The organism is Vibrio maritimus, assembly GCF_021441885.1.
GTDB lineage: Bacteria > Pseudomonadota > Gammaproteobacteria > Enterobacterales > Vibrionaceae > Vibrio > Vibrio maritimus_B.
Window position 1 is genome coordinate 1,383,227 of record NZ_CP090438.1, and the last position, 57,489, is coordinate 1,440,715.

Genomic DNA, 57,489 nt, shown 5'->3' on the forward strand with positions numbered 1-57,489 from the left:
GGCAATTAAACCGTTGTGAGTCAGCAGTGATCGATAAATGTCGTTACTCGGTTTCAAGAAACCAAGTTCAGATGAAATGGTGGCATGTTCGAACAGCGGCCAAAAATCGTATCTCTGTTTTAAGTGCGCGACAATCTCATTCACATTGTCGGTGAGTGCGAAGATCCGATAACCAGCTTGTTTTAATCTATTAATCAGGTCGAGCGTACCAAACAGCAAAATTTGGGTCTCTTTCACGTAGTAAAACAGTTTGTCGCACTCCGCAGCGCTGAGGTCCAATGTCGTCTGATACTGCGCTTTAGCTTGCTGCTCGGTGAGCAAGCCTTTGTTGAGATTGAGCCAAGTTTCAGACTGGAAAATGCGTGTAGCTAACTCTTGTGATTCATCACCTAGAGTCCCGAAAGTCAGGTTGACGATTTCAATTGGTGACCAGCGAACAATGACGTTGCCGACGTCGAAGACTACGTTTTTTATAGATACTGAGTTCACTACATTTCCTTATAGGTTATTGTGTATGTTGGCTTAAGGTTTAGCCTACCTCAATCTCGTTATTGTCTCATTACAAGTGCTGTGTTTTTTCCGTCAGAAAATCGATCAGCACCCGAACGCGCTTCGCCTTTTGTGTATTGCGGTGAAAGTACACATAGAGCCCTGAATAAGGGAACCAATACTCAGGCAACACAGGTATAAGTTCTCCTCGAGCAAGGTCTTCTTGAATCATGGGCTCAATCAATCGTCCAATCCCTAAGCCTTTTCGCGCTGCATTGACCATGAGCGTGGTGTCATTGACCACCATGGCGGTTGGCATCTCTACGACCAGGTTTTCTCCGCCGTTATTGAGGATAAGAGGGGCGATTTGATTCGAAGAGATGAAACGATATTGGATCATCTTGTGCGCTTTTAGATCGTCCGGCTTGCTCGGTAGCCCAAATTTCTGCACGTAGTCCTTTGAAGCAAAAAAGGCTTCTTTGGTTGGGGAGGTGAGTTTTTTAGCCACCATACCTTCCTCAACCCTGTCTCCAAACCTTACCCCTAAATCAAAGCCTTCATTGAGGATATCAATAGCGGCGTCAGAGATGGAAATCTCTAATTCAATATGCGGGTAGCGATGACAAAATTCGGCATAGATGGGCTCGAGTACATATTGGTAGACGAACCTAGGTACGGTTATGCGTACCTTTCCTGTGGGCACGCGGCTTAGGTCACTTATGCTTTCAACGGCTAGATTTAAGTCGGATATGGAGTGATAGGTTCTATCGTGAAGTAATTTGCCTGCTTCCGTCACCTCGATACGTCGAGTTGTACGTGTAAACAAAGGCAGACCGATGTGCTGCTCAAGTGTCTTCAGCGCATTACTGACAGATGGTGCGGCCATCTCAAGCTTTTGTGCCGCCTTAGTGATACTGCCTTCCTGCACTATGGTATTGAAAACCACGAGTTGATTAAACGTCGTTCCATTCATAACAAACCTCTTTAACTATTAGTTATAGACTAATAATGATTTAGATAAATGTCATCTAATCTTTATTAATGGTTAGCGCTAAACTTGTTTGCAAGTTAAGTCACCACACACAAGGAGCCATTATGAAAGGATTCAACTACGTCGCTATGCTTAGCACCGCGATCTTTACATTGTCATCAAGCACATTGTCAGCAAGTGAGTTGGCAAGCTCAGGAGTCGAGAATATGAAAGCGAAACAAGATGCCGTTGAAATTAACCAGCCTCAATATTGGCCTAAACCTGAAAACCCAGTTGCAAAAGGATCTGAGGACAGCGAAGCACTTAAGGTTGTACAAGGCTTCTTTGCTGCTTATGGACAAGGGGATTTGGAAGGTATTCGTGAGTTCGTTGCCGAAGATGTCGAGTGGCATATTCCTGGTCGTCATGCGCTTGCAGGTACTAAACGTGGCATTACGGAGTTTACCGAGTTTTTCGCCAAGCTTGGTGAAGCAGGCTTCAAAGCCGAAGTGATGATTTTGGCAGCGAACGATACCTATGTCATTGATGCACATAGAGGATACAGCACTGCTGCAGGCGATAATGTGGATTTAAATTGGATCCTACTTTATCAAATTGAAGATGGGAAAATTAAACGAGTTCAGAACTTCTCTGGGGACGTGTACACCTCAGATGCCTTCTTCAACGCTTTTTTTGCTGACTAACAGCACGATTACAAACAGAATTTATTTGAGAGAAAAACTATGAGCCAAGTACTTGTTATTTCTGGTCACCCAGAGCTTGATTCGTCATACACCAATAAAGTCATCCTAAACCAGCTTAGCGATAACATTTCTGACATCGAAGTACGTCGCCTTGATACTTTGTACCCAGACTACAAGATTGATGTTGAAGCGGAGCAGCAAGCGATGATCAAAGCCGATGTTATCGTCCTTCAGTTCCCTTTCTACTGGTATTCAATGCCGGCTTTGTTGAAGAAGTGGATGGACGACGTGTTGAGCTTCAACTTCGCGTATGGTCCAGAAGGTGACAAGCTCAAAGGTAAAGATTTCATTCTCTCGTTTACGGTGGGTGGTCCTGAGGAGTCCTACGATCCGCTTGGGTATAATCACTTCACTATTGAAGAAATGCTTCGTCCTATGCAGCAAACGGCTTATCTTGCGGGCATGAATTACATCAAGCCAATCTATACTCATCGTATGGTGTACATTCCGGGTGTGTATAACAAGCTTGAAGAAGTGGAAGCTCGTGCGCGTGACCATGCAACGCGAGTCGAAGCGCAAATTGAGGATTTGATTTACTCGCCAGAGAATCGTATTCAGAAGTTTGTTGCGAACTGGTTTGCTAAGTTCGACCGCCTTGAAGAGTCGACAGAACAGTTTACGCGCTATTTGGCCGAGGATGTTAAGTGGACAGTACCGGAAGGTGAGTTCATTGGACATGAAGGCTTCAGAGATTGGTATGCGATGGTTCGCAAGGTCTTTAAACCGGATTGTGACCATGTGGTGGAACAAGTCGAGGTGAAGGAGTCGGAGTTGGGTTATGTCGCTGAACTTAGAATCCGATTGATCGCGGAGACGTTTGATGACTCTCCAATGAAGGGCGATGACATTAACTTGTTAGTCAATGAAACTTGGCAAGTGAGTTTTGATAGCAATGGCGATGTTCATATCCATAGCTACGAAGTGATACCCGTTAACTCTTAATGTGCTTGTCGCTGCGTCGTCAGTTCTTCGGAATTGACGGCGCGCAAATCATAGCTGGAGGACAGAATGAACGAGAACAAAGTAGCGTTAGTAACTGGTGGTAATCGCGGGATTGGACTGGCGATCGTCAAAGGTTTAGCTGAGCACGGCTTTGACGTTGTTCTTGGTTGTCGAGATCTCAGTCAAGGAGACGCAGTTGCGAGTGCCATCGGGGCTAATGTTGTTGCGGTGGAACTTGATTTATCAACCCATGAATCGCGACAGCGAGCGCTAGCACACATTTCAGAGCGCTTTCCAAAGATAGACGTTTTAGTCAACAACGCTGGTGTGCTTGAGGAAACGCCTTTTGCACAGCTTTCAAATGACGCGCTAATGTCGTCGATGCAAACCAATGCTTTCGCTGCGTTTGAGTTAACTCAGTACTTTGCCAACCAAATGGCAAGCAATGGCTATGGGCGCATTGTCAATATCTCGTCGGGTTGGGGCGCATTTTCCGATGGCCTAACGGGGCCTGCAGCCTATTCAATCAGCAAGGCGACGCTTAACGCGATGACGAAAGTCGCTGCAAACAGCTATAGCGGAGATATCAAGATCAATGCGATGTGTCCGGGTTGGGTACGGACTGACATGGGCGGAATGAGCGCCACTCGTTCACCGGAAGAGGGTGCTGAGACAGCCATTTGGCTCGCGATGTTGGGCAGTGATGCCCCAACAGGTCAGTTCTTCCGAGATAAAAAGCAGATTGATTGGTAAGAAAAACGGCAGCTCAATGAGCTGCCGTTTTGATCGACAACTGATTATTCACAAGGTGGAGCAAGGTGAATCAGTGCTAAACCGCCTTGAGAAGTCTCACGATATTTCTTATTCATATCTTTACCAGTCTGGTACATGGTATCAATGACTTTATCGAGAGAGATTAGGCATTTGCTGGTACGCTTAAGCGCCATACGAGAAGCGTTAATCGCTTTCATCGCACCCATTGCGTTACGCTCAATACATGGAACCTGCACCAAACCACCGATAGGATCGCAAGTCATACCGAGAGAGTGCTCCATAGCGATTTCTGCAGCGATGCACATTTGCTCGTTACTGCCGCCACGAAGTGCCGTGAGACCTGCTGCTGCCATTGAAGAGGACACACCAACTTCACCCTGACAACCTACCTCAGCACCTGAAATAGAAGCATTGGTCTTGTACAAGATACCGATAGCGCCGGACACAGCAAGGAAGTCTTTAAGCTGTTTGGTATCCAGTTCTTTGATGAATCTGTGGTAGTACATCAAGACGGCAGGAATAACGCCAGCCGCACCATTAGTCGGTGAGGTGACCACTTGACCGCCCGCTGCGTTTTCTTCACTGACAGCAAACGCAAACAGGTTAATCCAATCCATGATCTCCATTGGATCGTTTTCTACTGCTGCGTTAGCTTCCAGCTTCTTAAGAAGGTTAGGGGCACGACGAGTCACGTTTAGACCGCCATCCAAGATACCTTCCGTTTCAAAGCCGCGCTCCATACAGCGCGTCATCACACGCCAAATCTGCTCAGCTTTCTCATTGATATCTTCGATGTCTTTAAACGCAAGTTCGTTACGAAGCACCATACCGCCAAGACTCATGCCGTTCTTCTCGGCAAGTGCTAGCATCTCATCAGCGCTAGTGAATGGATACTCAACGCTGACTTCTTGCTCGTCTTTGCCGTGTTGCAACTCATGTTCCGTCGCGATGAAACCGCCACCGATTGAGTAGTAGGTTTCGAAACCAACGCGATTGCCTTCTTTATCAAAAGCGGAGATCGTCATGCCGTTTTCATGGAGAGGGAGGTTTTCTTCATGAAACAACATGTCTGTTTTGTAGTCGAATGCGATGGTATGCGTGCCAGCAAGAGGCAGTTCGCCCTCATCAATCGCTTTCTTCATAGCTTGGTTAGCACTAGAAATCTTGATGGTGTCTGGCTTGTTGCCAAGTAGACCTAAGATTGTCGCTCTATCGGTGTGGTGACCAATACCCGTTAAAGAGAGCGAACCATAGAGGTCAACCTGTACACGATTTACCTTATCAAGGTTGTCAGCAATGAGCTTTGTGAACTGATAGCCAGCGATCATTGGGCCATTCGTGTGGGAACTTGAAGGGCCGACACCAACTTTATATATGTCGAAGATGGACAACATAACTTATTACCTTATTACAGCAGTACTGAACCAAGCCAGTCGGGGATATATAGACAAATAACCACAGTGAACGCTGCGAAGACAAATAGCCCGTAGTGGCTGGCTTTTGGCTTAGCGATCAAGTGCTTCTGTTTATGAATAAAGTCTAGCTGTTTGGGCGTTACTTCGCCCCATTTATAGCTAGTGGTCAATCCTACGACCAAAAATACCAAAGTCCCTATTGGTGCAAACCACGGCCACGCGATGTCCATTCCTTTGGCAGCAAATACGGCGACCATGCTAACAATACTTCCGAGAATAATGCCTTTTTCGTTGGCTTTCTTAGACGCTATTCCTAACACAAAAGAGCCAAGACGAATACCTACAAAAATTGAGGTCAGACTAGCGATCGTCTTTAATACGGATTCGTTGGATACCGCCAAAATTGCCGGTACAACCACCGAAGCGGCTGCGACTAAACTCATTTTTCTCGCGGTGCTTTCGTAATGGGCATCTTCAGCATCGGTTTTAATAAAGCGCTTATAAATATCAAATGTCGCTACGGTCGCCATTGAGTTGTAGGTTGAATCCAGTGTCGACATCGCGGCGGCTGCTAATGCTGAAATGATCAAACCAATAATAATCGGATTGGTGTGGTTAAACACAAAATCCAAGATGACTTCATTCTGGTTATCAAAGACTTGACCATCGTAAAACAGGTTGAGCAGGACACCTAAGACTGCGAACAGTAGATAGATAAAAAACGCGCCGTAGCCGCAAAGCAGCATCGACTTTTGGGCTGTATTGACGTCTTTCGTGGCCAAAGTTCTCTGGATAATAAGCTGGTTAGTGCCGTAAACACTCAGATGCAGAAACGCAACGGCAACTAACCCTGCCCAGAGTGTTGTATCAACACTTGGATCCATACTCAGGTTGATGACGTTGAGCATCTCAGGTGTCGATTTCACGCCGCTATCTATGTCGAAAATCAAAATAAAGAAGATAGCGATAGTACCAATGACTAGGATCAGCGACTGAAGCATATCTGTCCAAATGACCGTCGAAATACCGCCGGCATAGGTGTAAATAGCGGTGAATACGCTTATACACAAAATCGCTTGGGTAATGGTGATGGGTAACACCTGAACCAGAATTAGCGACACCGCATACAAGATGACACCTGCGGAGATACATTGCACCACAAGAAAAACGATTGAGTTGATGGTTCTGGCATAGATACCAAAACGCATCTCTAGATATTCATAGATAGAAGTCAGCTTGAGCTTGTAGAAGATAGGAACGAAAAACACCACGGTGAAAAAGATCACCAAAGGGTAGTTGAGGTGGATCGCCATCGCTTCCATCCCAGTTCCATAAACCCAACCGGGCATTCCGATAAAGGTCATTGCACTTATATAAGTCGCGAGAATGGATACTCCCGCTGTAAACCAACCGAATTGACGTCCACCTGTCGAAAAGTCTCCACCCGTTTTCAGCTTCCTATTTACTAAGTAGCTGATAAATATGGTTGTTGTAATGTATAGGGCGATTACAACGAGGCTTGAGTACGTAACCATTCTTGATTATTCCAAAACATCTTTTGCTTCAAATTCGAGTGGATTCTATCGTCATTGTAGGCGAATGATACAGTTCTGAGTCAATAAATGTGAGATTTATCGACTAAACTGACTATAAAGACATCAAAATGGCGAAATTTGCGTGTTAGTGTGATCGTCATCACTAAAATTTGCACTTTGGGTGCGTATTCATTGGTTTTTGATATGGATCACGGATCTTTAAACCACAAAAAAAGTAAGATTCATCTCGCAGGACGGGGGCAGTCAAACAAAGTTTAGAAACACTGTGCTCGCCATTAAAAACACTATACCTAATTAAAATAAGGGTTTAACGGCTATGACCGCTAAAAAACACATGAGCGAAGTTCCAATGATACAAAGGGTAGCTGCCTACTTAGCTATCTTGGTTGGTTACTTCTTTTACTGTTATAACTTTGTAATTATTGACTACGTACGCCCCTACATCGTTGAAGCGTACGACGGAATTAGCTTGTCGGATACGGCTCAGTTCTACACATGGCAGTCCGTTGGTGCCCTGATTGGTGCATTAAGCTGTGCTTGGTTCGCAACCAAGTTTGGTAAAAAGAACACCCTGATTGCTATTACTGCACTAAACGGTGGCGCAACCATCATCAATATGATGTTTACCGACTACGCTACATGGGCTGCAATGCGTTTCATCATCGGTCTATCGTTGGGTGGCTACTTCACGGTTGCTGTTTCATTGATGATTGGTCTATTCACACCAACTGTGCGCGGTAAGTTGACGGCCTTTGCATCTTCTATGTTCTCTGTCGCTTTGATGGTAATGGGTGCGTATGCAGCATTTATCACAAGCATCGATGCTCCATGGCAAAGCCTCATGTGGGTTGGCGGTGTGCCACCACTAGCGGCAGCTGTACTAATGATCTTCGTTTTACCAAGCGACAAGAAAGTGATTGCTTACGGCGAAGAAGAGCAAGCGAAGGCTGAAGCTTCAAAAGACTCTAACGTGACAGCGAAGAAAGGTTCTTGGGGCGAGATGCTAAGCAAGCCTTACCGCACTATCACAATTACTTGTTTGCTACTTGCAGGTCTGAACTTCTACGGCTTCCAGTTCTTCGGTGGTTTCGTAACGACTTACCTACGTGAAGTTCGTATGTTTGACGGTGCAACAATCGGTCTTATCTTCTCCATCTCAGCATTTGGCTCGCTATTTGGTGCTTGGTTCTGGGGTTGGGCGGCAGACAAATTTGGTCGTAAGGTGAACGCATTTGGTTTCATCCTAGCCGGTATCATGGTGTCAATCTTCTTCATCGCACCGGGTGACATGGTTATTGGCGGCCTGAACATGCTTGCTATCCTTGGCCTGATTTATAACTTCGGTCTGTCTTCATCAGCGGTATGGGGTGGTTACTTCTCAGAGCTATTCCCAGCACACCTTCGTAGCTACGGTGCAGCACTGTTCCACGGTGGTCGTATCCTAGGTATGTGGGCACCAATGGTACTTATCTTTATCCAAGAGCGTACCGACCTACAAACGGCAATGTGGGGTTCACCAATCGTATGGATCATCGCAGGTCTTCTATGGCTAACACTGCCAGAGACACTGAAAGGCGGCGTGTTCCACAAAGAGAAGAAAGCAGAAAAAGCGAGCGCTTAGTTAAAGAGCTTAGTCTTTAAAGAACTTAGTCGACGGGTAGATTCTCTCCGGTATCTGAAGATACCTGTCGACAACCTAACTTAATTACGAGTCCTGTTCCAACACCGACTCATCATTAATAAGAGAGATGATTATGTCTAAATATCAAGAAGCAAAACGCGTTGTACGTGAATACTTCGACGCAATGGAAAACGCAACGCACGAAAACGTTGCTGAAGTACTAAAAGCTCACACTTCAGAAGATTACCTATGGCGTGGTGTTTACCCATTCCGTGAGCAAGAAGGTGCGGAAGCAGCTGCAGAAGTTTTCTGGGCTCCTTTGATGAAATCTATGACTCGCATGCAACGTCGCCAAGATATCTTTATCGGCGGTGAAAACGAAGTAACTTCAGGTGAAATCTGGGTTATGAGCATGGGTCACTTCATGGGTCTATTCGATGCTGAATACCTAGGTATGCGTCCAACAGGCAAAATCATGAACATCCGTTACGCTGAATTCAACTGCGTAGAGAACGGTAAAATTACTAAAACAGGTCTTTTCCTAGACCTACTAGGTGTGATGGATCAAGCAGGCTGCTACCCACTTCCACCGTCAACAGGTAAGCACTTCACTTACCCTGGTCCTCGTAACCACGACGGTCTACTGTTTGAAGATGCAGCGCCTGAAGAAGGTCAAGCAACTCTAGATCTAGTAAACAAGATGGTTGCTGACCTTTCTGCACTTAACGACAGCGGCGCTATGGGTTGTCCACCAGAAGTACTAGCGAAGAGCTGGTCTGAAGACATGATCTGGTACGGTCCATGTGGTATCGGTGCATCTTACACAATTCCTCGTTACCAACAGCAGCACCAGCTTCCGTTCCGTAACAACCTAAAAGACAAGAAGTTCAACGGCCACGTATGTCGTTTCGCAGAAGGCAGCTTCTCTTGCTTCTTCGGCTGGCCAAACCTATCTAACACGCCAATCGGTGGTTTCCTAGGTATGACTGGCGGCGAGGTTCGTGCAGACATGCAAGTAGTAGACGTTTACTACCGTGACGGCGACAAGCTATCTGAGAACTGGGTACTGATCGACCTTCCTTACTGGCTAAAACAGCAAGGTCTAGACGTGTTCGAGCGTACTTCAAGCATCCTAAACCCTTCTCTATAAGAGCAATACCTACGGCTTGAGCGCCCTCTCAACCTCAAGCCTGCTCCCAACCGATGCCACAGGACGTGGCATCGTTTTTCCTGATTATTATTTTTTAACGGGCTGTTAGGCACGGAGGCTTTCTATTGCCTGTAAAGTAGGAAGCAAATGAAAAAGTCTGCATTAAGTGTACTAGTGGTAACTGCACTTACTTCTGCCTCTGCAATGGCCGCACACACTTTTACCAATGAAAATGGTGACTCTTTAACTATTGATGGCCGTTTTGAGGTTCGCTACCAAAACAAAGCACGCAATTTTGATGACACAGCTGGTGAGTATGAAGCTCGCACTGATGAATTCAACAGTGGTAGTTCTCGTTTCGGATTCAAAGGCGTTAAGCAACTTGAAAATGGTTGGCAAGGCTTTGGTCACGCAGAGTGGGGTTATAACTCTTCTTCGACTGCCAATGACATCTACAGCCGACTTCTATACGCAGGTGTAGAACACGAAAAGTGGGGCAAAATCGCTGCAGGTACTAAGCAGTGGAGTACTTTCTATGATGTGGCTTGGTACACCGACTTAGGTCGTACCTATGGTTCACGTGGTACTGGCTATTACAATCTAGCGGATTGGGGTATTGCTTCAGGCACAGGTCGTGCTGAAAACTCTATTACTTATCGTAATAACGTGGGTGGTGACTGGAAATACGGCTTCACTTACCAAACAACACGTAACGATGTTGCTTTAGCTGGCAATGCAACTGCAACATTGAAAAACGGTATGGGCGCTTCTACCTCTTACTCGTTTGAAAATGGTCTAACGCTTGGTTTGGCGTATCACCAGAATGAGCTTACAGATATCGAGAATGCATCTAATATCAACGATGGCGACATTCAACGTATCGCGCTGCTTGGTGCGAACTATTCTCTAGGCGGCTTCTATGTTGGTGCGACATACAGCGAAGGCTCTAACTGGGAAGTAAACGATAACGCTGAGTTTTATGACTCGCGTGGCGCAGAGCTATACACCTACTACCACTTTGAAAACGGTCTTCGTCCAACGCTTAACGTTAACTACTTAACTAGCAAAGATGACAATGGTAATGGCTACGAGCGTCAAACCATCATTCCAGGTCTAGAGTATCACTTTACAAAGAACACCTTCCTTCTTTGGGCTGAATACCAGTTTGACCAAGGTAATGACCAATACGTGCAAGACCACTACGATAACCGCGACAACCAGTTCTCTGCGGGTATCCGTTACTACTTCTAATAACTTGTTCCCTCAACCTGTTGCAATTTGGGAACAGGTAATTGCTGCAGGTTGATGGGTACAACCCATTTTAGATGGTATTTATGTGCTAAAGCCTTACATTTAAACGATGTAAGGCTTTTCTGTTTATGCATACGTACCAAATTATGCTACATTTAGCGCCATTGGCTCGGTGAATTAAACAAAATAAATGAATATTCCAAAACAGACGGTCACGTCAAAAGATGTCGCTAAACTCGCAGGGGTGTCACAATCGACGGTATCCCGTGTGTTTGTTGAAGGGAGCTCTGTCGCAGAAAAGACCAAACAAAAGGTGTTTGAGGCAGCAAAAGCACTCAACTACCGCCCCAATGCGTTCGCGCGAAGTCTGACGACCAATCAGTCTAAACTTATCGGCTTAGTCTTCCCAGATGCGGATTATCCCATCCATATGAAAACGCTGCAGCTCATTAGTAGCGAGTTGCAAAAAATTGGTTACTCAGCGGTGCTCATTCCATGGCAAGTTGATGGAGAGAACCAGCACTCGATTCCCAACATTTTTCAGTATCGCGTTGACGGTGTTATTGCCGCTTCCGCGACGTTCAATACCGCGCTTTACGATGAGTGCGAAGAGTTTAATATTCCTATCGTGCAATACGCCCGTGTCGTAGAAGGAACTAAGAGTAGTTATGTGATCAGTGATAACTATTCGGCAGGGCAAATCGCTGCACAGCGCTTTGCGGATAGCAAGTTGTCCGACGTCGTTTATCTAACGGGTGAAGTACCGACCTTGACCAACCAAGAGCGCGTTAATGGTTTTTGCGATGAGTTTCAATCGCTAACTGGCAAGACCCCTAAAGTCGTTGAAGCCAACTACGATTATGGTGGCGCGCTAGAAGAGATCCGTGCATTGCTCAAGAGTGGGGCAAAGCCACAAGGTGTGTTCTGCGCGACAGACAACTTAGCTATGGCATTCATGGATATTGCTCGTTTCGAGTTTGATTTGAAGATCCCTGAAGATGTTCAGGTGATTGGCTTCGATGACATACCGCAAGCGACTTGGCTAAGTTACGAGCTGTCGACATTCCGCCAAGACTTCACTCGCCTCGCCAGAGAATCGGTAAAAATCATTTCAAATCAAATCAAAGAGAAGGACTCAAGTTTGGTTCGCTTGATGGTCCCTGTACGCTTTATTGAGCGAAATAGCACTAACTAGGCCCTAACATCTCTAAACTGACTATAATAGTCGTGGTCAGACCTTATCATTTGAGTGAATTTGCCTATCCTTTGGATAGGCAAAACTTATTTTCTTTTTATCTAGCACGCTGTTAACATTGGCGTCCGCTAAACAATTGCCCCCATTGTCTAAGGAAAAAAGATGGTAATACCTGAAAATAGTAGCATCGTGATCTTTGGTGCTTCAGGCGACCTTACGTACCGTAAGTTGATCCCTGCTCTTTACCATTTGTATGCCAGCGACCAGCTGCCAAAATCATTTGCTATTCTTGGTGTGAGCCGCACTCAATACAGTGACGAATCATACAGAGAGAAACTCAAAGCTTCTCTTCAAGAGATGGAGAAGACAGAGCCAGAAACGCTAGAAGCATTCTGTAACCATCTTCATTATCAAGCGATTGATACCTCTGATACTCAAGATTACGCGAAACTCGCAACCCGCCTTGATGACGTTGCAAACCAATACGGCTTTGAACAACGCAACACGCTATTCTATTTGGCGACACCGCCAAGCCTTTACAGCATTATTCCAGCAAGCCTAGCGGCTCACGGTCTTAATGATGAAAGCCAAGGCTGGAAGCGTCTAATCATCGAGAAGCCATTTGGTTATGACCTTGCGTCAGCGCGACAGCTCGACAAAGAGATCCACGAGCACTTCCAAGAGCATCAAATCTATCGTATTGACCACTACCTAGGTAAAGAGACGGTTCAGAACCTACTTGTTCTGCGTTTCTCGAACGCGATGTTTGAGCCACTCTGGAACCATCAGTACGTTGATTATGTAGAAATCACGGGTGCTGAGTTCTTAGGTGTTGAGGAGCGTGGCGGCTACTACGATGGTTCGGGTGCAATGCGTGACATGTTCCAAAACCACTTGCTGCAAGTACTCGCAATGGTAGGCATGGAATCTCCGGCACAAATTAACGCGGACGCAATTCGTAACGAAGTGGTTAAGGTGCTGCAATGCCTGCGCCCGCTTTCGGAAGATGACTTGCGTAACAACCTAGTGCTGGGTCAGTACACAGAATCTAATGTGCGTGGACAGTTCCTACCGGGCTACCGTGATGAGCACGGTGTAGCGGACGATTCACGTACAGAGACTTATGTTGGTTTGAAGATGTTTATCGATAACTGGCGCTGGAATGGTGTTCCTTTTTATGTCCGCACAGGTAAACGTTTGCCGACTCGTGTCACTGAGGTGGTGATTCACTTTAAACAAACGCCGCACCCAGTGTTTGGTAAAGACGCACCTGAAAACAAGCTTATTATCCGAATTCAACCTGATGAAGGCATTCAGATGAGCTTTGGCTTGAAAGAGCCAGGAGCTGGCTTTAACGCCAAAGAAGTGAAGATGAACTTCCACTACGCGTCACTTCAAGAAACGCAAATGCTAACCGCTTATGAGCGTCTTCTATTAGATGCACTTAATGGTGACGCGACACTATTTGCGCGTAGTGATGCAGTAGAAGCGTGCTGGGAGTTTGTACAACCGATTCTAGACTTCAAACAAGATCCACAAGCGCTATTTGGCTATGCATGTGGTACTTGGGGTCCTAAAGAGTCTGATCAACTGCTTCATAACGATGGTCGCGCTTGGCGCTTCCCATGTAAGAACCTAACAGACACAGATTACTGCGAACTGTAATCACAAGATTATGTCGCGCTGGGAGAGCTGCACAACTTGGCGCGACCAAAAATTTCAAAGCAGCAAGTTAAGTTGCCGAATTGATGGAGAGAATGATGAAAGGTGATATTGGTGTAATTGGTCTGGCGGTAATGGGTCAGAACCTTATCCTAAACATGAATGACCACGGCTTTAAAGTTGTGGCTCACAACCGTACTGCTGCAAAAGTTGACGAGTTCCTAGAAGGTCCAGCGAAAGGCACAAATATTGTTGGCGCATACTCACTAGAAGAGCTAGTTGAGAAGCTAGAATCGCCACGTAAAGTGATGCTTATGGTACGTGCTGGTGACGTTGTCGATAAGTTCATCGAAGCTCTAGTTCCACTACTAGATAAAGGTGACATCATCATTGATGGTGGTAACACGAACTACCCAGATACAAACCGCCGCGTTGCTGCTCTTCGTGAGAAAGGCATCCACTTCATCGGTACCGGTGTTTCTGGTGGTGAAGAAGGCGCACGTTTTGGACCTTCAATCATGCCTGGTGGCGCTGCAGAAGCTTGGGAAGCGGTTAAGCCTATCTTCCAAGGTATCTCTGCAAAAACTGACGCTGGCGAGCCTTGCTGTGACTGGGTTGGTAACGATGGTGCAGGTCACTTCGTTAAGATGGTACACAACGGTATCGAATACGGCGACATGCAGCTGATCACTGAAGCGTATCAGTTCATGAAAGACGGTCTAGGCATGTCTGCTGACGAAATGCAGGCAGTGTTTGCTGACTGGAACAAAACAGAACTAGACAGCTACCTAGTAGAAATTACTGCTGACATTCTTGGCTACAAAGATGAAGACGGCGAGCCATTAGTAGAGAAGATCCTTGATACTGCGGGCCAAAAAGGCACAGGTAAATGGACAGGTATCAACGCACTTGACCTAGGTATTCCGCTAACGCTTATCTCTGAGTCTGTATTCTCTCGTTGTCTGTCTGCTCTTAAAGACCAGCGCGTTGAGGCTGAGTCTCTATTCGGTAAAACAATCACGCCAGTAGAAGGTGACAAGCAAGAGTGGGTTGATGCACTTCGTCAAGCGCTACTCGCTTCTAAGATCATCTCTTACGCTCAAGGTTTCATGTTAATGCGTGAAGCATCAAACGAGAACGGCTGGGATCTAAACTACGGTAACGTAGCTCTGATGTGGCGTGGTGGTTGTATCATCCGCTCTGCATTCCTAGGCAACATCCGTGATGCTTACGAAGCGAACCCAGATATCGCATTCCTAGGTTCTGATGAGTACTTCAAAAATATCCTTCAAAGCAGCCTAGCGGCATGGCGTAAAGTAGCAGCGAAATCTCTAGAGGCAGGCATCCCAATGCCATGTACGATTTCTGCGCTATCTTTCCTAGATGGCTACACAACAGCGCGTCTGCCAGCGAACCTGCTTCAAGCTCAACGTGACTACTTCGGTGCTCACACTTACGAGCGTACTGATCGTCCACGTGGTGAGTTCTTCCACACTAACTGGACTGGTACGGGCGGCGACACTGCGTCTACAACTTACGACGTGTAAGCGGTTTAAGATACAAAGCTAATTCGAGCCTCGCTATCAAGCGAGGCTTTTTTTTTGCGCATTATACAACCGTCAAGGGTGGTGGAGCTTGATCTATTCGAATCCGATATAACTTCTAATTTAGGCGGAAATAAGCCGTCTGTCATAATGTGCCATGACAATGATGTTTACATTGGTTCGTCCGTTTATCGGTCAACCTATAAGGATATTTTATGAGCACATACCTCAACATACTCTCTGCGGAACCGGAGTTGATGAGCAAATTAACTCGCTCTCCTCTTCTTGATTTATCAACGGCAATTGAACTAACGCCACTGGATGGTCGACCTACTTATGCGTTTTATGGGGATAAGATTGAAAACCACTCTTCGTTAGAAAGACTATCTCGTGAGCAACCGGGAGAGGGCATTTACTATCGCTATACCAATACCGAGCTTAATGGTGCCGATAGTGGTCTGGTAAACTACCGTGAAGGCATAACTCGAGTTCTACTTAAATACCTCAATGACCAGTCGGATTCGCTGAGCTATCAAAGAGAGTTACTCGACGAAACGCAAGCAATCATACCTACACCGAAATAAGTTACCTCTCTTTATCAACCTAACAGGCGCTGGCTCAATCATTAACTAATCGTCAACGCCTGTTTAGAAACTCAAAACCACCTTCCCAATTAGCGCGATACACTTAGCCACACGATACGATTTGAGGATAGAGCTAGTGAAACAATCGCCAATTAAAGAATTTTTCCTAAAACAAGCGCAAGAGTGGAAAGAGCAGGGTTTTACCTGTCGAATGATGGCGCTTGAAATGCAAAAGCATGGCTTGTACGTGGGTTGGTACATGAGTGACATCCAATCTCGACTGAATGGCTACACGGTGCGCTATTGTACAGAGGTCGGTAAAGTTCGCTCGTCGCCTTATGGTTGGTCTAAAGTCTACAAGTTAATCGAATAGCACTCAGTTGGTTACCTTTGCACCGAACGCAATAAACATTTGTGATTTTGGTAGTAAATCGAACGTACACATACTGCTAGACTGACGGGACAACAATCAAAACTAAGGAGAAGTTATGTCCCTTTCTATTCCAACGCTTGGTGCGGGTACATTTCGCTTAAAGGGTGATGACGCTTACAACTCAGTAAAAATGGCTCTTGAGGCTGGCTACCGTCACATCGATACCGCTCAAATCTACGGAAACGAGAAAGAAGTAGGGCAAGCGATTGCTGACTCGGGTATCGCACGTGATGAGCTTTTTGTGACAACAAAGATCTGGATGGATAAGCTTGGCAAAGGCTCTTTCATCCCAAGCCTTGATGAGAGTTTGAAAGATCTACAACTCGAACACGTTGATCTCCTTCTTATTCACTGGCCGCTAAAAGATGAGGCAGTGCCAATGGAGGAGTACCTTCAAGAGCTCAAGCATGCTCAAGATTCTGGTTTGGCACGATATATCGGCGTGTCGAATTTTACGGTAGCGCAAATGAAGCAGGCGATTGAGATTCTTGGTGAAGGCGTGCTTTACACCAATCAGGTGGAAGTGCACCCATACTTGCAGAACGCTCAAGTTGTCGATTTCTGCAAGCAGAACGAGATGATTGTGACAGGCTACATGCCGTTCGCCTATGGTGATGTATTGAAAGATGGCTCTATTAAGCACATCGCTGAAAAGCACGGTGCGACTCCTGCACAAGTCGTGCTTGCTTGGATGGCTAAGTCAGGTTTTGTCACTATCCCATCGTCGACGAAAAAGGCAAACATCGAGAGTAACTTAGGTTATGTTGATGTTGTGCTAAACGATGAAGATATGGCAACGATTGCTAACCTAGATCGTGGTCACCGCTTAGCGAACCCTGATTTCGCACCAGAGTGGGACTAGATTTAGTATTTTATTCACAGCGATTCTAACGAAAAACGTCAGGCATTTGCCTGACGTTTTTTTATCGCTACTTCTTTTTCATCATATTGGCGAGATCGGCAAAAGGGTTGTGAGTAGCCGCTTGGTGATTATCTTCGCCGGGCTTCACTTCGCTGCCGTAAAGCTCATGCTCTGTATATTTTGAATGCTCATGGTCGTGGCAGTACAAGCACAATAGTTCCCAGTTACTCCCATCTTCAGGGTTATTTGTGTGGTCATGGTCTTTGTGATGAACTGTGAGTTCGCGTAGGTTTGAATAGACAAACTCACGAGCGCAGCTACCACAAACCCAAGGGTATAACTTAAGTGCCTTTTCACGATAGTCGCTCTCTTTACGCGCGTAGGCGGCACTGGTACCGAAATAGTCAGAAGACATGCTGTTCCTTACTCTTTTAACGTGTGGAAGCCTGAGAAAATGCGAGTGAATGTGGTAAACCAGCAAGCGGTACCAAATACAAACGCAATCGCCGCAAAGTGTTGCGGGAACAAGCAAAGTAGCACAAAACACCCTATGGTTTCTGTGCCTTCAGTCAAACCGCTCATGTAATAGAGCGATTTGTGTTGATAGACAGGGTTTTCAATGCCTCGTTTTCCAGCCATAACGGCAAACGCCAAGAAGCTAGTTCCGGTTCCGATGAATGAAAAAATGAGAAACGCACCGGCAATGGCATTTTGTTCCGGATTTGCGATAACAAAGCCAAACGGAATTAGAGAATAAAACAAGAAGTCGAGGCTGATGTCGAGAAAACCGCCGGCATCACTGATTCCTTGTATTCGAGCCAGTGCTCCGTCTAATCCATCGCAAATACGATTAAGAACAATGAGGACAAGGGCAAGTGAGTACTGCTCATAAGCGAGAGCAGGGAAGGCTAAACAGCCAAGAGCAAAACCGAATAAGGTGGTTTGATTTGCAGTAATGCCCGCTTGGTTTAATACTCTCGCCGACTGCGCTAGTGGCCAACGAATGACTTTGATACTCAATCGATCAAGCATGTGCATTCTCCCATGGCCATTTGAGTACTTGGCTGCCTTGAGGGATATCATCTTCATCGTGCGTCACCATTAGGGTAGGGATGTTAGCCTGCTTTAATTGCTCGATTACCCAGTCGCGAAACTGTACTCGTAGTTCCTTATCAAGTTTGCTAAAGGGTTCATCCAATAAGGCAACCTCGGGCTCTGCGAGCAGCATGCGGGTTAGGCTGATTCGGGCTCGTTGTCCTCCGGAAAGTTGCTCTGGATATTGCTCAGCAAGTTTCGAAAGTCTGACTTTACTTAGTGCTTCCATCGCTTGATCTTTGCGATTCGACCCTTTGATCTCATTGGGCAAAGCAAACGCTAAATTCTCCCAAACATTCAGGTGAGGAAACAGCAAGTCGTCTTGGAAAAGTATGCCAACACGACGCTTGTGAGGAGGCAAGGTGTCGATTCGCTGCCCATTGAGCTGAACCTGTCCCGAGTAGGTGAACTCAGGTGCAAGGTGACCGGCGACAACATCGAGCAAGGTCGATTTACCGCAGCCACTGGGTCCCATCAAAGTCAGAATGGCTCCTGAGTCGATAGAGAAGTTGCAATTAGAAAACAGCACCTCACCATCACGCTTACGGATGGCGAGGTTTTCTAGCAAGAGCGTCATTAACTAACAATCCTTTAAATTTAATTCGGCGATAACGGGTGTGAAGGCGATTAACCAGCACCGCAATGGTGAAAAAGAGCAGAGGCAATAGAGCTTGGAATAGCGCATATATCGCGGTAACACGTCTATCAAACCCGCTCGAAAGAGCAACTGCTTCGGTTGTTATGGTCGCTATACGTCCTGCGCCTAGCACCAGTGTTGGTAAATACTGAGCCAGACTCACGCTGATACCGATCGCCCATGCAAAGACGATTGCAGGAAGCAGCAATGGCAGTTTGATGTGAAACCAAGTATAAAGCGGGCTTTTACCCAGACTCATTGAAGCCTTAGTGAGTTGGTCGTTGAACCCTCGCCAAGGCCCGTCCAGCGATAAATAAACAAATGGAAACGCGAAGAAGACGTGAGACCAACACACCCAGAATAGATACGCGTTGTCATTGAGTATCAGGGTCGCGACTTGCAAACCAAATAGAATACTCAGTTGCGGAAGTAACATCGGAATCGCAATCACATAGCCCGGTACCTGCAGACGATACTTGTTTCGATACTCATGCCCAACGATGGCAAGTATCAATGCAATCGAAGCAGATATTATCGCGATGGTTAGACTCTGGCTGATTACGCTAGTCATCCCTTCCCATTCATACTCCCAAAATCGCATTGTATAGCGTGATGGCAACAAATCGGGGAATCGCCAGCGCTGAGCAAACGTCCAGATAATAGTAAGCGGTACCATGGCGGTGACGATGCCGGCAATAACTATAAATAGTGATTTTCCCGGAAGGCGAATTGCGTAGCGTCCAGAATATTGCCATTGATTCGCGTATTTGACGACGACAAACTCAATCAGTCTAGCCAAGCCGATGAGTAGTGTTGCAATGACAAACAAAATAACGGCACCCGCACTGGCTCTTGGAAGTAGGTTGAGGTCTGGATCGTTGAACCACTGCCATACAAGAACGGCAAACGTAGGCGGGTTCGTCGGGCCAATAATCAAGGCAACATCAACGACAGATAGGCTATACGCGATGACAGCGAGCATCGGAAAGCGGATCTTCGCAAACCATTGAGGTAGGATGATTTTCCACCATGCCGCCGCCTCCGAATAACCAAGCGACGAAGCGATCTTCAATGATTCACACACTTTCAGTTGGCGTAATATTGGAATACTCATCAGCAGAAGAAAGGGCACTTCTTTGATGGCAAGCATCAAGGTCAGTCCGATGCCGTAGGGATCTTTTACTAACCAAGGCGCATCACTAAGGCCGGATTGGCTACTGGCTCCAAAGAGCTCAACAAGTGCCCGTGCCCCAAACCCTGTTGGAGAGAACAGAAACGCAAAGCCGATGGCAAACGCAACGTGTGGCAGCGCCAGAAGTGGCGATAGTGCCAGTTCAATCTTTTTCCACCAACGACTGTTCCAACTCGCCGCGATAATGGCAAAAGCGAGGAAGCATGCAAAGTAGCTGCTCACAATGGCTGTGGTAAAGGTGAGCGCGATGGACTTTTCGACACCTTGCCACGCGAAAACATCGGTAAATCCAGTGACGCTAAACTCATTCAGGTTGAGCGGAGGAATGTAACCGAGTGAAGCCACTACCACACCCGCAAGGCCGGGTATGGTAGGGAGAATGCAGACAACAACCAATATGGCGTACAACAGTCTTAGCATAATCGTTAACTCTAGTCTCGGTTAGCTGCCGTAACGTTTGAGCCATTCTTGCTCAAGCGCACTTTGCCAGCTTGGATGAGGTTCGGCAACGGATTTGAACTGTTGAGTCTTAGCTGCGCTACCTTTTAGATATTGCTTGTTCAACACAGAAGGGTCACCCCAGACGTTGATGTCGCCCTTGCGCGATTGCGCCTCTGGGCTTAACAAGAAGTTTATGGCAACGAGTGCGCCTTCTTTAGCGTTAGCATTCCATGGTACAGCTAAGAAATGGATGTTGGACAGAGCGCCGCTTTCCATTGCATAAGCCGTTGTGGTGTCACTGAGATTGCCACTTGCTTGTGCCGAATACACCGCATTTGGATTAAACGTAATCGCAAGATCAATCTGTCCATCATCAAGCAGTTGGATAGTTTCTGCCGTGCCAGCAGGGAATTGCTTACCACCGCGCCATGCGACTTTGTGGAACTCATCAAGGTAGTTCCATAGAGGCTGAGTGACACCTGCAAAGTCTGCTTGGTCCACTGGTTTAGCTAATGAAGGGTCGTTATCAGTGAGTTCGATAAGTAGTGACTTTAGAAAACTGGTCCCATGGAACTCCGGTGGCTTTGGATAGCTGAGTTTATTTGGATAGGCTTTTGCATAGTTCAGCATCTCCATGTAAGACACGGGTGGATTATTTAGGCTTTGCGTATCATGAATAAAGACTAACTGACCTACACCCCAAGGCGCTTCCAGACCTTCAGTAGGTTCTGAGAAGTCACTATCGACGGGAAGCGACTTATCAACATATTGCCAATTCGGAAGGTCTGAAACAAACGGTCCATAAAGCAGCGCATTGTCTTTCATTGACTTAAAGTTTTCGCCGTTGATCCAAACCATATCGACACTACCGCCGCTGTTTTTGCCAGCGGCTTTCTCTGCCAGTAGACGTGAACCCGTCTCAGCAATATCGGTGACCTTAACATGATTAAAGTTCACGCCGTATTGTGCTTTCAGCTCTTTGCCTGCCCACTGCAAGTAGCGGTTGATCTCTTGGCTTCCACCCCAAGCGTGGAAGTAAACTGACTGTCCCTCTGCTTTCTTAACAACGTCGTCCCAGTTCACATCTTCTGCGAAAGCACTTGATGCTGAAAGTGCGCTTGCAACCATCGCGAGTGAAGAGATGAGCGACGTCTTAAACAATTTATTTTTCATTCTGTTATCCATTTTATGTCGTATGTGGCTAACCTTGCCTAGTTGTTAATAAATGATAGTAAAGGTTGCCGAGCGATAATCAATAGCCTTGGTGCTAACAGTAGAGTTATCACTAGATTCTTATCAGCCAACATGACCGAGACGACACGAAAAAAATTTCAATGCCGTTGAATAAATTAGGATTTTGGAAAGCGAATACAAACGTCTTGTAAGACGTATCGCTGTTTGGGTGGAGTAGAGGGAGCGAGTATCAGTTAAAAACGAGCAATCATACTTTTTAATCTGGCATCGATACAGGTATTGAATGAACGAGTTAGATGCCCCTGCTCAAAGATTTCCACTCTTGCTAACTGAGCGGTTTGATTCGGGCAATCGCTTCCGAGTTCATCGAGGAGCATTCCTATCTGATAAAACTCTAATCGTGCTTCCGTGGTCGGTGTGGCGCTGTCCATTGAGTGGATTCTGACTAGGGCTTTCATAACATGCTCCTCAATTCACGTAGGTCATAAGCGGTTTTACGCTTTCATGAGGAACAGGACCAATGATGATAGATATAAATTTCATTAGGTGAGCTTGATTCCAAAAACTTGGAGACTGTGCTCAGGAATTGTTGGTTAGCTGACCAAGCCGTTACGGACGAGTCCGCGTTTTACGCTCTTGCATAGTTTGCCAAAACGACGCAGTTCTTCAAAGTTTGGAGCGATACCACGATCAAGTGCCGACTCCCAATAGCTGACTTCTGTTTCGACAAGCTCCATCAGCTTTTTTGGGCAGCCGATGCAAGAATTATCGGGCCCACACACAAACGTGTCTTCACTGTAGAGGGGAAGCTCTGCTTTGACTGAATCTATTAGTTCTAGTGTTGCGACCGCAAGGCTGGGTTTAGCGCTCATGTAGATTGGTTCTGGAGTATGTGGGCGTTGATGATAGGCGATGTATGACAGGGTGAACACTGTACAAAATAGGTATATCGAACGATCGTTTCATATTGTCTCAAAATTGAGTAATACATTAATAACGTAAAAATAATACTCTCAAGGTAACCCAGCTTGATTCACTATTAGAGAGCTTCTTAAAGATTTTGAATGAAAAAGCCGCATGTCGACGGCGTTAGTGACAATCTAAAAAACTAGAACAAGAAGCCGCCCGTTGGCAAACAGGGAAGTGTTGTTGATTAAGCGGAAAGTGAGTTTAGTATGGAGAATGAGTCCACTCAGCTGAGTGTTTCGATTCAGCGTCTATTTGATGTTACCCCGGTACCCACTGCAATTAGTGGCCCGTCGGGTAAACTTGAGTATGTGAATCCCGCTTTCACTAAGATGCTCGGTTACACACAAGATGAATTGTTCACTGAGGGAGTTATTATTACCCACCCCGATGATCTTGCACTTAATCTAGACATTCGTGCTCAGCTTCTTGCCAATCCCACGAAACCATTAAAGATTCATAAGCGCTACCGCCATAAAGACGGTCACCCTATTCTCGCTGAGCTCAATATGGCAGCAGAAGTAGATAATAGTGGCAATGTAACTCGACTCATTTCCCAAATCGTTGATCTATCGGGCTCGCGTCAATTTCAAGCGGCTGAACTTCTTCTAAATCAGCTTGTAAGAAAGTCTAATGATGCGATATATGTGGTTGACGCCGAATTTGGCCACATCCTGAATTGCAATGAACTTGCCTACAAAAGACTTGGCTACTCAAAAGAAGAGCTATTGCGGCTCTCTGTTCCTGATATTAACCCGTTATTTCGAAACAGTATGACTTGGCGAGATCATGTTAAGTCGATGCGGATGCATGAGAAAAAACTGATTGAATCGACACATATTAGAAAGGATGGGAGTGAGTTCCCCATTGAGGCAAGCGTCAATATGGTGGAACACAATGGAGACACCTACTTTGTCGCCATTGCGAGGGATATTTCTGAGCGAAAAGAAAAAGAGTTGAGACTATTGGAGGCTCAAAATCTTGATCCTCTGACCGATCTACCCAACCGACGCCTACTGGAGTCCAAACTACACGACTTATTGTGCGAGTGCTGCACTCGGTCTGAAAAAGTTGCGTTTATGTATCTCGACATCGACAACTTTAAGCATATCAATGATACCTACGGGCATGTAGTGGGTGATAAGGTATTGGTGGCGCTTGCCAACAAGCTCAAAGACTTTACAAGGCAATCGGATATTGTCTCTAGGCTAGGTGGTGATGAGTTCCTAGTCGTTCTTCCTGGCCTCAATAGTCGTGCTCATGTACTTAGCCTTGCCGATCATATACTTCAAGTTACGTCACATCCTTTTCATATCGATGACTCTTTGAGTCTAGAAGTAAAACTAAGCCTAGGGGCGACACTCTGTGAAAGTAAGGCTCTTGATGTTGCGAAAGCAGTATCTAGCGCTGATAGGGCAATGTACTTGTCGAAAAAAGCCGGGGGTGGGCAGAGCGCCTTTATTGAATGTGATGATGTTTAGGGCAATTTCTGACACTAATCGCTGCTCATAATATGTCATCTTTGTTACAAGGTGTAGACGTGCAATTCTTTGATAAATGACGTTGGAGCCTTGCTACGCGTGCGTTGATCTTTTTGCTTTGAAGGAGGAGCGAGAATAGGTTTCTCGCTATGGTTGGTAAAACGCAATAAATCTTACAAAAAAACTAAGCCAAGTGACCGATATTATTCTAGTTTGTGGGTAGAGGTTAAATAAATTTCAGCTCCGCGTTCAAATGGCGTCACAAACGCTCATTATCCAGAATCTGCGGGGCTCTCACAGAATAAGGAGTCCGTGAGATGAAAAAACCAATGTCTGCTTTGTTCGCGTCGATTGCACTTTGCTCGTCGGCGACAGCTTTTGCGTTGGTCACACCAAATCCACCTGCACTGAATGCTAAGGGCTACGTCCTTATGGACTACCAGTCAGGGTCTATTATTGTTGGCGGTAATCAAGATGCGGCACTTGCACCAGCGAGTTTGACAAAATTGATGACAGCTTACGTCGTGGGTAAAGAGATCGAAACTGGCAGAACAACATGGGACAGCAAAGTCGCTGTGAGTGAGAATGCTTGGTCAGTCAAATTCCCTGATTCTTCGAAAATGTTCATTAAGCCAGGTGACAACGTCACGGTGGCGGATTTGATGCGTGGATTGATTATCCAATCGGGTAATGACTCCGCTGTCGCTTTGGCAGAGCATGTTGCTGGTACCGAAAGTGGCTTTGTGGCGCTGATGAACCAGTGGGCTGCCAACTTGGGCATGACAAGTACACAATTTATCAACTCACACGGCCTAGATGGACAGGGCATTCACACGACACCAAATGATATGGCGATTCTGATGCGCCACATCATCGAGGATGTGCCAGATGTCTACAAATTGTATTCAGAAAAACGATTCGTTTGGGCTGATATCCAGCAGTACAACCGCAACAGACTTCTTTGGGATAACTCGCTAAATGTAGATGGTGGTAAAACCGGATATACCTCAGAAGCGGGCTACAGTTTGGTTAGCTCGGCGACACAAGGTCAGATGCGTCTTATCTCCGTTGTAATGGGGACGCCAAGTGCACAGACTCGTGTAGAAGCATCAAGGCAGCTACTCAACTATGGATTCCGCTTTTATGAGACAGATCAGCTCGCGGAATCTGACGCAACCGAAGTGACGGCAAAAGTATGGAAAGGGGCGAGTAGCGCTATCCCGTTAGGGTTTGAGCAAGACGTTTACGCGACGTATCTTCGAGGTAACAGTCGTGGCGTGTCTAAGGAAGTGGAGGTCTTCGCTCCACTTATCGCGCCAATCAATCAAGGTGACATCATCGGCAGTGTAACCTGGAAAGTAGGCAACGATGAAATTGCCACTGAACCTCTCGTCGCTAAATCGAGCGTTGAGCAAGGCTCTATCTTTAAGCGTGCTTGGGATACGGTGGTGCTATGGTTCAAGTCGCTATTTACCGATGCTAAGGATCTCTGGGAGCAGTAAGCCAGACAAGTAGATCGTCAAAGTCAAAAAGTGCGTCATCCCCGCGCAGGCGGGGATATACTCGAAGCGCATTGAAAAACTTAAGTTCGTGACTGATCGCATCGGTCCTTTATTTCATCTCCTTGCCTCGCTAGAATAACGCGCTCATTGATAGCAACACCGCACTGGTTATGAGCCCACATCTCAAGTACATCTCTGGTTACCCTCAACATCTCGTCGATCAAATCGATGCATTGGTGTCGTCGGGTCGATTTATTCAATGGTTTGAAAAGCGTTTCCCAGACCGTCATCAACTCAAGAGTGAAAAAGCACTCTTCGAGTACACCATGGACATTAAGCAGCGTTATATGAAAAAAACGCCGCCTATCTCGAAAGTCATTTGGGATAATAAAATCCACCTGATCAACAATGCGCTTGGTCTTCATACCTATATCTCACGTGCTCATGGTGGCAAACTCAAAGCAAAGAACGAGATCCGAATAGCGAGTGTGTTTAAAGATGCGCCTGAACCGCTGCTTCGGATGCTGGTGGTTCATGAACTGGCTCATATCAAAGAAAAGAACCACGACAAAGCGTTTTATCAACTATGTTGTCATATGGTACCTGACTACCATCAGCTTGAGTTCGATGCTCGCCTTTTTATGATCTACAAAGAATTACTCAATGACTCGTCAAAATAAATCTAACCAACGACCTCGCAAGCAAGATAAACCCGCAACTATGGTTGTCGATAAGCGAAAAGCGAGTGGGCTTCATGCGAACAACAAGCACCAAGGGCGCTACGATTTTAAATGTCTGATTGAAGCTGAACCTGGTTTGGCCGATCATGTTGTGAAAAATCCACATGGCGACATGAGCATTGCGTTTTCTAATCCTGAGTCGGTAAAAGTGTTCAATCGTGCTCTATTAAAAGCGTATTACGGATTAAGTCATTGGGACATTCCAGATGGCTATTTGTGTCCGCCGATCCCCGGCCGTGCAGATTACATCCACAGGCTCAACGAATGGTTGCAGAATGACTTGATGCAAGACCGTCCTGCAAAAGCTCGCCTTAAGGTAACAGCGCTAGACATCGGCGTTGGTGCGAACTGCATCTATCCAATTGTTGGTGCAACGCAGTATCACTGGAATTGGGTCGGTAGCGATGTAGATGAAGGTTCGTTGGCGAGCGCTGCTAACAATGTCGAGCAGAATACTAAGCTCACGCGAAAAATTGAATTAAGACACCAGACCCAGAGTGAACACATTTTTGAAGGTGTGATTCAACAGGGTGATGTGTTTGTCGCGACAACCTGTAATCCTCCATTCCATAAGTCCGCAGAAGATGCGCAGAAGGGAACGGAGCGCAAGAACGCGAATCTGACTAAGAACAGACAGCAGCGCGGCGATCTGTTACAGGGAAAAAAACAACTAGAGAAAAAGAGCGACGGGCTCAACTTTGGTGGTCAAAATGCGGAACTATGGTGTCCAGGCGGTGAAGAAGCTTTTGTTCTGAATATGGCGAATGAGAGTAAACAGTTTGCGCACCAAGTCATTTGGTTCTCGACACTGCTTTCTAAGAAGGACAACATTCGCCCACTGCAAAAACGCCTAGAGAAGCTGGGTGCGACGCATGTACTCATTCAAGAGATGGCACAAGGCCAAAAGAAAAGCCGTTTTGTGGCATGGTCGTTTATGACGCATGAGCAGCGTTTGGTGCTGAGTGGACATCTGCTCTAGATGAAGTATGAGCTGGTAAATCCAGCTCATATTCGTTTTAGTATTGCTTGGCTATTTCAAAAGGTACTTGCGTAGTGTTCTGAACACGAAATCGCGATTCTTAAGAATAAATCGATTCTTCGGAATCCAAGAGCTCGAGTGGAGTACAGTTTTCGCCTTCGAGAAGGTTAGGAAGCCTTCATGACCATGGTAGTGACCCATACCTGAGTTACCCACGCCACCAAAAGGTGCATCGTCGGCGGCGACATGCATTGCAGTATCATTGATTGCAACACCACCGCTATGAGTTCGAGAAACCAAACTATCAATGACGTTGTTATCATTTGACATGATGTACAACGCCAGTGGGCGTGGACGTTCGTTAATGTAGCTGATGACTTCTTCAAGATCCTCGTAAGTCAAAATAGGTAAGATGGAACCAAAGATCTCTTCTTGAAGCACCTTCATTTCTGGGCGTAAATTAGTTAATAAGTGCGGATAAACACGACGCCCTTGATCATCTTCAATTTCTCTAACGGCATGTACTTCGGCGCCTTGTTCCTTGGCGTCCTCAAGAAAACCCATCAGTCGAGTGTATTGGCGTTCAGAGACGATGTGAGTTTGAGTATTCTTGGAACCATTTTCTAAATGATATTCCGTGTACCTTTGGATGAAGGTATCGATGAACTCTTTTTCACGCTCTTTAGGCACAAAGACATAATCTGGAGCGACACAGATTTGACCTGAATTGACAGACTTACCAACAATGAGTGCGTCAACTGCGATGTTGAGGTCGATGTTTTTGTCGATAATTGTTGGTGACTTGCCACCGAGTTCAAGAGTAATTGGTGTGAGGTTGTCAGCTGCAGAGTGTGCAACCATTTTTCCTACTGCTGATGACCCTGTGAAAATAAGATGATCAAAAGGCAGTCTGGAGAAGGCAGCACCCACATCAGCTTCCCCTTCGATGATTTGAATGTGTTCGCTGAGATCTTTAACGACCTCACGTAGAGCTGCGTTTGCATTGGGTGTAAATTCACTCATTTTGATCATCACGCGGTTTCCAGCGGCCAGCGCTTGTACTGCAGGTCCTAGTGCGAGATAGAAAGGAAAGTTCCAAGGTGTGATGACTCCAACAACGCCTAAAGGCTGATAGTGGACGGTGACTTTAGAAGGAACTAGCATCAGACCAGCGTGTCGCTTTGACGGTTTCATCCATTTCTTCAAGTTCTTAATGGCGTAGTTGATTCCGGCAACACTCGGCAATACGTCTGCAATCAAAGTATCGAACTCACTTCGATAACCGTAGTCAAGTTTCAGAGCATCGTAGATTCGCTGCTCATTTTCGATGATCGCATGTTTAAGTTTGTTTAGGATTACAACTCGCTGCTCATAAGTAGGAGCGGGGTTGTTGTTATAAGCACTCCTCATGTCTGAAAAGACATGTTCGAGTGGTTGAGCAGTTACATTCTCTGTATGTGACATTGTGTATCTCTCCGACTTTGAAGCAAATTAGACTTTAGAGTTAGTGACGCTTGTAATTATTATTTTGATATTTTTGGTAAAGCTCTCTCTGGTGGACTCTTCGAGTAATAGCCCTTTTCCAGCAGAAATTAAGGTATAGGCAACGCCGAACGCGTTTTCATCCGACACCAAATTGTGATGAGTGAGATAGTTCGCGAGTCGCTCTCTGAACCTGATTGGCCAATCTTCAACAGAGGCATGCGTAGCTTTGAGTGTGTCATCCAAGACTTGAGCACCGTGAGGGTTAGATATGACTTTGACGGCATTACCAATAAACACGTCAAAGGTTTTCATCAAACCCTCCATTGGCTCGATATCGTGATCACCTAGAATGTCGAAAATATTGGCGTACATCGTTGCCAGATAGGTATGGATAACCCATTGGTAACATTTATCTTTCGACCCAAACTTCTTGTAAATAGACTGTCGAGACAATCCTGCACTGTTTGCGAGATCTTGCATCGACGTCTTTTGAAACCCATGCAGGGTAAAGGTAAACAACAGTTGCTTTGCAAGGTCGAACTCTTGACTGACTTTTTCGGACATAATCCAATAATCCCACTTATTCGTATTTCCGTAACAGAGTCTATCTGAGCAGAAAGCCTGATTACTGATAAACACAATACATTTGATAATTTAAGTTTACATTTTGACGCTTAAGTGTCAACTATAAGGTTTACAAAAATAGCCGAAAGTGTAAATGAATTAATGGTATGCTGTGGAGTTACAGTGGGAAAGCAAATGACAATTTAGCCTCTTATGAGAACTTAACGAACACAGCACGCTATTGTTTTTTCAACAATTTTTGATATTTATCAGCCATGGCTTTGTTACCAGCTTGCACTTCGAGCTGATGCAATACCGCTAGGCTAGGGCTCTGATAACCATATTTTTGGTGGAACTGCATTAACCTGAGCCTTGCGAGTTGATAGTCACCGTTTCTGACTTCCAAAGCTGACAATTGAATTGTGGCGTTAGGGCGAAGTGGTTCATGCTCGAGGGATTTTTCAAAGTAGCGTTGAGCGCTTTTAAACTGCTTATTCTTCAAGGCACACAAGCCAGCATTTTCATAACTTTCCGCGATTTGGTAGTAATTCGGCAGAGTAACCGCGTCGAGAAAATACTGATTTGCCTTTTCATACTCCCCTTGCTTGCAAAGGTAAGTGCCATAATTGTGATAGACATGACCGTTGTTCGGGGCAACTTTGAGTGCAGCTCTATATCTTGATTCTGCCATTTTGTACTCCCCAACAACTTCGTAATAATGTGCCATTGAAAGTTGGCTACGATAGTAGTTGGGCGCAAACTCGAGTGCTTTTTCAAAGTCCTGTTTGGCGCGGCTGAATTGGCCTCTTTGTATGTAGGCTAAACCGAGTTCGATGCGCGTTTCGGCAGCGGAAATGGGGTCGACTTTGGTTTCAGTAGAATCAGTGACGGTGACGCAGCCTCCTATTAGAACGGAGATTGCTACCATGGTGAGTTGGGTTTGTAAGATTGCAGAACGGTGGTCTTTGGTGCGAGGAGTCATTTACTATCCGCTGTATTTTTGTCGATCGTCCGCTTATCTTAAAATGCGGTTTAAAGTGATTGGGAGTTGGCATGCGTTAGTGCGAGTGATTGCACATTCAAACACGTGTTGTGACAAAACTTTGTATAGAAAACAAGCGAATGGGTTGGAATGGTGACGCTAGTAATAGAGTCATTGCTCCAACTTGGATAAAGTAGACCAGTCCAACAACTAAGGTATCAAACTTGATGAGCAACGCAGACAAACCCTGGCTACAGACCTACCCAAATGATGTACCGGCAACCGTTGATGTTGACCAGTATGACAACATCAACGATATGTTTAAAAAACCCTTTGAACAGTTCGCTGATAATACGGCGTTTGTGAACATGGGCCATTCGCTAACCTATCGTGAACTTAACGAGAAAAGTGAGGCGTTTGCTGCGTACTTGCAAACTGAGCTGCAAGCCAAAAAAGGTGATCGCATCGCTCTAATGATGCCGAACTTATTGCAGTATCCAATTGCTATTTTAGGCGCGCTTAAAGCGGGTTTGGTGGTCGTGAATGTTAATCCACTTTACACGCCTCGCGAACTTGAGCATCAGCTTAGAGACTCTGGTGCGACTATCATTGTCGCTGTCACCAACTTCGGTAATAGCCTCCAACAGGTTATTGAAAAGACGAGCCTTAAGCACGTCATCTTAACCAGTATTGGTGATGCCTTAGCGCCTCACAAACGTACCTTGGTGAACTTTGTTGTTAAGTACGTGAAAAAGATGGTGCCTAAGTATAGCCTTCCAGGTGCTATCTCGATGCGTCGTGCTCTGACCGATGGCAAGAGAATGACGTTTACCGAGCCAACAATCGCGAACGATGATCTCGCCTACCTTCAATACACGGGAGGCACAACAGGTCTAGCGAAAGGTGCGATGCTGACTCACCGCAATGTCATTGCCAACGTATTACAGGTATTTGGTCACTTTGGCCCTCGTACAGCGAAAGACAAAGAGCGCGCTGTAACACCACTTCCTCTGTACCACATCTTTGCAAACTCAGTGAGTATGATGCTGATGATGTACATGGGTGGCAGTAACTTGCTGATTACGAATCCACGCGATTTGAACAGTTTTATTAATGACTTAAGCAAATACCCATTCACCATGATCTTTGGTCTCAATACCTTGTTTGCTGCGTTAAACAAGAACGAGAAATTTAAAGCACTCGACTTCTCTCATGCTGAATTCACTATTGCTGGAGGCATGGCAACTCAGCAGCATGTTGCCGACGAATGGCAAGAGATCACAGGCATGCCAATCATTGAAGGCTATGGTTTGACGGAGTGCTCGCCAGTTGTAGCGGGTGGTGTTCATACCCAGCAAAAGTATCTCCCAGCAGTTGGTGTACCTTTACCAAGTACTGAGCTGCGTATCGTCGATGAAAGTGGTACACCACTCGGTGTCGGTGAGATCGGCGAGATTCAGATCCGCGGCCCCCAAGTGATGAAAGGGTACTGGAAGCAAGACGCGGAGACAAATGCAATTCTAACGGCAGATGGCTGGCTCTATTCAGGCGATATCGGGCGTATGGACGAAGACGGCATCTTCTATATTGAAGATCGCAAGAAAGACATGATTCTTGTCTCTGGCTTCAATGTCTTCCCAAGTGAAGTCGAAGAAGTTGCGACGCTACATCCAAAAATTATCGAGGCAGCAGCAGTTGGCGTGCCAGATGACGTAGCGGGCGAGCGCGTTAAACTGTTTGTCGTGGCTAATGGTGCGGTTACGACCGACGAGGTGAAACAGCACTGTCGTAAGCATCTGACAGGATATAAGAGACCAACGATAATTGAATTTAGAGATGAATTGCCGAAAACCAACGTCGGTAAAATCCTAAGAAGAGAGCTTCGTGACCAGTAACGCGCCTTGATGCGTATCTACTAACGAACATAAACTGGCGCAAATCGCCCATCTAAGCCACACTTTATGTGTGGCTTTTCGTTAGTAGGAGACTGCGATGAAAAACGAACTTGATCCCAACAAAGTTCTAAAGGCTTACGATACCATTATGTCTAATGGTACCGAGACTGAACTGGGAAAGATCTATGAAGGGGTAGAAGCCTATTCGGACTATGACGGTTACAACGTCTACATGCGAGGTAATGGCGTTGAGCTTTCTATAGGCTTCCACAACACCTATCATCTTGAGTATGACCAAGAGCACCTGCGTGATAGCTTCTTACGCAAGGTAGCGATGTTAGCCAAGTAGTTAGGGCGGCAACTAGTGCTCTCCACGATAGGAGAGCACGAAATATATTTACTCTTCAGTCGTAAACGCATCTTCACTAAAGTGGTCAAGATCGTAAGGTGTTTGTTGGTAAACACAGTAGTTTAGCCAGTTAGCAAACAACAAGTGACCGTGACTACGCCAACTCGCATTCGGCTTGTTGTCTGGATTGTTGTTAGGGTAGTAGTTAATTGGAATGGCCGGCTCCATACCTTCACCCAAGTCTCTCACGTATTCGTTGTGTAACGTATGAGAATCGTACTCAGGGTGACCTGTTACGAATACATTTCGCTTGTCTTTCGTTGCCGCGAGATACACGCCGGCGACATCCGAGGTTGCCAGAATATCGAGATCTGTGTGTGATTCTAAGTACTCTGGTGAAAAGTCAGCATATCGAGAATGCGGTGCTAAGAAGGTGTCATCAAAACCGCGCAGGATAGGGTGGTGCGGGTCATGAATTTCATGGTGATACACACCTGACAGCTTCTCTTTGCGAGTGCGTTTTGGCAGATCAAACAGTAGCTTTAAGCCCGCCTGTGCCGCCCAACAGACATACAGCGTTGAGGTCACATGCTTGCTTGCCCAGTTCATGATGGTTTGCAGGTGATCCCAATAGATCACATCTTCAAACTGAACCAAGCCAAGTGGCGCTCCTGTGATGATGAGTCCATCGAAGTTACGGTTTTTGATAGTTTCAAACTGGCGATAGAAAGTATCAAGGTGCTCAGTTGGCGTGTTCTTACTTGGTCTATCGTCGATACGAAGCAGTTCAACATCAACCTGAAGCGGGCTGTTTGAAAGCAGTCTTAAAAACTGGGTTTCCGTTTCAATTTTCTTTGGCATCAAATTGAGGATCAATACCTTAAGCGGACGGATTTCCTGAGTCGAGGCGCGAGACTCTGACATCACAAAGATGTTCTCTTCACGTAGGACGTTGGAGGCAGGTAGTTGATCGGGAATCTTAATTGGCACAGCTTTCTCCCTAAGCTCTGTTTGGTCTTCTGGACGTCTATACTTCTAAAGTTAACGCAAACGTTTTTGCTTGTCGATAGTTAATTTTAGCCCAGGTGTCATCGGTTGAATGCAATACCTCATGACGTACATGGGTGAGACGGGGTACAATCACGTTACTTTCAATATTTTGCGGTGAACTTGTTTGAAACTCACGTTAATTCGCGGTCTTCCAGGTTCTGGAAAGAGTACCTTGGCGAAAACCCTCGACGCGCTGCACTTCGAAGCTGATATGTATTTTATCAATGAAAAAGGTGAATATTGTTACGACGGGGGTAAGATTGGCGAAGCACACGAATGGTGTCAGCAGCAGGTCGAGAAAGCATTGGCGGCTAACCAAGACGTGGTTGTTGCCAATACCTTTGTTCGCTTGTGGGAAATGAAGGCATATAAAAATTTAGCCAAACGCTACAAGGCCGAGTTGGACATCATTGTTTGTCACGAGCGTTACCCAAATGTACATGGCGTGAGTGACAGCGTCATCGCCAAGATGCAAAAACGTTGGCAAGACTAACCTTATTCACTTTAAAACAGAAAAATCTAATTATGGCAAAACGCTCTCCAGTCATCGAAATGACGTCGTACGGCATCTATTCTACATGGGATTCTGGATCAAAAGATCTTCCTAAAATACAAGACTTTACAACCATAGTGCCAGCGGATGAACATATTGAGTTTGGTTTCATCGTCAACATCAAAAAGGCCAAAGGAGAAAAGGTGCGCTATTGCATCTATCATCCGGGTGTTCTTAGCAAAAAAGGACAGGTCCTTGCTCCATTTGACGGTGAAGAGCACGTAGGCAGCAATGATTGGGATTTCTACCTAGGCGATACGATTCAGCTACTTCATCCTATAGACGGACTGGAGAGTAACCTCGGTGAGTGGCATATGGTCATTGAGATGCAAGGCAAAGTGATTGCTGAGAAAAAATTCAAAGTGACGGCAAGAGATGAAGGTCAGTTTTGGAAAAATCGCGGTTTCTAATCACAATTCGCCTTAATAGCTTTGTTCACCGCGTTGAAGACAAATCGGCGGTTTTGGCGTGTGCTGCAGATAGTGGTTGCACGCTAAAACGTATACGTCGCTCTCGCAATTGGACGTTGACCGGAGAAGCTACTAAGCTTGCGAAGTTTGCGCTTGAGGCTAACGTTGGGTGGATATCTGTTGCGGTTGATAAAGCCCTTGACGGCTATAAATCACCGATTCAAGAAGTGCTAGAGAAAGACCCAGAAATAACCGTTGCGGATCTGATGTTCCAGTCTGGTTGCACACTTGCCGAAGCGCGCGCTGCAATCGATGAGTTTGAGGACTTATAAAAAAACCGCGTTGCTCTTACTATTTAAAAGTACAACGCGGTTTTGAGCTTTCTACTGCTTTGGCAATTACGCAGTCACGTAAGAAATCACAAAGTCAGTGATCTTAACCATGTCTTCTACTGCGATAAACTCTTCAGTCGTGTGAACTTTCGACATACCAGTAGATAGGTTAACTGTTGTTAGACCTTTCTCGTTGAAGTTGTTCGCATCGCTACCACCGCCAGTGTGTTTGGTGTTTGCTTCAATACCGTTAGCTGCAAATACTTCTTTGATCTTCAGTACATGCGCGTCATCTTCTGCAATCACGAATGCGTCATAGGCACGTGTTGATTCGATTTCAACTTCGGCGCCGAACTTCTCTGCCGATGCCTGGAACGTCTCTACCATGTGGTTGACTTGAGCCGTTAGCTTGTCGCTGTTAAGAGAGCGTGCTTCTGCTACTACCGTTAGCTCTGGCATTACGATGTTTGTTGCTTGGCCGCCGTTCACAGAGCCGATGTTTGCAGTTGTTTGCTCATCGATACGCAATAGCTTCATGTTAGCGATAGCATCCGCTGCAACCATAGCTGCACTGATACCTTCTTCTGGTGCTAGACCCGCGTGAGCTGGACGGCCTTTGATCTTAGCCACAATCTTTTGCTGGCCAGGAGCGCCCGTTACGATAGTGCCGATCGGGCCACCTGTATCGAGTACGATTGCGTTCTTAGACTGGATGTAAGACATGTCGAAATATTCAGAGCCGAATAGACCGCCTTCTTCATGCACAGTGAACGCAACTTCAATTGTTTTGTGCTCACGGTTTTGCTCTTGTAGGCAGCGCACAGCTTCCATGACGGCTGCGATACCTGATTTGTCGTCACCACCAAGAATGGTGTCACCTTTTGAACGAATAATACCGTCTTCAATAATTGGCTCGATACCGATGCCTGGCGTTACTGTGTCCATGTGAGCACTGAATACGATGCTGCCTTCTTGTTTACCTTCAAGACGACCGTATACGTTAAAGCCATTTGTGTACTGCTCAGGTACAGGTAGTTTACTTACTACGAAACCTAGCTCACCAAGTTGTTCAGCAATCGCTTCTGCGACGGCTTTTTCATTGCCTGATTCGCTATCGATTTTTACGAGGTCACAAAAATGGTTTACTAGGCGTTCTGTATTTACTTGAGTCATGGGATCACTTCACGTTAGTGGAACAGGGGAGAACCACTTTACACGCTACTTGGAGACCAAAGACCTGAGTTAAATCAAAGAAAGGTCCGCAATTTAGAGAATATGACTGTCTTTTGACCTAGTTTTGTTTGGAAAATTTGTAACAAGCTGCAATGGTGGTGCATATGACGATAAAACATCCAATCCATTGAAATAAAGACATCGTCTCTTGAAGAAATACTGTTGCAAATAATAGGCCGAACAAAGGCTCTGTTCCCATCAATAAAGACGCTTGGCTCGCTGGCAGGTGTTTCACGGCATAGTTCTGGATAAAAAACGCCATGAGCGTACAGCAAAGCGCGAGATAGAGAAGGCTGATCCATCCGTGCGTATCAAGACTTCCAAGCACGCTGATCATTGAAGGTGAATTTATATCGAGTAATACAAGCCCTAGGCTCATTACTGTGACCGTGGCAAGCTGAACTAAGGTAATCAACTCAACATGGAAGGTAGTGCTCGTAAACGCTTTTCTACAGGCAACAACCATTACGCCCCTCAGAAAGGCTGCGACTAGCACCAAGCCTACCCCCAAGTCTAAGCGAAGCGCGACTTGGTGTGGTTCTGCTATCAGTATCATTCCGGTCACACCGACAATGCAAAGTAGAAAAATCCCTTTAGGTAACTGAACCTTAAGGCAGAGTTTCTCTAGGATTGGTGTAAACAGCACACACAAGCTTATGAGAACGGCCACTTGCCCAGCTTGCGCCAGTTTGACCGCCCAGGTTTCAGTAACAAAGATGCAGCTTAGAATCAGTCCCGTTGAGACGCCTACCTGCAAATACTGCTTTTGGTTAGCTATAAAGTGGCTTATTTGTCCTTTATTGACAGCGATAGTGAATAAAATTAAGCAGCTAATCAAAAACCGAAGAAATAGGAGCTGGGGCACAGATACATGGCTAAGTATTTGTTTTGAAACTCCATAACTGGTTCCCCAAACGATGGCGACCGCAAGTAGCCCTAAAATAGCCCAGTGAAATGAGACCTTGTTAACGAAATTCCTTTCCATTTAGCTGTTACCTAAAAGTTAATTATTAGTGTTGGTCTACCTATGCTAACTTATGAATATGGATGTGATAATACTCCCAATTCTCATAGGACTTGTGACTAATGGACACAAATAAGCTCATGGCAATGCTTCCTGACATCGCAGCGTTCGTCACTGTTGTAGAGTCAGGCAGTTTTACTGCCGCTTCACAGCGCTTAGGCGTCACGCCTTCGGGTGTCAGTCGCCAGATTAGTCGCTTGGAGTCAGCATTGAATGCGGATTTGTTAGAACGGACTACTCGTAAGCAAGTGACCACCGAGACGGGAAAAATTGTTTACGAGTACAGCAAAAAGATAATGGAGTCAGCCGCAGACATAGTGCATGTTACAAGCCAAGATTTAGGTGAGGTAACGGGTGAGCTGCGTATCGCGGCACCTAAAGCATTCAGCCGCCGGATCTTGCAGCCACTCATGCTCGAGTTTTTAGCGAAATACCCTGAGGTGAAGCTTCGCTTGATCGTAAGCGATGAGTTTATCGATCCGTTCGGCCATAACCTCGACTTTGTCTTCGAGTTAACGCATTTCCCAAGAGAGAATTTAGTCGCTAAATCGCTGGGTGAAATCAAAGCGGTACTCTGTGCCAATAAGGCGTATCTTCAAGAGCATGGCATTCCATTTCACCCTAATAATTTACTCGATCATGATTGTTTGTATCTTAATGAGCAACCTAACGATAATGTCTGGCTGTTCTCAAAAGATGAAGATAACGTCAAAGTTCAGGTACATGGGCGTTACTCTGTGAATCATTCTGAGATGCGGCTCAATGCCGTGAAAGAGGGGTTAGGAATAGGCATTTTTCCAGAGTTTGTTGTCGATGAATCGATAGACAACGGAGAGGTATTGCAGGTATTACCTGAGTGGCACGTAAACTCTCGTTATCAAGGGGAAATCATCATGCAATTTCCCCAATCTAAGTTCACCCCGGCGAGACGAAGGGCGTTTATCGATTTTATGGTTGAGTCGATGTCTTGAGGTTCGTCGCACCTTCAAAGCGAGTAGGGAAGTCGGTAAAGACGGCATCGACGCTATCTAAGTGTTTAAAGGATTTTGGATTATTGACGGTATAGCACCAAATCTCGACGTCGAGCTCTCGCAATATGTTGATATGGTTGGCGGTGAGCCATTTGTAATCTAGGTGACAACTAAAAGCATTGACATCGAGTATGGTTGCCAGCGTTTTGCGGTTGACGCGCTTCGCCAACACGCCTAGTCGAATTCCGAGTTCTGCTTGGTGGAGTTCGCGCATCACGTCGTTACTGAAACTCGAGATAATGAGATTACTCTTGATAAAAGCGCTTTTCTCAAGCTCAGTCTTAAGCAATGAAACAACGTAGGCTGGGTCGTGGCTGTCGACCTTCACTTCCAGATTTATCGACATGTCATTCGCACCACAAAACTCTAGAAGAGCCTCAAGGGTGATAATAGGCTCACCTTGAAACTCCCCAGACTTCCAAGAACCAAAATCTAGGGCTTGAAGCTCTTTTAGCGTCAGCTCATCGACTCGGCCTTTGCCGTTACTGCAACGATTGACGGTGTGGTCATGGCATACTACCAAAACATTGTCTTTGGTTGGTTGCACATCAACTTCAACCCATTTCATGCCCAGCTGTTTTGCAGCCTGTATACTGACCATAGTGTTTTCTGGATGCGTTCCCGCGACACCACGATGACCGACAAAAATAACGCTCATAAGCAAACCTCAAAAAAAGCGATGGCTATCGCTACAAAGAATAGGTGTTGTTGCAATGTTGTTAACATCAAGTTATCTTGCAATAAGGTTGTCTGACCAGTTAGCAGGGCTTATGAAAATTCACCAGATCTCAGGATATATCCAACAAATCTATCTCGCAGAGTACCCAGAGAAGTTGTTACTACTGGATGGTGCTAGCCGCGCTGATGTCGGCATGATATTACGCTATATTCGCGACGAACTGAATCGTCCGATATCGGATCTTAAAGCCATTGTGGTTACCCACATGCATCCCGACCACGCAGGGGCTGCGCACAGGTTAAAAAAACTGACAGGTGCGAAAATTGTGTCGCGTTCACATCATAAAGCATGGTATTCCGGGGCTGATGGTATTCTCATGCATCTTACCGATCTGTTTCTTGCTCGATACATGGCGAATCGAATGGGGAAACCGAAGAGAAACCTTTGGTATCAGAGAAAGCTTAAGGTCGACCACGCGGTTACTGATGGTGATCCTGTACCAATGTTTGAAGACTGGCAGGTGATCGATACTCCAGGGCACACAGATCGTGATATTTCAGTTTACAACGCCAAGCACTCGACAGTGTATGTCGCAGACTTAATGGTTGAAGTGAAAAAGCACCTAATTGCTCCTTTTCCAGTGTTCCACCCAAACCAATATCGACGCTCAGTGGATAAGGTGTATAACTTGAACGCGAAAAGTGTATTGTTGGCGCATCGTGGGCCTGTGGAGTTTGATGAGGTAGCAAAGAATCATATCCTCGACACCGCACCAAGAAGACCTGTGACTCATTGGCGGGTGACGAAGATAAAGCTCAATAGTGTATTGAAATCAATGTGGTCTAAGCGTTAATTGGTTTGCGCTTTGTCATGGTTAGGGTAGATAAGCGACGCAGTATCAAAGCCCGCGTTTTTGGCCAGTTCGACATACTGTTCTAGTTTTTGGCTCTCAATCGTCGGAGTTCTGGACAGGATCCAGAAATAATCCGAGTTATAGCCACTCACTAGGGCTACTGAGTAGTCTTCTTCCAGATAGTAAACCACATAGCTACCGTAGAAAGGTCCGAAGAACGACACTTTGAGATGAGCGATATCTTGCGCTTCAACAAACTTCGCTTTACCAATCGCCTCTGACCATTCTTTATCCTCGGTATCCCAGCCTCGGTTGAGTACTTTCACAGACCCATCGTCATTCATAGAGTAGGTCGCAGAGACGTTGTCGAGACCACGCTCGAAGCTGTGGTCGAGTCTAGCGACTTCATACCACTTGCCAAGATAACGGTCGAGATCGAAGCCTGTTACAGGTTTCACCGTATCTGGCATCCCAGTACAACCCAATAGCATCAAACTCAAAGAAAACAGCATAAATTGTCGAATCAGTTTCATCCTAAAACCTCTTTTTTGGATTGGTTACCTATTGAATATACGTCACTTTATTAGGATAACACCACAAAGATTGCATCTATTGGTTATTGAGCTTAATCTGAGCACGTACTCTGTCTATTTTTGTTAGGTATCACTAAAAACATGTTAGAGATTTTTATTGTTCTTGCCTTGTTGGTTGGCTTCTCCATGGTTGCACTTAAATACTTTGTGAAACAGGAAGATACCAAGTCATATCAATACAAAGTGAAAGGACCAATCTTATCGTCAGCTCAGACCGCGTTTTATAACGCATTAAAAGAAGCGGTTGGCGAGCACGGTGTGATCTTAACTAAGGTGAGCATGGCGAATGTTGTGACGCCACAGCAGATGAAGAGCAAGAAGCAATGGTTTATCGCAAATAACGTGATAGCAAAAAGCTATTTTGATTTTGTAGTGTGTGACCCACGAACGATGCAGCCACGAGTCATTATCGAATATGACAATGGACAAAAGCTTCACAAAGGCAAAATAGAACGCCAGAAGCTGATTATGCAGGTATGTAAATCTGCCAATATTCCGCTTATTGGTGCATCGGTTAAACTGAGCTACCAAGTCGGCAAAATTCGCCGTTTGCTTGCTGCTCACATTGATTTAATTGAGCCAGACAAAGAAGTGCGTTTTTGTAAGCGCTGCGGCAGCCCAATGAACATCAAAACGGCGATGCAAGGGGAGTTCAAAGGACGACGCTTTTTCACATGTAGCCGCCAGCCGTTGTGCCAGTACACAGAAAACTACAACGTGGTATTTGATGACGAAGAATCGGCATAATCAGTCAGTTCCAACGGAGCTAAGTGAGAGCAACGATCTGATAGCCTTCACGTTTTTTCAGTAGTAGCGCATAAAAAAGAGTCGAATTGATGGCGAATGCGTCAAACGACACCAAAAACACAAAAATGTACTTGCACAGCTAAGTTACTCTGGTTAATATCCTTCTCGTTCCAGAGAGATGGGTCCGTAGCTCAGTTGGTTAGAGTACTACCTTGACATGGTAGGGGTCGGCGATTCGAGTTCGCCCGGACCCACCATCCTTTTCTGAATGCTTATTCAGAATGGAACAAAAATTTGGGTCCGTAGCTCAGTTGGTTAGAGTACTACCTTGACATGGTAGGGGTCGGCGATTCGAGTTCGCCCGGACCCACCAAATTTTCGAAAAAGCCCGCTTTTAAAGTGGGCTTTTTTGTATCTGGCCGTTTGGAAATTCCTTTACACTGTCATGAAGCCCATCCTTCTTTTCCCAACTTGATGACCATTGTTCTCCATTTATCCTCAGATAGAGCATTTCACGCTCCCTATATACCGCTCGTCGCATGCACAAAAGCTCCAGAACTCATCTCTTTATCATAGAACTCAGGATCACAGCAGAAGGAAAGCGTCATGAATGGTAAGAACATAAGAATAGTACTGAGATGGGCACACATAGTATTAGCGCTACTTGTAGGTGCAGCATTCTACTCACCTTTAGCAAGCAATGAAGCCTATATGGCAGCGACGCTATGGGGATTCATTCCAGCGCTTGCTTTGACAGGTATTGGTATGTGGAAGCAGTCATCGGTGATGAAACTTTTAAAGCCATTAAGCGAGAAAGCTCACCAATAGAGAAAGGCTTACGCGAGCACCGATAAATCTCGCGCATGCTTGTTGTTTAAGGTCTAAAACGAAGTTGGAGGAGTTCGAGTTTGAACTCGCCAGATTTCTTGTCAGCGATGAGTAGGCCTATTTGATGGATCGCTGAAGCGGTAAGTTCTGGATCGCCACTGATCAAGCGTCCTCGAAAAACGGCTTGGAACTCGTTTAGAGCAAAGCTCACAACTTGTCGCTCGCCTCGCTGGGTGGCAAAATTGTGTTTGTAGTTGATGCGAACGCCATCTTTCCAGGTGGTGGCACGCAATTGATAGATTCGACCGTCGCCAATAAATTCGAGCTCAGCGTGGGTAATGTTTGCCCCCAAGGGTTGAATAGGGCGGTTGACCGAACTGAATCCACCGTTGTTCTCTAAGGAAATCACCCCATTGAAGAGGCTTCTGCCATTGCTGTACGTCATCGTACCACTTGAGATGCCACCCATGACATTATCGTTGATGGCGTCCCAATGGAGGTGCTCATCTTGCTGAGTGAAATCCATCATTAAACCCCCTGAAGCAAAGGCGTATGAGTGGTATAAGGTGCCAACCACCAACATTATCCCAATGTATTTAAGCACGTTAGCAAACACTCTGTAGAGTGTAATTATCGAGAGGCAGTTATCCATCCCCCCTCCAGTAGACAGTGTGAGAACTAGTTTGGTTTACGAGATTTCGCAACTTATCCGATCACAAAGCCATTGGACGTCGTCACCTTTCAATCTGTTATTTGTGTTGAGAAAAGGGGATGTTGCTCATTCTAGCTTGCGAATTGTTTATACCACTCACTTTCACTGATGAGGTCTTGGTTTGACTCTAATCGGTCAACAAAAGTAATGCCGTCTAAGTGGTCGAGTTCATGTTGAAAAACCCGTGCCAAGAAACCCTCGAAGGTGGTCTGTTGCAATACGGCTTGTTGGTCGTAGTAGCGTACGGATATTTGTTGATGACGAGGCACAAAACCGCGCATACTTGGCACACTTAAACAGCCTTCCCAACCTTTTTCCATTTCAGTGCTGGCATCAACAATTTCAGGGTTGATCATGGCGGTTATTGGCATAGATGGCGCGTCGGGATAACGGGCATTTGGCTTTGAGCTCATAATAAAAATGCGCAAGCTCTGATAAATCTGAGGCGCAGCAATGCCGACACCATTGGCTTGTTCCACGGTATCGATCATTTGACTTATTAAGCTCTGACATTCGGGTGACAAGATGTCTTCAACAGGCTTCGCTTGTTGTCTTAAAACAGGATGACCGAGCTGGGCGATATCTGGCTTCGATGAGTTGCTTGGCTGCATACTGAACCTTTTAGTGAGAATTAGATAGAGAAGGCGACGCGTGTAACGGTTTTCAAGGTTAAGTGTATATCCTTGAATAGTAGTAGAGGTTGGTTTGAGTTTGGCATCTAAACCGCCTTCAAGGAAAGCGGTTTTTCAGGTGATTGGCTTGATTTACACGTATTTTAGGCACTGCTGCGCGAGACTAGCTCTCCTTCCTCAAGCAGGTATTCCCCACTCGCGTCCAGATTACCATTGATCCGAGACATCAAATCTTCCACCGCATTTTTTACGATTTTGTCCACCGGTTGAGCGATTGTGGTTAGGTCATAGCTTGGCCAAGAAGACATTGGAATGTTGTCCACGCCCATTACGGCATAGTCAGACGGGATCTGAGCACCTGATTTTCGTAGGCCATCCATGACACCCATAGCAAGGATATCGTTAGCGCAAAAGATAGCATCGGGCTTAGCTGGATGATCAAGCACCTCTGAAGCAGCATTTAGACCCGCTTCGAAGTTATATTTGGATTGAATAAAGATTGGCGTTGAGAGACCCAGCTCTTTTACTCGGGTAGAGAAACCAATCCAGCGCTCTTCACTGGTCATAGAGCCTGCATCGCCACTGATGAAAGCAAGCTGCTTGTATCCCTTGTCGACTAAGTAATCCGCCGCTTGTTTGCCCGCCAGTTGGTTATCTATACCAGCGCTGTTCGCGTTGATGTTTTCAACGTATCGGTTGATAAGGCTAAGATGCACTCCGAACTTTTCACACTGCGCAAAGGCCCTTGATGTTAGGCGGCTGGTGGCAATAATAAGTCCGTCTACTTGGTATTCAATGGCGCGAGAAATCGCAAGATCCAGATCATCTTTATCGATAGGGCAGAGCACAACCTGCCCGCCGCGTTTTTGTATTTCTAACGCTAAGGTTCGAGATTGTATGTCATACATTGGGTTTGATTCGCTATCTAAAGCAATAGCCACTAACCCAGAGCGATTGGATATCAGGCTGCGCGCGATAGCATTCGGTGTGTAACCAAGCTTTGCAGCGGCGTCCATGACCATTTTACGCTTTTTGTCGCTGATACTAGCGGTTTGGCTGAAAGCTCGGGAAACCGTTGATTGGGAAACGCCGAGCATTTTTGCCACGTCTATCGAAGTTACTTTCGCTTTAATGGTGTTACTCCTTTTTAAGAGCGAGCTATTTCCAATTAGACGAGAGTGTAGAGGTCTAACGGGCAAACTGTCTAGAGACTTATCCTATAGAAGAATAAATATAAGATAAACATCAAGAATTAAACAACGCTTGCTCGCTTCGGAAACCATCAATAATCATTTTATGCTCTGAGCCAACGGCAAAGAAACTTACCCCAGCTTCACGCCATTGATTCGCTTGTTCAGCCGTGGCTACAAACATCCCCACAGGTTTGCCTGCGCGTTTTGCAGCTTCAATAACCTTGAAGCTGGCAGTTCGAACGACCTCATCATTGACGGTTTCAGCGCCGTAAGCGACGGTCAGGTCAACCTGACCAATAAATATCGCATCGATACCCTTAACGGCAACAATCGCGTCAGCATTGTCGACACCTTCAGGATCTTCAATTTGTGCAATCACTGTAGTGATAGCTTGGCTGTCTGCTAAATGTTTGGGCATTGCTTTTGTCGCGTATTGTGCCGCTCGACTTGAACCTGCGTAACCTCTTCCTCTGTGACCATAGTGACATTGTCGAACGATTTGCTTTGCTTGTTCTGCGCTGCATACGTGAGGGACTTGCACACCCGTAGCTCCGCAATCAAGAGCATTGAGTATGGTTGACGGAGAACTGTTTTCGACGCGAACCAAGCAGGGCAGGCTGTGCGCCCGAGCCGCAAGAATACACTGATCCAAAGTCGCTCTGTCAAAGGGCGAATGTTCAGCGTCCAATATGATGAAGGGCAGGTTGGCCATTGATAAAACCTCAACAATATGAGGGTGCGGAGTTTTTACAAAGGTGCCCATTAGGTCTTTTTCATTAAGTTGCTGTTTGAAGTTAGTCATACGTTCTCTCTTTTTGCAAAGGTATCCAAAAATTAGCACGAGCAAGTGTAAAAGAAGAGTGAAATTTGTGTGATCAAAATAGCAATTCTCGTCAATTATCCGTCATTAATTACCATGTAACTAGTGTTGTTAATGAGTTTTTTTTGATTAAAAACAATGCCTTGATTGGCTGGTTACCCTTTGAGCTTCAATGCTTGTCAAATGTTAATTTTGTGTTTAATCTAGTTTTGCATTCGTATCCAAAATAACAAAATCACTAGTCAGTCTAATTCATCAAGGAGAAATACACATGGCTCGCATTATCAAAAATGGCATCACGGAAGAAGCATCAGCATCCAACGACGCGAAAGTACGTCAAATTGTCGAAGATATTCTGACCGACATAGAATCTAACGGTGACACAGCTGTCCGTACGCTTTCTGAAAAATTTGATAACTGGTCTCCAGACCAATTTCGTCTGACGGACGACCAGATCCAAGCCTGTGTTGATGCTTTGGATGAATCGACTCGCCATGATATCGAGTTCGCACAAGCGCAAGTTCGCAACTTTGCCCAGATCCAACGCGATTCCATGAAAGATGTGGAAGTTGAGACGATGCCGGGTGTCGTGCTAGGTCATAAAAACATCCCCGTAAATAGCGTTGGCTGCTATATCCCGGGTGGTAAGTATCCTCTTGTCGCATCTGCACATATGTCAGTTCTGACAGCAAAAGTTGCGGGTGTAAAACGTGTCATTGCGTGTGCACCTCCATTTAATGGTCAGCCCAATGTGGCAATTGTAGCGGCGATGGCGATGGCTGGAGCTGACGAAATCTACTGCTTTGGTGGCGTACAAGCTGTGGGTGCTATGGCGCTAGGTACTGAGACAATTGCACCGGTTGATATGATTGTTGGCCCAGGCAATGCTTTTGTCGCAGAAGCCAAAAGGCAGCTCTTTGGCCGCGTAGGCATTGACTTGTTCGCTGGTCCAACGGAGACCTTGGTGATTGCAGATGAGAAGGGCTGTGACCCTGAGTTAGCCGCAGCGGATCTTCTTGGCCAAGCTGAACATGGTTACAACTCCCCAGCGGTTCTTCTGACTAACAGCGAGCAGTTTGCACAAGAAACCATCAAAGAGATTGAGCGTCAGCTAACGATCCTTCCGACTGCTGAAGTTGCTGGTAAAGCGTGGGCAGATTACGGTCAAGTGATTGTCTGTGATTCTTATGAAGAAATGGTTGAAGTGGCAGACGACATAGCGTCTGAGCACGTTCAGGTGATGACAGAAGATCCAAAATACTTCCTGAATAACATGACCAATTACGGCGCGCTATTCCTAGGTCGTGAGACCAATGTGTCATACGGCGATAAGTGTATTGGTACCAACCACACGCTGCCTACTAAAAAAGCGGCTCGCTATACGGGTGGCTTGTGGGTAGGTAAGTTCATCAAAACATGTACGTACCAACGTGTCACTGAGTCTGCTTCTCTAAAAGTTGGCGAATACTGTTCTCGCTTGTGTGCCCTAGAAGGATTTGCAGGTCACAAAGAGCAAGCAGACATTCGAGTACGCCGCTATAAAGGGAAAGTGGAGGAGGCGTAACATGACAAAACTCGCCTTAGTTACGGGCGGCAGTGGCGGCTTAGGAGCCGCCATCTGTACTAAGCTCGCTCAAAATGGCTATCGTGTTGTCTTCACATACAACAGCAATGCTGAAGCAGCCGACGAAGTGTTGTCCAATCTAGAAGGCAGCGGTCATGGCGCATATCAGTTGAATGTGTTGGATGCGAAGGCCATAGACAAGTTGGTGAATCAGGTAAGTGAAATCAGTGATGAGCTGCACGTGCTCGTCAACTGTGCTGGTATGACAAAGTTTGTGCCTCATTCCGACCTTGAAGGTTTAGATGACGACCTGTTCGACAAAATCTTTCAGGTCAATGTCCGAGCGCCTTTTGCTCTGGTCAGAGCGTTTGAAAATCAGCTTCGTAAAGCGAAAGGCTGCGTGGTTAACATCACCTCGATTGCAGCTCAAACCGCTATGGGCAGCAACATTGCTTACTGTGCGAGTAAATCGGCGGCAGAGAATATGACTCGCTCGCTGGCTCGTGCATTATCACCGGACATTCGAGTTTTGGCGGTTGCACCCGGCTTAGTTGATACCGAGTTCGTTAAAGGTCTTGACGACGAATGGCGACATCAACAGGAGCAATTGACCCCCCTTAAACGTCTTGCGGGAGAAAAAGAAGTCGCTGACGCGGTTTACGCCGCCACTGACGTGCTGACATTTTCAACGGGGAGCACCATCTCAGTGGATGGTGGACGCCCACTTGGCTCGTAAATTTGGCTCACCTAAATAACAACGAAAAGGCTCGCTGACAATCAGTATTTGGCTAGGCCGCTTGGACAGAACATAAGGACAATTACCATGTCTCTACAAAATAAAATTAATGACAATTTAGTTCGATATATGGAGTTAATACCGGGTACGAGCGCATTTATTGATGCACGTACACCGGGTAGCGACTTAAAAGATAACTTCTGCATCATTGGCGCGGGTGTAGCGGAAAGCAGCCGTCAGCATGTTCATATTCGTGAAACCGCTGGCTTTAATATTGGTGCTGCTGGTCAACCACCGGGAATTAAAAACTCATTGCACTCACATCGTACCGCAGAGCTGTTCGTCGTATTTCGAGGTCAGTTTAGGTTCTATTGGGGTAACGACGGCGAACATGAAGCGGTTTTATCTCATGGTGACGTCATCTCAATACCAACCAATTTGTTCCGCGGCTTTGAGGTTGTAGGTCGAGATTATGGCTTTATGTTCTCCGTGTTGGGAGGTGATGATTCGGGCGGCGGTGTTATCTGGCATCCAAACGTCATCAAAGATAGCCAAGGACACGGTCTGTATTTGAAAGCGGATGGCACCTTGGTAGATACCATTGACGGTGACCAAGTACCTCATGAGTCAGAGCTAATGCCACTACTCACTGATGAAGAACTAGCAACGTTTGATAGCTACACGGCCCAAGAGATGATGCCTTTTGTCGCGCTTCGTAAAGATTACGTTCCGACAGGGGGGGACTTTGACACCCATAACGTTAAGCAATATGCATTAACTGGACACCCGCTTGCTGATTACGACTTCCAAGTAAAAAGTGAGGATGAAGTCAGCATTATGGCTTACGAGCTTAGTGAAGGTGGTTCGATACCTCAGCATAGCCGTCCAGAGAAACAAGTACTGATCAATTTTGATGGCGATACCGAGGTAGTGCTGACACACAAAGGCGAGCAGGCAAGCGTGACACTCACTCGAGGTGACGTATTTAGTGTTCCGGAAGGGGCTTCTTACTCCTTGACCAACCAGCGTGGAAACAGCCTCACCTACTGTATTCTCGGTTCAGACAAGCCAACAAAACTGTAAGGAGTCTAAGATGACGCAACCGTTGCCACTAATCTGGCTGCCTGGATTACTGTGTGATGATGCGCTGTTTGAAGACGTAAATAAGGCGCTACCCGATTGGGTAGCGCCTTCTACGATCAAACTTGCGCCATTGCCTTCAATGACGAAGCTCGCTGAGGATGTCCTAGCACGAGCGCCGGATGAGTTCATACTTGGCGGACTCTCTATGGGGGGAATACTTGCTTTTGAGTTGTACAGGCTCGCACCCCATAGAATAAAAGGTTTGATCCTAATGGACACAAACGCGGCGGATGAAAAGCAGGAGGTCACTGACAAACGTGATGCTCTGGTTGAGCGAGCAGAGAATGGTGAGTTTTCTCACATTACGCCGGAAGTCTTAATGCCGGTCTTGATTCACCCAAGCCGACTGAAAAAAGAAGAGTTAACCAATCGTATCGAGCAAATGGCGTTGAATGTTGGTCTAACGGCTTTTAAAGCTCACGCAAAAGCGTTAGCGACTCGACCAGACGCAAGGCCATTGCTGAGTGACATTTCTGTTCCCACGTTAGTGGTCACCGGAAAGGAAGATTTGCTCTGCCCAATTAACAATCACCTGTTAATGGCCGAGCATATTCCGGATGTGACTTTGCACGTTATTCCTAATTGTGGTCACTTGTCTACGATGGAGAGGCCGAGTAGGGTGGCGAAGCATGTTAGTCACTGGTTGGCTTTGAATGCACTATTATTTGCTTGATTGTTCAATTGAACGAGTTGCTCTACTCAATCTAAAACCACTGTTGATATCAGTGGTTTTAGGACATTGCTAGTACACCTCTCAATTTATCGTCATTCCGCACCTGATTCGGAATCTACTCAAAGCGCGCCCCAAAGGTTCAAAGAGGCGCTGTTAGTAGCTTTCTGATTCTACCGTGGCTTCTAACTTACTTTTGGACATAAATGTTTTACATCCATTCATTTTTAACATACCCCATACAGCCGTCATCCTCACGAAAGTGAGGATCTCCTACAGAGTGTAGGTGACTGAAAGTATTCGACTAAGTCACGTAATTCAACTTTTCAACGCGCTGAATGAGATCCCCTTTTTCAAGGGGATGACGGTGATTTTTACTATGGTTTGAAGCACCGAATTGGGCAAATCTGAGCTAGCCGGGCTAGCTAGCTCGAAGCTGGACACTTCTAACGCAAGTAGCCAACAAACAACGAAAGCCCAAAGAAGAAGAGTACTAACCCAGCAGCTCTTTCGACCACGTGAATATAATTCGATAAGGGTCTTTGGACCCTTGGTTGCGCGATCATAGATGCGACAAATAAATCCCAAACTAAAACCGCGAAAAACATCCACACTCCGCATGACACTTGTTGCGTAAGCGTAACCTCATTACCCAGGATCACTGTCATCAAGCTCATATAGAAAAGGGCGTTCTTTGGATTGAGTATCGCCGAGTTGAAACCTAGAGCTAATTGTTTTAGGAGCGACGGTACTTCTAACTGTTCGAAATCTAAATCAGTATTTCGTTTTTTACTTCGTAGCAAAGCAGAGCCTAACCACAGTAACCATAACCCTCCGACTACTTCAACGACCAGATAAATAGCCTGATTATCACGAATTATTGTCCAACCAAATATCGCTACTCCTATATAGAGCGCGTTCCCCAGAGCAACTCCTAAGCAAATGAAGCGGCTCCCTTGTAGCCTGTGGCGAATGGAGTGAGCAACGATTAAGAAGAAATCTTGGCCAGGACTTAATAACGCTAGAAAATGAGCAATAGCCAGTGCAGGAAATGCAACTGGGAAAAAAGTAGAGTACGACATATTTGGGCATCCATTTAAAACACCCGACTACTATGTAGTACTCAGTTTAATCATTATTGTCGAAAATTGACCTAATCAATTGATATTGCCCCGGAGTTGACGCTGTGTAGGATACAAAGGTCCGATGTAATTGACTCTGGTCAAAAAAACCTAGTTCATTCGCGACATCGGTAATTTCCATACCTCCTTTCAGAAGCACCTTTGCCTTCTCGACCCTATAGTTGCTGAGAAATGATTTAGGAGTTATCCCAAATTGTCTTTTGAACTTTCTGATCAGGGTTTCTTGGCTATATCCAAGCTGGTCAGCGATAGCTTCTAGCTGTGGAGCATTTTCAATGTCTTTTAGAAGCAAATCTCTCACTTTGTATGCTAGTTCATCATTATTATCACCAATGCTAGGTGAACAGCATCGACTTAACAGATCGAGTATTGAGCTTTCGATTGATGAGACGATATGCTGTGATTCATGATTAATGAGCATCGAGACTGAATTTTCAATACCTAGTTCATGCAATTGATCGGAGAACAAGATATGATCAACGCTAAAGCTTTTCACTTCGTAACCAAATAGCCTCGATAGTGCGTTGCAACACCACTGATTATCTATGTAAAGCATGCGGTAGCTTCTAGGGGTGTTGTCTACAGGATTGCAGGCGTGAACCATATTGGGCTCAATAAGAATCACATCACCTTCATTTAATAGCACATTGGAATTGTATAGGGACAAGCATGTTTGACCGGCAAGCATAATTCCAATAGATAGCTCGGGATGGTAATGGGCTTTGTAACCTTGAGTACTATTTCGAGTTGTTCTTACCGTCAGATAAGGTGTGAGTCGACTCGTCCAATAGTCCTGACTGATGTCCCTTATTTTACTCTCCATGCTATCAAATCACCTTTCCACTAAACGTTGCGGTATCGAGATTTCCACATTACATAAAGTAAGTCAAAAATTCGACTTTGGCTTCACGACTCAGGAAGAGTGAAGCACATAATGGGGCAAAGGCGCGTTGAGCAAAGCAGTTGGCAAAAGTGTTCAAGGGGAGAACATTCATGTTTGCTGAGGGATCTGTGGCAATTTTATAGTTTGCCACTACGTGTAGCTTTCCTGCCAACTGTCAGATAGACGAGGTGGGGCGGGCTCTATTAATAGAAAAGAGAAGTAGATGTTGGTCGAAGAAGTTAAATCCGCCCAGTAAAAGGCGGATTTAATCCGAGCATTCATTATTGAGGCGTTTGACCCGTTTGTATTACTTGTTTTGTCGTCTTAGCTCGCTTAAAGGAGTAGATGGCATAGCCCACCACACTCACGGCGACAATCAAAGAGCAGCCTCTTATGAAGTTAATGAGCATTGGTGCGTTATCGATGAACTCATTCAGTCCCCAAAGCAGCACTAGTGAGAACACGAACATTACCAAGAGCCCATAACACGGCGCATCAATTTTTCCCGGCACCACATACCAACCATCCTCTTTAACCGGTTTGTTTAGTCGAGCGTATTCAGCTTGTTGGCCTTTAACGGTGTAGAGATGCATGGTTGTTTGTTTACCAGTGGTCGCTAAGCTCGCGACGTAAGCTACGACAGCGTTGACGACTACGCCGATGACACAATACCAAGGCCAAGCAACATCCGTTGCAACCGCTACGTACCAGATAGCGATGAAGCTTGCTGCTACACCAATCAATAGCCCTTTCTCTGTGATGTGCTTTGAGTAGAAGCCAAGGACGAACATACAGAAGCTTGCGCCAACGAAGTAAGAGCCTGCTTTACTGAGCACTTCAAGCACTGAACCTGTACTCGTCGCAAACATAAAAGCAGGGATAATGATGAGAACAGCCCACATCACAGTAAAAAATCGTGATGCTTTAAGGTAATGCTCTTCTGATTCATTCGGCTTGTAGAAGCGCTTATAGAAATCAGCTACAGATACGGTTGCCATAGAGTTAAACGCGGAATCCAAGCTCGACATACTAGCAGCAAGAATCGCCGCAGCAATGATGCCCATAAGTCCAGGTAAGCCGTATTCACTGGCGTAGTGCAGGATAATAGTATTGCCGTTATCAAACTCTCTACCATCGTAATAGGCGTTGAATAATACACCCAGCAGAATGAATACAAAGTAGATAAAGAACGCTACGTAGCCCATCATCAACATGGCTTTTTTCGCGTCGCCCATGCTTTTCGCTGCCATACAGCGTTGAACCATCATCTGGTTACCACCATACACGGTAGTGTGGAACATGGTCATGGCAATGACACCCGCCCAAACCGTCGTTACCTCGCTGAGATTCATACTGGTGTTGAGCGCATCGGTCATGCCTTTTTCTTTCAGATTCACCATGACCTCAGTCATTGGCATCGGCATCCCATTCCAAACCGCTTCAATGATAATGAAGGCACCAACGAATAGGATGAGTGCTTGAATTACGTCTGTCCAAATAACGGCGGCCATGCCTCCCATGACGGTATAGATGAGTGCAATAGTGGTGACAATCATGATGCAATACATCACATCAATGCCGGTGATGAACTCAAGGATCATGGCTGTCGCATAAAGTACGGCCGCTGAGCTGAGCGCTTGTTTGATAAGGAAAATGAACGACAGGGTAATGCGGGAAGCTTTACCGAAACGACGCTCTTGGTACTCGTATATTGAGGTGAGTCCATTGTTGTAAAAGAAAGGCATGAATACCGCAACGATAAAGAAAATCACTAACGGATAGTTCAGGTGGATTGCGATAACGGATAAGCCTTCTTTGTAAGACCATGCTGGACCACCAAGAAAGGACATAGCACTGACATAGGTACATACCACTGAAATACCGATGGCCCACCAAGGTATGGTCTTATCACCCAGAGCAAAATCTTTTGCGGAGGTAACTCGCTTACCGATAAAAGCGCCCAATACAAGGGTCAGTACAATGTAAGTACCTAGAATGGTCCAGTTTAGTGCGCCAAACTCATACATAATGTTGTCCCTCTAACTGCTGTTCCATTTGCGCGAAAAGGTCGTAGCCCAATTGCTTTAGTATGTGAGCAATATCGATACCGACCCAGTTCTCTTTTAATAGGTCGCCTTCGCGTCGCCAAAAGTCCATCACACGCAGTTCAATGTGCTTGCCTGTTGCCGGCAAACCTAGCCATTCACCGTCGCCAGAATGCGTGCCGTGCATGTGTGGCCAACCACCGGTGGATACGTAGTCATTTTCGGCCAAAATATTCAGCTTGATATCAACACTTCGGTCGGGGAAAGAGAATACAAATGGTCCCTGATGGTGTTTTCTAAAACCTTCAATACCACGAGTGGTGCCAATGCCTGCAGGTCCGTACCACATAAAGTCGGAATGCCAGTAGTTTTCGAGCTTCATTGATTGCAGATCTTTGCCATCGAACCCGCCTAAACAGTCGAGCATATCGAGCACCAACTGTTTGCTCTTATCACTTTCCGCGGATAGTATCTCGACGCGGCTCAAGCCATCTTGTGTTGCGGGTGCTGGCACCAGGCCTGCGTGCCCAAGACTCGATCTGAGTGGATTGATACCCACTTGGTTCATGACATCGATAAAATCAGGGATTAGATAGCTTTCTGAGATTTGCCCGTTTTCTACACAAACCATCTCGGAATAACGCAAGTAGAGCGTTTTACCGGTACTTGGGATCCCGAAAAGCGGCTGGCTAAAGGTACCGACAAAGTATCCTGTTGAATTAATCCAGACTCGCCCTTCATGCTCACCTTGCATGGTGATTTGAGAGCGTCGCTCAATATCAGGTAGAGCGTTTAACAATGGCTGGAGGAAGTTTGTCTCAGTGTCGTTAATTCCAGTCAAATCGTTAATCGGATGAGCAACACACCATTTTACATTGCTACGCAGCATTTCTTGGACAACGGCAGTACGTTCGCTTGGGTGAGCGTTGAAATAGCGCAGATAAAAATTGTCAATCACGTTGAGAGTCATAGGATTTCCTTATCAATTAGCCTTGTTGAAGTAAGATTTGTTTCCAAACTGCGCTTTCATCGAGCAGAGTAAACTCTCGGCGCAGACCCCAAGGGCCGAACTCAGCATGGCTGATCCCCATAATGTAAACGTCTTTCCCAGAAGGCTTGCCAAACATGCCATAGCCTTCGTGCTTGCCTTGTAGTGACCAGCGTATAGCAGCGCGCGGGGACATCATCTTCTCATCGAGGCCGATACGGTGATGGACTTTGAACTCAGCATTAGGGAACGATGAACGCAGAGACATCCAAAATTGGTCAACTTCAGAGTGCGAAAGCGCAGTCTGGCCGCCCGTATACTCACCAATGCAGGCACGGTCATATTCTTTAGGAATGACCGAGAATTCAGCACTCATGATGCGGCGCAATAAGTCTTCGTAACGTTGGCCATATTCATTATCGTTGCCGACACCTCGATAAGGTCCCTCGATATCGATTGCGGGCGTGAACGGGAAGGCACTATGTTCAACGCCACCTTCCGCTTCAATCAACTGGCGAGCGTATTGTTCAGAGGACATGCCGAGTTGTTTGGCAATAGCGCCAATATCGCGAATCATCCATTCGTCGTTGATTTGGTTATTGATGGCATGGCAATCGGCAATGATGCGGAATTTCAATTTCTTGTGGGTTGCTTTGCCAAAGACGCCATCTTTTGCATGTGTTGCGGTAGAGATGATTCGATGTGAAGACAGCATGCCTTGTTCTGGTGTGCCGGACCAAATGACGTCTTCACCCAAAAGCTGTCGGTCAGGAAACTCGGCTAGTGTTCCCATAGTTGCACCGATAACATTCTTGTTACCTTTAACAATAGACAATGGCGTGCGGACAATAATATCGGGTGAGTAGTAATGGTGTAGGGTGCTTAGCCCTCGGTCTTCCCAAATCTCTTGCGTGATTCCCAATATGTAGTCTGGGAAATCGCGCCACTTCTCATCAAAGCCTGCCATGGTCATGTGTTGCCTCCTTAGTGTGGGGTAGTCTTTTGGTCTTCGTTATTATTTCTCGTTTTTGATTACGTATCCAAAATGTTACTTTGTTGCAAATATGTCAATACTTTGTTTGTGTTGTAACGTAAATGCGTGATAGCGATCTAAAGGTTGGTCGTGTTATGAGCTGATTTGGTTGTGAGGTATGACCACTGAGGCTTAGGTCTCGATGTAACAATACGTTAATGCAATTGCCTATGACTTAAGTGTGGGGCCAAAAAGCACATTGTGATTTTTAGGTATACCAGTTTTAGCAGGCTACAGGAGCCTGCTAACAGCTTGGTTGAATTATGAAATATCTCTAGATTAGAAATTGCAATCGTATGCAAGTCTTGTTGGGCGATGATGCGGTTGTCTCAGCGGACTACAGGGCTAGTTGCTGGTACCAACCGTTTACTCGACATGTAAAGTTCAAATAGGCTGTTTACAATGATCACGCTTGCACCGAACATTTGCTGTGCGTTCAAGTGCTCAGAAAATACGATCCACCCGAGAATAAGCGCAGTGACGGGTTCCAAATAGGATATGGTGGCATAGGAGGCCGAGCTCAGCCGCCTAATCGCATAAACGGCAAGAGTTAAGCCAAGGAACCCCGGAACCAAGCCGGTGAGTAGCATCCACAACCACTGCTCCGAATGTTGGATATGACTGTCGCTCAGCAGTACCAAAGGCAAAAGGATTAGGCTACCCGCGATCAATTGCCAAGCTGTGTCGCTCCACTCACTGGCTGCGGATTTACCAAACTTATTGATTAAGATGAATAAGCAATAACACGCCATAGAGGCAAGCGAGAACAGAAAACCTGTTGTATCGTGGCTTATCTCATCACCCGAGCCTTGAATCACCAGAATAAAACCTGCAATGGCTATCGTTACTGACAGTAGGGCAGAGCGGCTCAATGTATCATTGAGAAAAAAATGGCTGATGAGCGAAGCTACCGGCGGAGCAGCATAGAGTGTGATGACAGCGACGAGAATAGTAGTGTGCTGCATGGCCTCAATGTAAAACAAAATGAAGGCGGCGATGAAAACACCACTTAAAATCGACGTTTTTGTCGGTTTGCTTAAAGCGGATTTCATTTGTCCTGTGAGCGCTAAAAAAAGCCACAGGAAAAGTGCACCAAAAGCTAGCCGATAAAAGGTCACTGTCACTGAGTCGACCTCCGATAGTCTAGCCATCAATCCTATAGTGCCCATAGACACTGCGGCGCCAGCCGCAGCGATTACCGCTATTAATACGGAGTGATTCATATCTTACTACTTAGATGAACATTATTGAAAGTAGTGGCCAAAGCGAGATTGGTTCAGCTCACGCATACGCGCAAACACATCAACCCCTAGCTGATTGTAGACATCTAAGATATCCACCAAAACCCAGTTCTCGCGGATGAGTGGTCCCTCACAACGCCAAAAGTCTAAACTGCGCATTGTGATTTCTTTGTCACTTGGTGCGATGCCGAGCCAGCCGTCACCGGATAGTGTCATACTCATTCCGGGCCAAGCGGTAAACGCAACGTAATTATTCTCAGCGAAGAGAACGCCGTTTTCCCAAATCGTGGTTCTGTCTGGCATAGCATTTAGAAAAGGGATTTGATGGTGTTTTCTGAAGCCTTGAATGCCGCGTGCTGTTCCAATTGTTGACGGACCATACCAGCTGCATTGTGGGTGCCAGTAGGATTCAAGACCCATGGCTTTGGCTCCACCCTCCGCATGTTTCAGTAGGCCATGAAGCATGTTGTTCACAACGTGGAAGGTTTCTTGAGTGAGGCTTTGGTCTGTGTTACCAAACATCAATCCGTCTTGGGTGGCTGGTGCGGGCACGTGCCATTCGCGACCGAGGCTCGGTGATAAGGGCCATGACTGAGCTTGAATCATTAGTTCTGGAATATCCCACAGCGCTTGGACTTCC

59 protein-coding genes and 2 tRNA genes (2 of these 61 only partly in view) are annotated in these 57,489 nt (G+C 45.9%); 31 read left to right on the forward strand and 30 right to left on the reverse strand.

What is annotated here, in order from left to right; genetic code table 11:
- Both LY387_RS06340 and LY387_RS06345 read right to left on the reverse strand, forming a co-directional pair.
- Positions 1-489 carry the 5' portion of an HAD family hydrolase gene (locus LY387_RS06340; RefSeq protein WP_234495729.1) on the reverse strand. It extends 132 nt beyond the left edge of the window, so the window shows 489 of its 621 coding nt (coding positions 1-489); its start codon is at positions 487-489; its stop codon lies beyond the left edge, outside the window.
- Positions 490-559: 70 nt separating this feature from the next.
- Positions 560-1,462 (reverse strand): LysR family transcriptional regulator, encoded by a 903-nt coding sequence (locus LY387_RS06345; protein ID WP_234495730.1) that lies wholly within the window; start codon positions 1,460-1,462, stop codon positions 560-562.
- Positions 1,463-1,584: 122 nt separating this feature from the next.
- Here LY387_RS06345 and LY387_RS06350 point away from each other — a divergent pair, with 122 nt between their 5' ends.
- From LY387_RS06350 to LY387_RS06360, 3 genes are all read left to right on the forward strand, one after another.
- Entirely contained in the window at positions 1,585-2,163 is a 579-nt protein-coding gene (locus tag LY387_RS06350; protein ID WP_234495731.1) for a nuclear transport factor 2 family protein, read from the forward strand.
- 39 nt (positions 2,164-2,202) lie between these two features.
- Positions 2,203-3,165, forward strand: a complete 963-nt coding sequence (locus LY387_RS06355) for an NAD(P)H-dependent oxidoreductase (RefSeq protein ID WP_234495732.1) — start codon at positions 2,203-2,205, stop codon at positions 3,163-3,165.
- Between the two features lie 66 nt (positions 3,166-3,231).
- Complete coding sequence (locus LY387_RS06360; protein ID WP_234495733.1) at positions 3,232-3,918, forward strand: SDR family NAD(P)-dependent oxidoreductase; 687 nt, start codon at positions 3,232-3,234, stop codon at positions 3,916-3,918.
- A 44-nt stretch (positions 3,919-3,962) separates the two neighbouring features.
- Here LY387_RS06360 and LY387_RS06365 read toward each other — a convergent pair whose 3' ends face one another.
- Both LY387_RS06365 and LY387_RS06370 read right to left on the reverse strand, forming a co-directional pair.
- Positions 3,963-5,333 carry an L-serine ammonia-lyase gene (locus LY387_RS06365; RefSeq protein ID WP_234495734.1) on the reverse strand — a complete coding sequence of 457 codons (1,371 nt, stop codon included), beginning with the start codon at positions 5,331-5,333 and terminating at the stop codon, positions 3,963-3,965.
- 14 nt (positions 5,334-5,347) lie between these two features.
- On the reverse strand, positions 5,348-6,889 hold the full coding sequence (locus LY387_RS06370; RefSeq protein WP_234495735.1) for a sodium:solute symporter family transporter: 1,542 nt from the start codon (positions 6,887-6,889) through the stop codon (positions 5,348-5,350).
- A 337-nt stretch (positions 6,890-7,226) separates the two neighbouring features.
- On the opposite strand from LY387_RS06370, the gene LY387_RS06375 reads away from it, so the two are divergent.
- The 9 genes from LY387_RS06375 to dkgB all read left to right on the forward strand — a co-directional run bounded on the left by LY387_RS06375 (position 7,227) and on the right by dkgB (position 17,212).
- Complete coding sequence (locus LY387_RS06375) at positions 7,227-8,531, forward strand: MFS transporter (RefSeq protein WP_234495736.1); 1,305 nt, start codon at positions 7,227-7,229, stop codon at positions 8,529-8,531.
- Between the two features lie 133 nt (positions 8,532-8,664).
- Entirely contained in the window at positions 8,665-9,681 is a 1,017-nt protein-coding gene (locus LY387_RS06380) for a nuclear transport factor 2 family protein (RefSeq protein WP_234495737.1), read from the forward strand.
- A 147-nt stretch (positions 9,682-9,828) separates the two neighbouring features.
- Positions 9,829-10,932: a porin gene (locus LY387_RS06385; RefSeq protein ID WP_234495738.1), complete on the forward strand. Its 1,104-nt coding sequence runs from the start codon at positions 9,829-9,831 to the stop codon at positions 10,930-10,932.
- A gap of 190 nt (positions 10,933-11,122) precedes the next feature.
- A complete protein-coding gene (locus tag LY387_RS06390; RefSeq protein WP_128648872.1) occupies positions 11,123-12,127 on the forward strand; it encodes a LacI family DNA-binding transcriptional regulator in 1,005 nt (334 codons plus the stop codon).
- A 162-nt stretch (positions 12,128-12,289) separates the two neighbouring features.
- A complete protein-coding gene (gene zwf / locus LY387_RS06395) occupies positions 12,290-13,792 on the forward strand; it encodes a glucose-6-phosphate dehydrogenase (protein ID WP_234495739.1) in 1,503 nt (500 codons plus the stop codon).
- Positions 13,793-13,887: 95 nt separating this feature from the next.
- On the forward strand, positions 13,888-15,336 hold the full coding sequence (gene gnd, locus LY387_RS06400; protein ID WP_234496066.1) for a decarboxylating NADP(+)-dependent phosphogluconate dehydrogenase: 1,449 nt from the start codon (positions 13,888-13,890) through the stop codon (positions 15,334-15,336).
- A gap of 212 nt (positions 15,337-15,548) precedes the next feature.
- Positions 15,549-15,917 carry a hypothetical protein gene (locus LY387_RS06405; RefSeq protein ID WP_042472390.1) on the forward strand — a complete coding sequence of 123 codons (369 nt, stop codon included), beginning with the start codon at positions 15,549-15,551 and terminating at the stop codon, positions 15,915-15,917.
- A 136-nt stretch (positions 15,918-16,053) separates the two neighbouring features.
- Entirely contained in the window at positions 16,054-16,290 is a 237-nt protein-coding gene (locus LY387_RS06410; RefSeq protein ID WP_042472393.1) for a hypothetical protein, read from the forward strand.
- A 115-nt stretch (positions 16,291-16,405) separates the two neighbouring features.
- Positions 16,406-17,212, forward strand: coding sequence for a 2,5-didehydrogluconate reductase DkgB (gene dkgB / locus LY387_RS06415; protein ID WP_234495740.1), 807 nt, complete (start codon positions 16,406-16,408; stop codon positions 17,210-17,212).
- A gap of 67 nt (positions 17,213-17,279) precedes the next feature.
- On the opposite strand, the gene LY387_RS06420 is transcribed toward dkgB, so the two are convergent.
- From LY387_RS06420 to LY387_RS06450, 7 genes are all read right to left on the reverse strand, one after another.
- Positions 17,280-17,627 carry a YajD family HNH nuclease gene (locus LY387_RS06420; RefSeq protein WP_042499543.1) on the reverse strand — a complete coding sequence of 116 codons (348 nt, stop codon included), beginning with the start codon at positions 17,625-17,627 and terminating at the stop codon, positions 17,280-17,282.
- An 8-nt stretch (positions 17,628-17,635) separates the two neighbouring features.
- Positions 17,636-18,244 (reverse strand): CDP-alcohol phosphatidyltransferase family protein, encoded by a 609-nt coding sequence (locus LY387_RS06425; RefSeq protein ID WP_234495741.1) that lies wholly within the window; start codon positions 18,242-18,244, stop codon positions 17,636-17,638.
- The gene (locus LY387_RS06430; RefSeq protein WP_234495742.1) at positions 18,237-18,884 is read right to left on the reverse strand and encodes an ATP-binding cassette domain-containing protein; all 648 of its coding nucleotides are present in this window, start codon (positions 18,882-18,884) and stop codon (positions 18,237-18,239) included. Before LY387_RS06430 ends, LY387_RS06425 begins: the two co-directional genes overlap by 8 nt.
- Positions 18,850-20,556: an ABC transporter permease gene (locus tag LY387_RS06435; RefSeq protein ID WP_234495743.1), complete on the reverse strand. Its 1,707-nt coding sequence runs from the start codon at positions 20,554-20,556 to the stop codon at positions 18,850-18,852. Before LY387_RS06435 ends, LY387_RS06430 begins: the two co-directional genes overlap by 35 nt.
- A gap of 21 nt (positions 20,557-20,577) precedes the next feature.
- Positions 20,578-21,705 (reverse strand): ABC transporter substrate-binding protein, encoded by a 1,128-nt coding sequence (locus LY387_RS06440; RefSeq protein ID WP_419153443.1) that lies wholly within the window; start codon positions 21,703-21,705, stop codon positions 20,578-20,580.
- A gap of 299 nt (positions 21,706-22,004) precedes the next feature.
- Entirely contained in the window at positions 22,005-22,229 is a 225-nt protein-coding gene (locus LY387_RS06445) for a hypothetical protein (protein ID WP_234495745.1), read from the reverse strand.
- Between the two features lie 135 nt (positions 22,230-22,364).
- Positions 22,365-22,643: a hypothetical protein gene (locus LY387_RS06450; protein WP_234495746.1), complete on the reverse strand. Its 279-nt coding sequence runs from the start codon at positions 22,641-22,643 to the stop codon at positions 22,365-22,367.
- A 303-nt stretch (positions 22,644-22,946) separates the two neighbouring features.
- Here LY387_RS06450 and LY387_RS06455 point away from each other — a divergent pair, with 303 nt between their 5' ends.
- From LY387_RS06455 to rlmF, 4 genes are all read left to right on the forward strand, one after another.
- Positions 22,947-24,218, forward strand: coding sequence for a diguanylate cyclase domain-containing protein (locus tag LY387_RS06455; protein WP_234495747.1), 1,272 nt, complete (start codon positions 22,947-22,949; stop codon positions 24,216-24,218).
- A gap of 317 nt (positions 24,219-24,535) precedes the next feature.
- The gene (locus LY387_RS06460) at positions 24,536-25,720 is read left to right on the forward strand and encodes a D-alanyl-D-alanine carboxypeptidase family protein (protein ID WP_234495748.1); all 1,185 of its coding nucleotides are present in this window, start codon (positions 24,536-24,538) and stop codon (positions 25,718-25,720) included.
- Positions 25,721-25,890: 170 nt separating this feature from the next.
- Positions 25,891-26,400, forward strand: coding sequence for a M48 family metallopeptidase (locus tag LY387_RS06465; protein WP_234495749.1), 510 nt, complete (start codon positions 25,891-25,893; stop codon positions 26,398-26,400).
- Positions 26,384-27,439: a 23S rRNA (adenine(1618)-N(6))-methyltransferase RlmF gene (gene rlmF / locus LY387_RS06470; protein ID WP_234495750.1), complete on the forward strand. Its 1,056-nt coding sequence runs from the start codon at positions 26,384-26,386 to the stop codon at positions 27,437-27,439. Before LY387_RS06465 ends, rlmF begins: the two co-directional genes overlap by 17 nt.
- Before the next feature lie 51 nt (positions 27,440-27,490).
- Here rlmF and LY387_RS06475 read toward each other — a convergent pair whose 3' ends face one another.
- The 3 genes from LY387_RS06475 to pilW all read right to left on the reverse strand — a co-directional run bounded on the left by LY387_RS06475 (position 27,491) and on the right by pilW (position 30,470).
- The gene (locus LY387_RS06475; RefSeq protein WP_234495751.1) at positions 27,491-28,903 is read right to left on the reverse strand and encodes a coniferyl aldehyde dehydrogenase; all 1,413 of its coding nucleotides are present in this window, start codon (positions 28,901-28,903) and stop codon (positions 27,491-27,493) included.
- Between the two features lie 27 nt (positions 28,904-28,930).
- On the reverse strand, positions 28,931-29,488 hold the full coding sequence (locus LY387_RS06480; RefSeq protein WP_234495752.1) for a TetR/AcrR family transcriptional regulator: 558 nt from the start codon (positions 29,486-29,488) through the stop codon (positions 28,931-28,933).
- 238 nt (positions 29,489-29,726) lie between these two features.
- Complete coding sequence (gene pilW, locus LY387_RS06485; protein WP_419153425.1) at positions 29,727-30,470, reverse strand: type IV pilus biogenesis/stability protein PilW; 744 nt, start codon at positions 30,468-30,470, stop codon at positions 29,727-29,729.
- Between the two features lie 227 nt (positions 30,471-30,697).
- Between pilW and LY387_RS06490 the strand changes: the two genes are divergently transcribed.
- Both LY387_RS06490 and LY387_RS06495 read left to right on the forward strand, forming a co-directional pair.
- On the forward strand, positions 30,698-32,365 hold the full coding sequence (locus LY387_RS06490; protein WP_234495753.1) for an AMP-binding protein: 1,668 nt from the start codon (positions 30,698-30,700) through the stop codon (positions 32,363-32,365).
- 97 nt (positions 32,366-32,462) lie between these two features.
- On the forward strand, positions 32,463-32,714 hold the full coding sequence (locus tag LY387_RS06495; RefSeq protein ID WP_234495754.1) for a DUF3081 domain-containing protein: 252 nt from the start codon (positions 32,463-32,465) through the stop codon (positions 32,712-32,714).
- Positions 32,715-32,762: 48 nt separating this feature from the next.
- On the opposite strand, the gene metA is transcribed toward LY387_RS06495, so the two are convergent.
- Positions 32,763-33,704, reverse strand: a complete 942-nt coding sequence (metA, locus tag LY387_RS06500; protein WP_234495755.1) for a homoserine O-acetyltransferase MetA — start codon at positions 33,702-33,704, stop codon at positions 32,763-32,765.
- Positions 33,705-33,888: 184 nt separating this feature from the next.
- On the opposite strand from metA, the gene LY387_RS06505 reads away from it, so the two are divergent.
- From LY387_RS06505 to LY387_RS06515, 3 genes are read left to right on the forward strand one after another with little or no spacing between them, the layout of a single operon-like run.
- On the forward strand, positions 33,889-34,257 hold the full coding sequence (locus LY387_RS06505; protein ID WP_234495756.1) for an ATP-binding protein: 369 nt from the start codon (positions 33,889-33,891) through the stop codon (positions 34,255-34,257).
- 32 nt (positions 34,258-34,289) lie between these two features.
- Positions 34,290-34,727, forward strand: a complete 438-nt coding sequence (locus tag LY387_RS06510; protein WP_234495757.1) for a DUF3859 domain-containing protein — start codon at positions 34,290-34,292, stop codon at positions 34,725-34,727.
- Positions 34,706-35,059: a ribosome recycling factor family protein gene (locus tag LY387_RS06515; RefSeq protein ID WP_234495758.1), complete on the forward strand. Its 354-nt coding sequence runs from the start codon at positions 34,706-34,708 to the stop codon at positions 35,057-35,059. The genes LY387_RS06510 and LY387_RS06515 overlap by 22 nt, the downstream gene beginning before the upstream one ends.
- Before the next feature lie 66 nt (positions 35,060-35,125).
- Here the strand turns inward: LY387_RS06515 and LY387_RS06520 are convergent, their stop codons facing one another.
- Positions 35,126-36,232 (reverse strand): M20/M25/M40 family metallo-hydrolase, encoded by a 1,107-nt coding sequence (locus LY387_RS06520; RefSeq protein ID WP_234495759.1) that lies wholly within the window; start codon positions 36,230-36,232, stop codon positions 35,126-35,128.
- Positions 36,233-36,350: 118 nt separating this feature from the next.
- The gene (locus LY387_RS06525; protein ID WP_234495760.1) at positions 36,351-37,277 is read right to left on the reverse strand and encodes a DMT family transporter; all 927 of its coding nucleotides are present in this window, start codon (positions 37,275-37,277) and stop codon (positions 36,351-36,353) included.
- 101 nt (positions 37,278-37,378) lie between these two features.
- Here LY387_RS06525 and LY387_RS06530 point away from each other — a divergent pair, with 101 nt between their 5' ends.
- The gene (locus LY387_RS06530; protein WP_234495761.1) at positions 37,379-38,287 is read left to right on the forward strand and encodes a LysR family transcriptional regulator; all 909 of its coding nucleotides are present in this window, start codon (positions 37,379-37,381) and stop codon (positions 38,285-38,287) included.
- Here the strand turns inward: LY387_RS06530 and LY387_RS06535 are convergent.
- A complete protein-coding gene (locus tag LY387_RS06535) occupies positions 38,265-39,005 on the reverse strand; it encodes a glycerophosphodiester phosphodiesterase family protein (RefSeq protein ID WP_234495762.1) in 741 nt (246 codons plus the stop codon). The two genes, LY387_RS06530 and LY387_RS06535, sit on opposite strands and share 23 nt — an antisense overlap.
- A gap of 112 nt (positions 39,006-39,117) precedes the next feature.
- On the opposite strand from LY387_RS06535, the gene LY387_RS06540 reads away from it, so the two are divergent.
- Positions 39,118-39,879: an MBL fold metallo-hydrolase gene (locus tag LY387_RS06540; protein ID WP_234495763.1), complete on the forward strand. Its 762-nt coding sequence runs from the start codon at positions 39,118-39,120 to the stop codon at positions 39,877-39,879.
- Here the strand turns inward: LY387_RS06540 and LY387_RS06545 are convergent.
- Positions 39,876-40,412 carry a lipocalin family protein gene (locus LY387_RS06545; RefSeq protein WP_234495764.1) on the reverse strand — a complete coding sequence of 179 codons (537 nt, stop codon included), beginning with the start codon at positions 40,410-40,412 and terminating at the stop codon, positions 39,876-39,878. The genes LY387_RS06540 and LY387_RS06545 overlap by 4 nt on opposite strands.
- A 141-nt stretch (positions 40,413-40,553) precedes the next feature.
- On the opposite strand from LY387_RS06545, the gene LY387_RS06550 reads away from it, so the two are divergent.
- The 4 genes from LY387_RS06550 to LY387_RS06565 all read left to right on the forward strand — a co-directional run bounded on the left by LY387_RS06550 (position 40,554) and on the right by LY387_RS06565 (position 42,047).
- Positions 40,554-41,219, forward strand: coding sequence for a DUF2726 domain-containing protein (locus tag LY387_RS06550; RefSeq protein WP_042472456.1), 666 nt, complete (start codon positions 40,554-40,556; stop codon positions 41,217-41,219).
- A gap of 180 nt (positions 41,220-41,399) precedes the next feature.
- A tRNA-Val gene (locus LY387_RS06555) sits at positions 41,400-41,476 on the forward strand.
- Positions 41,477-41,515: 39 nt separating this feature from the next.
- Positions 41,516-41,592, forward strand: a tRNA-Val gene (locus LY387_RS06560).
- A gap of 233 nt (positions 41,593-41,825) precedes the next feature.
- Positions 41,826-42,047: a hypothetical protein gene (locus LY387_RS06565; RefSeq protein WP_234495765.1), complete on the forward strand. Its 222-nt coding sequence runs from the start codon at positions 41,826-41,828 to the stop codon at positions 42,045-42,047.
- A gap of 46 nt (positions 42,048-42,093) precedes the next feature.
- Here the strand turns inward: LY387_RS06565 and LY387_RS06570 are convergent, their stop codons facing one another.
- The 4 genes from LY387_RS06570 to LY387_RS06585 form a co-directional block, all read right to left on the reverse strand.
- Complete coding sequence (locus tag LY387_RS06570; protein ID WP_234495766.1) at positions 42,094-42,576, reverse strand: CIA30 family protein; 483 nt, start codon at positions 42,574-42,576, stop codon at positions 42,094-42,096.
- Between the two features lie 254 nt (positions 42,577-42,830).
- Entirely contained in the window at positions 42,831-43,370 is a 540-nt protein-coding gene (def, locus tag LY387_RS06575; protein ID WP_234495767.1) for a peptide deformylase, read from the reverse strand.
- Positions 43,371-43,534: 164 nt separating this feature from the next.
- The gene (locus LY387_RS06580) at positions 43,535-44,488 is read right to left on the reverse strand and encodes a LacI family DNA-binding transcriptional regulator (RefSeq protein ID WP_234496068.1); all 954 of its coding nucleotides are present in this window, start codon (positions 44,486-44,488) and stop codon (positions 43,535-43,537) included.
- Between the two features lie 148 nt (positions 44,489-44,636).
- Complete coding sequence (locus LY387_RS06585) at positions 44,637-45,386, reverse strand: HpcH/HpaI aldolase family protein (RefSeq protein ID WP_234495768.1); 750 nt, start codon at positions 45,384-45,386, stop codon at positions 44,637-44,639.
- A 289-nt stretch (positions 45,387-45,675) separates the two neighbouring features.
- On the opposite strand from LY387_RS06585, the gene hisD reads away from it, so the two are divergent.
- From hisD to LY387_RS06605, 4 genes are all read left to right on the forward strand, one after another.
- Entirely contained in the window at positions 45,676-46,968 is a 1,293-nt protein-coding gene (gene hisD, locus LY387_RS06590; RefSeq protein ID WP_234495769.1) for a histidinol dehydrogenase, read from the forward strand.
- Between the two features lies 1 nt (position 46,969).
- The gene (locus tag LY387_RS06595; protein ID WP_234495770.1) at positions 46,970-47,704 is read left to right on the forward strand and encodes an SDR family NAD(P)-dependent oxidoreductase; all 735 of its coding nucleotides are present in this window, start codon (positions 46,970-46,972) and stop codon (positions 47,702-47,704) included.
- Between the two features lie 87 nt (positions 47,705-47,791).
- A complete protein-coding gene (locus tag LY387_RS06600; protein WP_234495771.1) occupies positions 47,792-48,787 on the forward strand; it encodes a cupin domain-containing protein in 996 nt (331 codons plus the stop codon).
- A 10-nt stretch (positions 48,788-48,797) separates the two neighbouring features.
- Entirely contained in the window at positions 48,798-49,520 is a 723-nt protein-coding gene (locus LY387_RS06605; protein ID WP_234495772.1) for an alpha/beta fold hydrolase, read from the forward strand.
- A 443-nt stretch (positions 49,521-49,963) separates the two neighbouring features.
- On the opposite strand, the gene LY387_RS06610 is transcribed toward LY387_RS06605, so the two are convergent.
- The 7 genes from LY387_RS06610 to LY387_RS06640 all read right to left on the reverse strand — a co-directional run.
- Complete coding sequence (locus tag LY387_RS06610; RefSeq protein WP_234495773.1) at positions 49,964-50,599, reverse strand: LysE family translocator; 636 nt, start codon at positions 50,597-50,599, stop codon at positions 49,964-49,966.
- Positions 50,600-50,645: 46 nt separating this feature from the next.
- On the reverse strand, positions 50,646-51,482 hold the full coding sequence (locus LY387_RS06615) for an AraC family transcriptional regulator (protein ID WP_234495774.1): 837 nt from the start codon (positions 51,480-51,482) through the stop codon (positions 50,646-50,648).
- A gap of 341 nt (positions 51,483-51,823) precedes the next feature.
- The gene (locus tag LY387_RS06620) at positions 51,824-53,569 is read right to left on the reverse strand and encodes a sodium:solute symporter family transporter (protein WP_234495775.1); all 1,746 of its coding nucleotides are present in this window, start codon (positions 53,567-53,569) and stop codon (positions 51,824-51,826) included.
- A complete protein-coding gene (locus LY387_RS06625) occupies positions 53,562-54,557 on the reverse strand; it encodes an ester cyclase (RefSeq protein WP_234495776.1) in 996 nt (331 codons plus the stop codon). The genes LY387_RS06620 and LY387_RS06625 overlap by 8 nt, the downstream gene beginning before the upstream one ends.
- Before the next feature lie 16 nt (positions 54,558-54,573).
- Entirely contained in the window at positions 54,574-55,548 is a 975-nt protein-coding gene (locus tag LY387_RS06630; RefSeq protein WP_234495777.1) for an ester cyclase, read from the reverse strand.
- A 389-nt stretch (positions 55,549-55,937) separates the two neighbouring features.
- The gene (locus LY387_RS06635; protein ID WP_234495778.1) at positions 55,938-56,831 is read right to left on the reverse strand and encodes a DMT family transporter; all 894 of its coding nucleotides are present in this window, start codon (positions 56,829-56,831) and stop codon (positions 55,938-55,940) included.
- Positions 56,832-56,852: 21 nt separating this feature from the next.
- A protein-coding gene (locus LY387_RS06640; RefSeq protein WP_234495779.1) for an ester cyclase crosses the window boundary here: on the reverse strand, positions 56,853-57,489 show its 3' portion. 383 nt of this gene lie beyond the right edge of the window; the window shows 637 of its 1,020 coding nt (coding positions 384-1,020); the start codon falls outside the window, past its right edge — the gene reads right to left on this strand; its stop codon occupies positions 56,853-56,855.

Coding starts and splice junctions, on each gene's coding strand:
- LY387_RS06445 (WP_234495745.1), bottom strand. CDS start 22,229: ATGAAAGCCCTAGTCAGAATCCACTCAATGGACAGCGCCACACCGACC.
- LY387_RS06380 (WP_234495737.1), top strand. CDS start 8,665: ATGTCTAAATATCAAGAAGCAAAACGCGTTGTACGTGAATACTTCGAC.
- LY387_RS06530 (WP_234495761.1), top strand. CDS start 37,379: ATGGACACAAATAAGCTCATGGCAATGCTTCCTGACATCGCAGCGTTC.
- dkgB (WP_234495740.1), top strand. CDS start 16,406: ATGTCCCTTTCTATTCCAACGCTTGGTGCGGGTACATTTCGCTTAAAG.
- LY387_RS06620 (WP_234495775.1), bottom strand. CDS start 53,569: ATGTATGAGTTTGGCGCACTAAACTGGACCATTCTAGGTACTTACATT.
- LY387_RS06615 (WP_234495774.1), bottom strand. CDS start 51,482: ATGGAGAGTAAAATAAGGGACATCAGTCAGGACTATTGGACGAGTCGA.
- LY387_RS06465 (WP_234495749.1), top strand. CDS start 25,891: ATGAGCCCACATCTCAAGTACATCTCTGGTTACCCTCAACATCTCGTC.
- rlmF (WP_234495750.1), top strand. CDS start 26,384: ATGACTCGTCAAAATAAATCTAACCAACGACCTCGCAAGCAAGATAAA.
- LY387_RS06600 (WP_234495771.1), top strand. CDS start 47,792: ATGTCTCTACAAAATAAAATTAATGACAATTTAGTTCGATATATGGAG.
- LY387_RS06625 (WP_234495776.1), bottom strand. CDS start 54,557: ATGACTCTCAACGTGATTGACAATTTTTATCTGCGCTATTTCAACGCT.
- LY387_RS06475 (WP_234495751.1), bottom strand. CDS start 28,903: ATGTCACATACAGAGAATGTAACTGCTCAACCACTCGAACATGTCTTT.
- LY387_RS06520 (WP_234495759.1), bottom strand. CDS start 36,232: ATGACTCAAGTAAATACAGAACGCCTAGTAAACCATTTTTGTGACCTC.
- LY387_RS06425 (WP_234495741.1), bottom strand. CDS start 18,244: ATGCTTGATCGATTGAGTATCAAAGTCATTCGTTGGCCACTAGCGCAG.
- hisD (WP_234495769.1), top strand. CDS start 45,676: ATGGCTCGCATTATCAAAAATGGCATCACGGAAGAAGCATCAGCATCC.
- LY387_RS06370 (WP_234495735.1), bottom strand. CDS start 6,889: ATGGTTACGTACTCAAGCCTCGTTGTAATCGCCCTATACATTACAACA.
- LY387_RS06630 (WP_234495777.1), bottom strand. CDS start 55,548: ATGACCATGGCAGGCTTTGATGAGAAGTGGCGCGATTTCCCAGACTAC.
- LY387_RS06635 (WP_234495778.1), bottom strand. CDS start 56,831: ATGAATCACTCCGTATTAATAGCGGTAATCGCTGCGGCTGGCGCCGCA.
- LY387_RS06495 (WP_234495754.1), top strand. CDS start 32,463: ATGAAAAACGAACTTGATCCCAACAAAGTTCTAAAGGCTTACGATACC.
- LY387_RS06570 (WP_234495766.1), bottom strand. CDS start 42,576: ATGATGGATTTCACTCAGCAAGATGAGCACCTCCATTGGGACGCCATC.
- LY387_RS06605 (WP_234495772.1), top strand. CDS start 48,798: ATGACGCAACCGTTGCCACTAATCTGGCTGCCTGGATTACTGTGTGAT.
- def (WP_234495767.1), bottom strand. CDS start 43,370: ATGCAGCCAAGCAACTCATCGAAGCCAGATATCGCCCAGCTCGGTCAT.
- LY387_RS06565 (WP_234495765.1), top strand. CDS start 41,826: ATGAATGGTAAGAACATAAGAATAGTACTGAGATGGGCACACATAGTA.
- LY387_RS06540 (WP_234495763.1), top strand. CDS start 39,118: ATGAAAATTCACCAGATCTCAGGATATATCCAACAAATCTATCTCGCA.
- pilW (WP_419153425.1), bottom strand. CDS start 30,470: ATGACTCCTCGCACCAAAGACCACCGTTCTGCAATCTTACAAACCCAA.
- LY387_RS06455 (WP_234495747.1), top strand. CDS start 22,947: ATGGAGAATGAGTCCACTCAGCTGAGTGTTTCGATTCAGCGTCTATTT.
- LY387_RS06360 (WP_234495733.1), top strand. CDS start 3,232: ATGAACGAGAACAAAGTAGCGTTAGTAACTGGTGGTAATCGCGGGATT.
- LY387_RS06345 (WP_234495730.1), bottom strand. CDS start 1,462: ATGAATGGAACGACGTTTAATCAACTCGTGGTTTTCAATACCATAGTG.
- LY387_RS06610 (WP_234495773.1), bottom strand. CDS start 50,599: ATGTCGTACTCTACTTTTTTCCCAGTTGCATTTCCTGCACTGGCTATT.
- LY387_RS06535 (WP_234495762.1), bottom strand. CDS start 39,005: ATGAGCGTTATTTTTGTCGGTCATCGTGGTGTCGCGGGAACGCATCCA.
- LY387_RS06460 (WP_234495748.1), top strand. CDS start 24,536: ATGAAAAAACCAATGTCTGCTTTGTTCGCGTCGATTGCACTTTGCTCG.
- LY387_RS06390 (WP_128648872.1), top strand. CDS start 11,123: ATGAATATTCCAAAACAGACGGTCACGTCAAAAGATGTCGCTAAACTC.
- LY387_RS06420 (WP_042499543.1), bottom strand. CDS start 17,627: ATGTCTTCTGACTATTTCGGTACCAGTGCCGCCTACGCGCGTAAAGAG.
- LY387_RS06405 (WP_042472390.1), top strand. CDS start 15,549: ATGAGCACATACCTCAACATACTCTCTGCGGAACCGGAGTTGATGAGC.
- LY387_RS06430 (WP_234495742.1), bottom strand. CDS start 18,884: ATGACGCTCTTGCTAGAAAACCTCGCCATCCGTAAGCGTGATGGTGAG.
- gnd (WP_234496066.1), top strand. CDS start 13,888: ATGAAAGGTGATATTGGTGTAATTGGTCTGGCGGTAATGGGTCAGAAC.
- LY387_RS06355 (WP_234495732.1), top strand. CDS start 2,203: ATGAGCCAAGTACTTGTTATTTCTGGTCACCCAGAGCTTGATTCGTCA.
- LY387_RS06490 (WP_234495753.1), top strand. CDS start 30,698: ATGAGCAACGCAGACAAACCCTGGCTACAGACCTACCCAAATGATGTA.
- LY387_RS06375 (WP_234495736.1), top strand. CDS start 7,227: ATGACCGCTAAAAAACACATGAGCGAAGTTCCAATGATACAAAGGGTA.
- LY387_RS06440 (WP_419153443.1), bottom strand. CDS start 21,705: ATGGTTGCAAGCGCACTTTCAGCATCAAGTGCTTTCGCAGAAGATGTG.
- LY387_RS06545 (WP_234495764.1), bottom strand. CDS start 40,412: ATGAAACTGATTCGACAATTTATGCTGTTTTCTTTGAGTTTGATGCTA.
- LY387_RS06480 (WP_234495752.1), bottom strand. CDS start 29,488: ATGTCCGAAAAAGTCAGTCAAGAGTTCGACCTTGCAAAGCAACTGTTG.
- LY387_RS06450 (WP_234495746.1), bottom strand. CDS start 22,643: ATGAGCGCTAAACCCAGCCTTGCGGTCGCAACACTAGAACTAATAGAT.
- LY387_RS06550 (WP_042472456.1), top strand. CDS start 40,554: ATGTTAGAGATTTTTATTGTTCTTGCCTTGTTGGTTGGCTTCTCCATG.
- LY387_RS06510 (WP_234495757.1), top strand. CDS start 34,290: ATGGCAAAACGCTCTCCAGTCATCGAAATGACGTCGTACGGCATCTAT.
- LY387_RS06385 (WP_234495738.1), top strand. CDS start 9,829: ATGAAAAAGTCTGCATTAAGTGTACTAGTGGTAACTGCACTTACTTCT.
- LY387_RS06365 (WP_234495734.1), bottom strand. CDS start 5,333: ATGTTGTCCATCTTCGACATATATAAAGTTGGTGTCGGCCCTTCAAGT.
- LY387_RS06585 (WP_234495768.1), bottom strand. CDS start 45,386: ATGACTAACTTCAAACAGCAACTTAATGAAAAAGACCTAATGGGCACC.
- zwf (WP_234495739.1), top strand. CDS start 12,290: ATGGTAATACCTGAAAATAGTAGCATCGTGATCTTTGGTGCTTCAGGC.
- LY387_RS06595 (WP_234495770.1), top strand. CDS start 46,970: ATGACAAAACTCGCCTTAGTTACGGGCGGCAGTGGCGGCTTAGGAGCC.
- LY387_RS06435 (WP_234495743.1), bottom strand. CDS start 20,556: ATGCTAAGACTGTTGTACGCCATATTGGTTGTTGTCTGCATTCTCCCT.
- LY387_RS06350 (WP_234495731.1), top strand. CDS start 1,585: ATGAAAGGATTCAACTACGTCGCTATGCTTAGCACCGCGATCTTTACA.
- LY387_RS06525 (WP_234495760.1), bottom strand. CDS start 37,277: ATGGAAAGGAATTTCGTTAACAAGGTCTCATTTCACTGGGCTATTTTA.
- LY387_RS06580 (WP_234496068.1), bottom strand. CDS start 44,488: ATGCTCGGCGTTTCCCAATCAACGGTTTCCCGAGCTTTCAGCCAAACC.